Origin of the sequence: Microbacterium oryzae (assembly GCF_030406385.1) — a bacterium.
Taxonomy (GTDB): Bacteria; Actinomycetota; Actinomycetes; order Actinomycetales; family Microbacteriaceae; genus Microbacterium; species Microbacterium oryzae_A.
On sequence record NZ_JAUEPM010000008.1, the window covers coordinates 54,782 to 110,882 of the forward strand.

General features: G+C 70.0%; 57 protein-coding genes and 1 tRNA gene (2 of these 58 cut by a window edge). 26 read left to right on the forward strand and 32 right to left on the reverse strand.

Going from position 1 to position 56,101, the window contains the following annotated elements:
- The 4 genes from QWJ90_RS12250 to arsB all read right to left on the reverse strand — a co-directional run.
- Positions 1-1,081, reverse strand: the 5' portion of a protein-coding gene (locus QWJ90_RS12250) for a glucose-6-phosphate dehydrogenase (protein WP_290108129.1). It extends 281 nt beyond the left edge of the window; only the first 1,081 of its 1,362 coding nucleotides appear in the window; its start codon is at positions 1,079-1,081; its stop codon lies off the left edge, out of view.
- A 112-nt stretch (positions 1,082-1,193) separates the two neighbouring features.
- On the reverse strand, positions 1,194-1,589 hold the full coding sequence (locus QWJ90_RS12255) for an arsenate reductase ArsC (protein ID WP_290108130.1): 396 nt from the start codon (positions 1,587-1,589) through the stop codon (positions 1,194-1,196).
- A complete protein-coding gene (locus QWJ90_RS12260; RefSeq protein WP_290108131.1) occupies positions 1,586-2,587 on the reverse strand; it encodes a metalloregulator ArsR/SmtB family transcription factor in 1,002 nt (333 codons plus the stop codon). Before QWJ90_RS12260 ends, QWJ90_RS12255 begins: the two co-directional genes overlap by 4 nt.
- Positions 2,584-3,663: an ACR3 family arsenite efflux transporter gene (gene arsB, locus QWJ90_RS12265; protein ID WP_290108132.1), complete on the reverse strand. Its 1,080-nt coding sequence runs from the start codon at positions 3,661-3,663 to the stop codon at positions 2,584-2,586. Before arsB ends, QWJ90_RS12260 begins: the two co-directional genes overlap by 4 nt.
- A gap of 86 nt (positions 3,664-3,749) precedes the next feature.
- On the opposite strand from arsB, the gene QWJ90_RS12270 reads away from it, so the two are divergent.
- Positions 3,750-4,478 carry a B3/B4 domain-containing protein gene (locus QWJ90_RS12270; RefSeq protein WP_290108133.1) on the forward strand — a complete coding sequence of 243 codons (729 nt, stop codon included), beginning with the start codon at positions 3,750-3,752 and terminating at the stop codon, positions 4,476-4,478.
- A 90-nt stretch (positions 4,479-4,568) separates the two neighbouring features.
- Here the strand turns inward: QWJ90_RS12270 and QWJ90_RS12275 are convergent, their stop codons facing one another.
- The 3 genes from QWJ90_RS12275 to QWJ90_RS12285 are packed head-to-tail and all read right to left on the reverse strand — an operon-like array spanning position 4,569 to position 7,828.
- Positions 4,569-5,906, reverse strand: a complete 1,338-nt coding sequence (locus QWJ90_RS12275; RefSeq protein WP_290108134.1) for an ABC transporter substrate-binding protein — start codon at positions 5,904-5,906, stop codon at positions 4,569-4,571.
- Between the two features lie 43 nt (positions 5,907-5,949).
- Positions 5,950-6,843, reverse strand: coding sequence for a carbohydrate ABC transporter permease (locus tag QWJ90_RS12280; protein ID WP_290108135.1), 894 nt, complete (start codon positions 6,841-6,843; stop codon positions 5,950-5,952).
- A gap of 10 nt (positions 6,844-6,853) precedes the next feature.
- Positions 6,854-7,828, reverse strand: a complete 975-nt coding sequence (locus QWJ90_RS12285; protein WP_290108136.1) for a carbohydrate ABC transporter permease — start codon at positions 7,826-7,828, stop codon at positions 6,854-6,856.
- A 139-nt stretch (positions 7,829-7,967) separates the two neighbouring features.
- Here QWJ90_RS12285 and QWJ90_RS12290 point away from each other — a divergent pair, with 139 nt between their 5' ends.
- The 6 genes from QWJ90_RS12290 (at position 7,968) to QWJ90_RS12315 (ending at position 13,454) form a co-directional block, all read left to right on the forward strand.
- A complete protein-coding gene (locus QWJ90_RS12290) occupies positions 7,968-9,185 on the forward strand; it encodes an ROK family transcriptional regulator (protein WP_290108137.1) in 1,218 nt (405 codons plus the stop codon).
- The gene (locus QWJ90_RS12295; protein ID WP_290108138.1) at positions 9,182-10,144 is read left to right on the forward strand and encodes an ROK family protein; all 963 of its coding nucleotides are present in this window, start codon (positions 9,182-9,184) and stop codon (positions 10,142-10,144) included. The genes QWJ90_RS12290 and QWJ90_RS12295 overlap by 4 nt, the downstream gene beginning before the upstream one ends.
- On the forward strand, positions 10,141-11,154 hold the full coding sequence (locus tag QWJ90_RS12300) for a Gfo/Idh/MocA family protein (protein ID WP_290108139.1): 1,014 nt from the start codon (positions 10,141-10,143) through the stop codon (positions 11,152-11,154). The genes QWJ90_RS12295 and QWJ90_RS12300 overlap by 4 nt, the downstream gene beginning before the upstream one ends.
- Positions 11,151-12,167, forward strand: a complete 1,017-nt coding sequence (locus QWJ90_RS12305; protein ID WP_290108140.1) for a Gfo/Idh/MocA family protein — start codon at positions 11,151-11,153, stop codon at positions 12,165-12,167. The genes QWJ90_RS12300 and QWJ90_RS12305 overlap by 4 nt, the downstream gene beginning before the upstream one ends.
- Before the next feature lie 155 nt (positions 12,168-12,322).
- Complete coding sequence (locus QWJ90_RS12310) at positions 12,323-12,919, forward strand: pyridoxamine 5'-phosphate oxidase family protein (protein ID WP_290108141.1); 597 nt, start codon at positions 12,323-12,325, stop codon at positions 12,917-12,919.
- Between the two features lie 73 nt (positions 12,920-12,992).
- Positions 12,993-13,454, forward strand: coding sequence for a DUF3817 domain-containing protein (locus QWJ90_RS12315; RefSeq protein WP_290108142.1), 462 nt, complete (start codon positions 12,993-12,995; stop codon positions 13,452-13,454).
- 287 nt (positions 13,455-13,741) lie between these two features.
- Here QWJ90_RS12315 and QWJ90_RS12320 read toward each other — a convergent pair.
- The 5 genes from QWJ90_RS12320 to dusB all read right to left on the reverse strand — a co-directional run bounded on the left by QWJ90_RS12320 (position 13,742) and on the right by dusB (position 19,143).
- Positions 13,742-13,814: transfer RNA gene (locus tag QWJ90_RS12320), tRNA-Asn, on the reverse strand.
- Between the two features lie 91 nt (positions 13,815-13,905).
- The gene (locus tag QWJ90_RS12325; protein ID WP_290108143.1) at positions 13,906-14,688 is read right to left on the reverse strand and encodes an ATP-binding cassette domain-containing protein; all 783 of its coding nucleotides are present in this window, start codon (positions 14,686-14,688) and stop codon (positions 13,906-13,908) included.
- 21 nt (positions 14,689-14,709) lie between these two features.
- Positions 14,710-16,569, reverse strand: coding sequence for a DNA primase (gene dnaG / locus QWJ90_RS12330; protein WP_290108144.1), 1,860 nt, complete (start codon positions 16,567-16,569; stop codon positions 14,710-14,712).
- On the reverse strand, positions 16,569-17,942 hold the full coding sequence (locus tag QWJ90_RS12335; protein ID WP_290108145.1) for a deoxyguanosinetriphosphate triphosphohydrolase: 1,374 nt from the start codon (positions 17,940-17,942) through the stop codon (positions 16,569-16,571). Before QWJ90_RS12335 ends, dnaG begins: the two co-directional genes overlap by 1 nt.
- Entirely contained in the window at positions 17,932-19,143 is a 1,212-nt protein-coding gene (dusB, locus tag QWJ90_RS12340) for a tRNA dihydrouridine synthase DusB (protein ID WP_290108146.1), read from the reverse strand. Before dusB ends, QWJ90_RS12335 begins: the two co-directional genes overlap by 11 nt.
- A gap of 66 nt (positions 19,144-19,209) precedes the next feature.
- Here dusB and QWJ90_RS12345 point away from each other — a divergent pair, with 66 nt between their 5' ends.
- Positions 19,210-19,710 (forward strand): glutathione peroxidase, encoded by a 501-nt coding sequence (locus tag QWJ90_RS12345; RefSeq protein ID WP_290108147.1) that lies wholly within the window; start codon positions 19,210-19,212, stop codon positions 19,708-19,710.
- Position 19,711: 1 nt separating this feature from the next.
- On the opposite strand, the gene QWJ90_RS12350 is transcribed toward QWJ90_RS12345, so the two are convergent.
- The 3 genes from QWJ90_RS12350 to recO are packed head-to-tail and all read right to left on the reverse strand — an operon-like array spanning position 19,712 to position 21,978.
- The gene (locus QWJ90_RS12350) at positions 19,712-20,392 is read right to left on the reverse strand and encodes a DsbA family oxidoreductase (protein ID WP_290108221.1); all 681 of its coding nucleotides are present in this window, start codon (positions 20,390-20,392) and stop codon (positions 19,712-19,714) included.
- Positions 20,393-20,429: 37 nt separating this feature from the next.
- Positions 20,430-21,230: an isoprenyl transferase gene (locus tag QWJ90_RS12355; protein WP_290108148.1), complete on the reverse strand. Its 801-nt coding sequence runs from the start codon at positions 21,228-21,230 to the stop codon at positions 20,430-20,432.
- 19 nt (positions 21,231-21,249) lie between these two features.
- Complete coding sequence (gene recO / locus QWJ90_RS12360) at positions 21,250-21,978, reverse strand: DNA repair protein RecO (protein WP_290108149.1); 729 nt, start codon at positions 21,976-21,978, stop codon at positions 21,250-21,252.
- Between the two features lie 36 nt (positions 21,979-22,014).
- Here recO and QWJ90_RS12365 point away from each other — a divergent pair, with 36 nt between their 5' ends.
- Positions 22,015-22,788: a trimeric intracellular cation channel family protein gene (locus QWJ90_RS12365; protein ID WP_290108150.1), complete on the forward strand. Its 774-nt coding sequence runs from the start codon at positions 22,015-22,017 to the stop codon at positions 22,786-22,788.
- A 393-nt stretch (positions 22,789-23,181) separates the two neighbouring features.
- Here QWJ90_RS12365 and leuA read toward each other — a convergent pair whose 3' ends face one another.
- The 12 genes from leuA to lepA form a co-directional block, all read right to left on the reverse strand.
- On the reverse strand, positions 23,182-24,936 hold the full coding sequence (gene leuA, locus QWJ90_RS12370) for a 2-isopropylmalate synthase (RefSeq protein WP_290108151.1): 1,755 nt from the start codon (positions 24,934-24,936) through the stop codon (positions 23,182-23,184).
- Between the two features lie 218 nt (positions 24,937-25,154).
- Positions 25,155-26,060 (reverse strand): GTPase Era, encoded by a 906-nt coding sequence (era, locus tag QWJ90_RS12375; protein ID WP_290108152.1) that lies wholly within the window; start codon positions 26,058-26,060, stop codon positions 25,155-25,157.
- Positions 26,053-27,483: a hemolysin family protein gene (locus tag QWJ90_RS12380; RefSeq protein ID WP_290108153.1), complete on the reverse strand. Its 1,431-nt coding sequence runs from the start codon at positions 27,481-27,483 to the stop codon at positions 26,053-26,055. The genes era and QWJ90_RS12380 overlap by 8 nt, the downstream gene beginning before the upstream one ends.
- On the reverse strand, positions 27,480-27,947 hold the full coding sequence (gene ybeY, locus QWJ90_RS12385) for an rRNA maturation RNase YbeY (RefSeq protein WP_290108154.1): 468 nt from the start codon (positions 27,945-27,947) through the stop codon (positions 27,480-27,482). The genes QWJ90_RS12380 and ybeY overlap by 4 nt, the downstream gene beginning before the upstream one ends.
- Positions 27,944-28,969 (reverse strand): PhoH family protein, encoded by a 1,026-nt coding sequence (locus tag QWJ90_RS12390; protein WP_290108223.1) that lies wholly within the window; start codon positions 28,967-28,969, stop codon positions 27,944-27,946. The genes ybeY and QWJ90_RS12390 overlap by 4 nt, the downstream gene beginning before the upstream one ends.
- A gap of 67 nt (positions 28,970-29,036) precedes the next feature.
- Positions 29,037-29,387 carry an HIT domain-containing protein gene (locus tag QWJ90_RS12395; RefSeq protein WP_290108155.1) on the reverse strand — a complete coding sequence of 117 codons (351 nt, stop codon included), beginning with the start codon at positions 29,385-29,387 and terminating at the stop codon, positions 29,037-29,039.
- 22 nt (positions 29,388-29,409) lie between these two features.
- On the reverse strand, positions 29,410-30,141 hold the full coding sequence (locus tag QWJ90_RS12400) for a 16S rRNA (uracil(1498)-N(3))-methyltransferase (protein ID WP_290108156.1): 732 nt from the start codon (positions 30,139-30,141) through the stop codon (positions 29,410-29,412).
- A gap of 4 nt (positions 30,142-30,145) precedes the next feature.
- A complete protein-coding gene (dnaJ, locus tag QWJ90_RS12405) occupies positions 30,146-31,264 on the reverse strand; it encodes a molecular chaperone DnaJ (protein ID WP_290108157.1) in 1,119 nt (372 codons plus the stop codon).
- A 54-nt stretch (positions 31,265-31,318) separates the two neighbouring features.
- Complete coding sequence (gene hrcA, locus QWJ90_RS12410) at positions 31,319-32,359, reverse strand: heat-inducible transcriptional repressor HrcA (RefSeq protein WP_290108158.1); 1,041 nt, start codon at positions 32,357-32,359, stop codon at positions 31,319-31,321.
- An 85-nt stretch (positions 32,360-32,444) separates the two neighbouring features.
- Entirely contained in the window at positions 32,445-33,662 is a 1,218-nt protein-coding gene (hemW, locus tag QWJ90_RS12415; RefSeq protein ID WP_290108160.1) for a radical SAM family heme chaperone HemW, read from the reverse strand.
- Entirely contained in the window at positions 33,662-34,312 is a 651-nt protein-coding gene (locus QWJ90_RS12420) for a DUF1990 family protein (RefSeq protein WP_290108161.1), read from the reverse strand. Before QWJ90_RS12420 ends, hemW begins: the two co-directional genes overlap by 1 nt.
- A 39-nt stretch (positions 34,313-34,351) precedes the next feature.
- Positions 34,352-36,202 carry a translation elongation factor 4 gene (gene lepA / locus QWJ90_RS12425; protein WP_290108162.1) on the reverse strand — a complete coding sequence of 617 codons (1,851 nt, stop codon included), beginning with the start codon at positions 36,200-36,202 and terminating at the stop codon, positions 34,352-34,354.
- A gap of 163 nt (positions 36,203-36,365) precedes the next feature.
- On the opposite strand from lepA, the gene QWJ90_RS12430 reads away from it, so the two are divergent.
- The 7 genes from QWJ90_RS12430 (at position 36,366) to rpsT (ending at position 46,301) form a co-directional block, all read left to right on the forward strand.
- A complete protein-coding gene (locus tag QWJ90_RS12430; protein WP_290108163.1) occupies positions 36,366-39,167 on the forward strand; it encodes an ExeM/NucH family extracellular endonuclease in 2,802 nt (933 codons plus the stop codon).
- A 175-nt stretch (positions 39,168-39,342) separates the two neighbouring features.
- Positions 39,343-40,326 carry an ABC transporter permease gene (locus tag QWJ90_RS12435; protein WP_290108164.1) on the forward strand — a complete coding sequence of 328 codons (984 nt, stop codon included), beginning with the start codon at positions 39,343-39,345 and terminating at the stop codon, positions 40,324-40,326.
- Position 40,327: 1 nt separating this feature from the next.
- Positions 40,328-41,269 carry an ABC transporter permease gene (locus QWJ90_RS12440; protein WP_290108165.1) on the forward strand — a complete coding sequence of 314 codons (942 nt, stop codon included), beginning with the start codon at positions 40,328-40,330 and terminating at the stop codon, positions 41,267-41,269.
- On the forward strand, positions 41,266-43,194 hold the full coding sequence (locus tag QWJ90_RS12445) for an ABC transporter ATP-binding protein (protein WP_290108166.1): 1,929 nt from the start codon (positions 41,266-41,268) through the stop codon (positions 43,192-43,194). Before QWJ90_RS12440 ends, QWJ90_RS12445 begins: the two co-directional genes overlap by 4 nt.
- Before the next feature lie 167 nt (positions 43,195-43,361).
- Positions 43,362-45,092: an ABC transporter family substrate-binding protein gene (locus QWJ90_RS12450; protein WP_290108167.1), complete on the forward strand. Its 1,731-nt coding sequence runs from the start codon at positions 43,362-43,364 to the stop codon at positions 45,090-45,092.
- Positions 45,093-45,162: 70 nt separating this feature from the next.
- On the forward strand, positions 45,163-45,894 hold the full coding sequence (locus QWJ90_RS12455) for an alpha/beta fold hydrolase (RefSeq protein WP_290108169.1): 732 nt from the start codon (positions 45,163-45,165) through the stop codon (positions 45,892-45,894).
- Between the two features lie 146 nt (positions 45,895-46,040).
- A complete protein-coding gene (gene rpsT / locus QWJ90_RS12460) occupies positions 46,041-46,301 on the forward strand; it encodes a 30S ribosomal protein S20 (RefSeq protein WP_156241198.1) in 261 nt (86 codons plus the stop codon).
- 290 nt (positions 46,302-46,591) lie between these two features.
- On the opposite strand, the gene holA is transcribed toward rpsT, so the two are convergent.
- Together holA and QWJ90_RS12470 are read right to left on the reverse strand one after the other, a co-directional pair.
- A complete protein-coding gene (gene holA, locus QWJ90_RS12465; RefSeq protein WP_290108170.1) occupies positions 46,592-47,641 on the reverse strand; it encodes a DNA polymerase III subunit delta in 1,050 nt (349 codons plus the stop codon).
- 40 nt (positions 47,642-47,681) lie between these two features.
- Complete coding sequence (locus tag QWJ90_RS12470; RefSeq protein WP_290108171.1) at positions 47,682-47,993, reverse strand: hypothetical protein; 312 nt, start codon at positions 47,991-47,993, stop codon at positions 47,682-47,684.
- 609 nt (positions 47,994-48,602) lie between these two features.
- On the opposite strand from QWJ90_RS12470, the gene QWJ90_RS12475 reads away from it, so the two are divergent.
- From QWJ90_RS12475 to QWJ90_RS12485, 3 genes are all read left to right on the forward strand, one after another.
- Complete coding sequence (locus QWJ90_RS12475) at positions 48,603-49,322, forward strand: hypothetical protein (RefSeq protein WP_290108172.1); 720 nt, start codon at positions 48,603-48,605, stop codon at positions 49,320-49,322.
- Between the two features lie 59 nt (positions 49,323-49,381).
- On the forward strand, positions 49,382-49,705 hold the full coding sequence (locus QWJ90_RS12480) for a hypothetical protein (protein WP_290108173.1): 324 nt from the start codon (positions 49,382-49,384) through the stop codon (positions 49,703-49,705).
- 255 nt (positions 49,706-49,960) lie between these two features.
- Positions 49,961-50,245: a putative quinol monooxygenase gene (locus QWJ90_RS12485; RefSeq protein ID WP_290108174.1), complete on the forward strand. Its 285-nt coding sequence runs from the start codon at positions 49,961-49,963 to the stop codon at positions 50,243-50,245.
- Here QWJ90_RS12485 and QWJ90_RS14885 read toward each other — a convergent pair.
- Complete coding sequence (locus QWJ90_RS14885) at positions 50,242-50,457, reverse strand: DUF6226 family protein (protein ID WP_354670432.1); 216 nt, start codon at positions 50,455-50,457, stop codon at positions 50,242-50,244. The two genes, QWJ90_RS12485 and QWJ90_RS14885, sit on opposite strands and share 4 nt — an antisense overlap.
- Positions 50,458-50,515: 58 nt before the next feature.
- Between QWJ90_RS14885 and QWJ90_RS12490 the strand changes: the two genes are divergently transcribed.
- The 6 genes from QWJ90_RS12490 to QWJ90_RS12515 all read left to right on the forward strand — a co-directional run bounded on the left by QWJ90_RS12490 (position 50,516) and on the right by QWJ90_RS12515 (position 54,430).
- Positions 50,516-51,139, forward strand: coding sequence for a class I SAM-dependent methyltransferase (locus QWJ90_RS12490; protein ID WP_290108175.1), 624 nt, complete (start codon positions 50,516-50,518; stop codon positions 51,137-51,139).
- 515 nt (positions 51,140-51,654) lie between these two features.
- Positions 51,655-51,804, forward strand: a complete 150-nt coding sequence (locus QWJ90_RS12495; RefSeq protein ID WP_290108177.1) for a hypothetical protein — start codon at positions 51,655-51,657, stop codon at positions 51,802-51,804.
- Between the two features lie 55 nt (positions 51,805-51,859).
- Entirely contained in the window at positions 51,860-52,201 is a 342-nt protein-coding gene (locus tag QWJ90_RS12500; RefSeq protein ID WP_290108178.1) for a DUF6176 family protein, read from the forward strand.
- A gap of 141 nt (positions 52,202-52,342) precedes the next feature.
- Positions 52,343-53,209, forward strand: coding sequence for an AraC family transcriptional regulator (locus tag QWJ90_RS12505; protein ID WP_290108179.1), 867 nt, complete (start codon positions 52,343-52,345; stop codon positions 53,207-53,209).
- A 142-nt stretch (positions 53,210-53,351) separates the two neighbouring features.
- Positions 53,352-53,849, forward strand: a complete 498-nt coding sequence (locus tag QWJ90_RS12510; RefSeq protein WP_290108180.1) for a GNAT family N-acetyltransferase — start codon at positions 53,352-53,354, stop codon at positions 53,847-53,849.
- A 65-nt stretch (positions 53,850-53,914) separates the two neighbouring features.
- The gene (locus QWJ90_RS12515; protein ID WP_290108181.1) at positions 53,915-54,430 is read left to right on the forward strand and encodes a 2'-5' RNA ligase family protein; all 516 of its coding nucleotides are present in this window, start codon (positions 53,915-53,917) and stop codon (positions 54,428-54,430) included.
- Here QWJ90_RS12515 and QWJ90_RS12520 read toward each other — a convergent pair.
- Positions 54,401-54,931 (reverse strand): tetratricopeptide repeat protein, encoded by a 531-nt coding sequence (locus QWJ90_RS12520; protein ID WP_290108182.1) that lies wholly within the window; start codon positions 54,929-54,931, stop codon positions 54,401-54,403. The two genes, QWJ90_RS12515 and QWJ90_RS12520, sit on opposite strands and share 30 nt — an antisense overlap.
- Positions 54,932-55,010: 79 nt before the next feature.
- Here QWJ90_RS12520 and QWJ90_RS12525 point away from each other — a divergent pair, with 79 nt between their 5' ends.
- On the forward strand, positions 55,011-55,427 hold the full coding sequence (locus QWJ90_RS12525) for a VOC family protein (protein ID WP_290108183.1): 417 nt from the start codon (positions 55,011-55,013) through the stop codon (positions 55,425-55,427).
- Between the two features lie 27 nt (positions 55,428-55,454).
- Here the strand turns inward: QWJ90_RS12525 and QWJ90_RS12530 are convergent, their stop codons facing one another.
- Positions 55,455-56,101 carry the 3' portion of a ComEC/Rec2 family competence protein gene (locus QWJ90_RS12530; protein ID WP_290108224.1) on the reverse strand. 100 nt of this gene lie beyond the right edge of the window, so only the last 647 of its 747 coding nucleotides appear in the window; the start codon falls outside the window, past its right edge — the gene reads right to left on this strand; it ends in the stop codon at positions 55,455-55,457.

The window sequence follows — 56,101 nt, forward strand, 5'->3', positions numbered from 1 at the left end:
CCTCGCCGGACTTGAGGTTCATGGTGATGCTGTCGCTGCGGGGCTCACCCGAGAAGCCGGGGATGTGCGGTGCCGGTCGGAGGTGGAGCGTGACCGTCGTGATCTTCTTCGCCAGCGCCTTGCCCGATCGCAGCGTGAACGGCACCCCGCGCCAGCGCGGCGTCTGCACCTCGCAGGTGAGCTGCGCGAGCGTCTCCGTCTCACGGGACGGATCGACGCCCTTCTCGTCCACGTAGGAGGGGAGCGGCCGCTCCCCCACGGTTCCGGCCGTGTACCGGCCCCGCTGCGAGGACGCGACGGGGTCGCCATCCCACACGCGAGTATTGCGCAGCACCTGCGCGATCGCCGAACGCAGCTCGACGTGGTCGAGCTTCGGCATCGGCTCCATCGCGACGAGCGCCAGCACCTCGAGGAGGTGGCTCTGCAGCATGTCGACGAGCGCGCCGGCGTTGTCGTAGTAGCCGCCGCGCCCCTCGAGGCCCAGCGTCTCGTCGTAGACGATCTCCACGCGCTCCACGTCGCCCGCGCGCCACGCGGCATCCATCACGCGGTTCGCAAAGCGCAGGCCGAGGAGGTTCAGCACCATCGACATCCCGAGGAAGTGGTCGATGCGGAAGATCTGCTCCTCGGGCACGAGCAGGGTGAGCTGGCGGTTGAGGCGACGCGCGGTCTCGAGGTCGACGCCGAACGGCTTCTCCAGCGCGAGGCGAGTGCCCTCGGGCAGGTCGACCTCTCGCAGCGCCTCGCAGACGCGCGCGGTGACCTGGGGCGGCAGCGCGAAGTAGATGACCGGCGTGTGCGCGCACGCCTCGAGCAGGCGCCGCATCTCGTCGGGCTTCGTGACGTCGGCCGGGATGTACGACGTCTCCCCCAGCTTGGCCGGGTCGCCATCGACCGTCGCGAAGCTCGACGCGACGATCTCCTGCCATTCCTCGCCGGATCGGTCGTCGAGCCCCGCGCCGATGACCTGCACGTCGTAGTCGCGTCGGTTCAGGAGGCTCGCGAGGCCCGGAAGCAGCAGGCGCTTCGTGAGGTCGCCGCCCGCGCCGAGGATGAGGATGCTCGTGCTCGTCTTCGCCATGCGTCGACGGTAGCGATCGGGTAGTTGCTCGGTCGAGGGCTTGCGTCGTCGCGCGGGCGGGACCATGATCCCGCTCCGGTGGCGGGACCATGATCCCGCTCCGGTGACGGGATCAGACGAGCTCGTCGACCAGCTGCGCGATCCGTGAGCGGATGTCGTCGCGGATCGGGCGCACAGCCTCGAGACCTTGACCCGCCGGGTCGTCGAGCTTCCAGTCCTCATAGCGCTTGCCGGGGTAGAACGGGCAGGCGTCGCCGCACCCCATGGTGATGACGACGTCGGACGCCTGCACCGCCTCGGTCGTGAGGACCTTCGGCGTCTCCGCCGTGATGTCGATGCCGAGCTCCGCCATCGCCTCGACCGCGACGGGATTGATCTGGTCGGCGGGCATCGACCCGGCCGAGCGCACCTCGATGCGGTCGCCGGCGAGGTGGCGGAGGAATCCGGCGGCCATCTGCGAGCGGCCGGCGTTGTGGACGCACACGAAGAGGACGGAGGGCTTGGTCATGCGGTCGCTCCAGGGTCAGAGGCGGGAAGAAGGGTGTCGAGCAGGTGGGAGACGCGGCGGGCGATATCGTCTCGGATGGCGATGGCGCCGGCTTCCGAGGCGAGCGCCGGGTCGCCGACGGCCCAGTCCTCGTACCGGACGCCGGGAATGACCGGGCAGACGTCGCCGCACCCCATCGTCACGACGACGTCGGCCGCGCGCACCGCGTCGTCGGTGAGGGGCTTGGGGAAGCGATCGGTATCCGCGCCCGCGATCTCCGCGAGGAGCGGCCGCACCGTCGCGTGGATGTCGGCCGCCGGGTTCGATCCGGCGGAGCGCGCGATGACCCGCCCGTCCGCCTCGCGATCGAGCATCGCGGCGGCGAGCTGCGAGCGGCCGGCGTTCGCCACGCAGACGAACAGCACCTGCGGAACGCCGGCGCCGCGGTCGCGGGCGATGTCGCTCAGGCGCTGGCGGGCGAAGCGCTCCGTGAGCGCCAGCAGGTCGCTCGTCACGTGCGCCGAGCGGGCGAGCGACGTGTACGACTCGCGGACGATCACGGTGACGAGGTCGGCGCTGAGCGACGGATGGGCCTTCGCCAGCTCTCCCGCGAGCCGCGCGAGCGCGTCGTCGACGTCCTCGAGCCCGCGGTACTCGACCGGAGCGGGTGCGACCGCGACGGGGGCGAACGACTCCAGCAGCGCCGTCACGGCGGGGCGCAATCGCGTCGCGACGCGATACCAGACCCAGGTGCCGCGGCGCTCAGCGGTCACCATGCCCACGTCGCGCAGCACCTTCAGGTGATGCGAGACGGTCGGCTGGGAGACATCGGCGAGCGCCGCGAGGTCGCATACGCAGGACTCGCCGCGCGGGTCGGACGCGATGGCGGAGAGCATCCGCAGCCGGAGCGGGTCGGCCAGGGCCTTCAGCGTCGGCGCAAGCGCCGCCGCGGCGTGCTCGCCGATGGCGTGGGTGGGCACCGGCGAACAGGTGTTCATCGGGATGGCCGCGGTGCTCATGTGCGCGTCCTCTCGATCTCCGGTTCGACGGGCCGGCGAGGGTCGACACCGAACCACGCGCGCGCCGCCCACAGGGAGACGTACACGAGCCCGACGAGGACGGGGACCTCGATGAGCGGCCCCACGACGCCCGCGAGCGCCTGACCCGAGGTGGCGCCGAAGGTGCCGATGGCGACGGCGATCGCGAGCTCGAAGTTGTTGCCGGCCGCGGTGAAGGCGAGCGTCGACGAGCGGGCGTAGCCGAGCCCGAGGGCGCGACCGGTGAGCAGGCCGCCCAGCCACATGATGGCGAAGTAGGCCAGCAGCGGCAGCGCGATCCGCACCACGTCCCACGGGCGGTCGATCACCCGCTCCCCCTGCAGTGCGAACAGCAGCACGATCGTGAAGAGGAGGCCGTACAGCGCCCACGGTCCGATCTTCGGAAGGAAGCGCTCCTCGTACCACTGCCGTCCGCGGCGGCGCTCCCCCAGCCACCGCGACGCGAAGCCCGCTGCGAGGGGCACGCCGAGGAAGACGAGGACGTTGAGGGCGATCTCGCCCACGGAGACGTCGAGGCCCTCTCCGCCCAGCCCCAGCCATCCGGGGAGCACCTCGAGATAGAACCAGCCGAGGAGCGAGAAGGCGGCCACCTGGAATACCGAGTTGATCGCGACGAGGACGGCCACCGCCTCACGGTCACCGCACGCGAGGTCGTTCCAGATGACGACCATGGCGATGCAGCGCGCAAGTCCGACGATGATCAGTCCGCTGCGGTACTCGGGGACGTCGGCGAGGAAGATCCACGCCAGCGCGAACATGAGAGCGGGCCCGACGACCCAGTTGAGCAGGAGCGAGGAGACGAGCAGCTTCCGATCCCCGGTGATCGCGGCCACCCGGTCATAGCGGACCTTCGCCAGCACGGGGTACATCATCACCAGCAGGCCCAGCGCGATGGGCAGCGAGAGCCCGCCGACCTCCAGGTGCTCGAGCGCCCCGCCGACGCGGGGCAGGAAGTGTCCGATCAGGAGTCCAGCGGCCATCGCGAGGCCGATCCAGGTCGGAAGGCCGCGGTCGAGCGCGGAGAGGCGGGGACGCACCGCCCTTTCGCCGTGTAGAGGCACGCGTCTACATTGACGGGCGTCTATGCAGAATGCAACTCCGCGGCATCGATACTGTGCTCCATATGGACGAGAGGCGAACAGTCATCGGGAACGACCACCTGCTGCGGCAGGCGCACGTGGACGCCGATGTCTTCGCACTGCGCGCGGACTACCGGGCGCTGCTGATCGTGGCCGAGGGCATCGAACCCGGCCCGAGCGACACGGAGAGCGAGCAGCTGCTGACCGAGGCCGAGGCGCTCGCGCGGGAGGCCCTGAAGCGGGGCCCCGTGGAGGAGCTGCCCCATGTCGCCGCGTGGCGCGACGCGTACCGCGCGTTCGGGGCGAAGCCGCAGCGCACGCGGAACAGTCTCGAGGCGCTCACACGCCGGGCGGAGACCGGCCTGCCGCGCGTGAATCGTCTGACCGACATCTACAACGCGATCTCGGTGCTGCATCAGATCCCGCTCGGCGGCGAGGATGCGGACCGCTACGTCGGCGCACCGCAGCTGCTGCGTGCGTCGGGTGACGAGCGGTTCGACACCGTCGCCGGCGGTGAGCTGACCGAGGAGCATCCCGACGCCGGCGAGGTGGTGTGGGCCGACGACGCCGGTGTCACCTGCCGCCGGTGGAACTGGCGACAGGGGCGCCGCACGCAGCTCACCCGGGAGACGACGTCAGCGCTCTTCATCCTCGACGTCCTCGCACCGGTCGACGACGACGCCCTCGCTCGCGCTTCGGAGCAGCTCCTGGCGCACCTGACGCGGCTCGGGCCATCCGTTCGCACCGCGCAGCGGCTGATCGCGGCGGACTGACCCCGGGACACGCGCTGCGAGACTGCGAATCGTAGAAGCGGCTCCCGAGGTGCGCCCCACGGCGCGACTCGGGAGCCACTTCGTCAGGAATCACTCAGCCGCGTCCAGGATGCTCTGGGCCTTCTCAGCCGCAGCATCCAGAGCCTCCTTCGGGGACGCAGACCCCATCATGGCGCGCGTGAGCTGCTCGCTCAACGCGTTGCTGATCTCCGCGTAGGTCGTGATCGACGGGCGCGCCTGCGCATACGGGAGCTGCGACACGAAGACGTCGATGCGCGGGTTTTCCTCCAGGTACGCCTGCCACGTCTCGTCTTCCGACGTCGCCGTGTTGGTCGGGAAGTATCCGCTCGCGATGTCCCACTCCGCCTGCACGCTCGGGGACATCCAGTACTGCAGGAACTCCCAGGCGCCCGCCTGCTCCTCCTCGCTGCCTTCGAGGATGTAGGAGTTGTCCGTGCCGAGGTTCATCGCGGGCTCGTCGATGCCGGGCACCGCGAACACGCCGACGTTCTCCTCGCCCAGCGCCTCATCGATCGTGGCGAGGTTGTAGGCGCCGTCATACGCGATGGCCACCTTTCCCGCCGTCAGGGCGGCCGTTCCGCCGTTGTTGGTGTTGGAGAACAGCGTCTGCGGGTATGCGCTGCCGGACTCGATCAGGTCTGTCCAGGCAGTGAGCGCCGCGACGCCCTCGTCGCTGTTGAACAGCACCTCCGTGTTGTCCTCGTTCAGGAACTCTCCGCCCGCGCTCCAGAGGGTGGACTGCCAGGTGAAGACCGGCCATTCGCCCGAGCTGATCGGCAGGTAGATGCCGTATCGGCTGGTGCCGTCGGTGAGCTTGGCGGCGACGTCGGCGAGCTCCGCCCAGGTCTCCGGCGTCTCGGTGATGCCGGCCTCTTCGAACATCGCCTTGTTGTAGACCATCGCGTAGTTGCCGGCGTCCGTCGGGATGGAGTACTGCTCGCCGTCGAAGATCCCGGTGGAGAGCATGCCCTCCGTGATGTTCTCTCGGCTCAGCGAGGAAGAGGGGTCATCGAGGAGGTCATCCAGCGGCACGACCGCCCCGGTGTCGATCAGCTGACCGAGGTTCTGCGGTGTGCCATCGCCGAGCACCAGGTTCGGTGCCGTGTCGGTCTTCACCGCGTTGATGAGCTTCGAGGTGAACTGGTCCGACGGAGCGCCGAACTGCCCGGTGACGACGTACTCGTCCTGCGACTCGTTGAACCGATCCACCAGCTCCTGCGCCTTGGTGGCCGACGTGTCCGTGTACGTCCACCAGACACTGATCTCGGTGGCGCCGCCTTCTCCGCCGGACTCGTTGCCGTTGACGGAACCGCCTCCGCACGCGCTGAGCGCGAGCACGAGCGTGCCGGCTCCGGCCAGTCCGACGACCGCACGGGGGCCGCGGGAGACCCGATGTTTCGACTGCATAGTTCGTCCTTTCGATTGCTGTGTGGCTTGCCTGCCGGGGGGATCAGCGCAACCCGCCCGCGAGTGCGGACACGATGCGCTTCTGGAAGATCAGGAACACGACGAACACCGGCAGGATGGCCAGCGTGGACCCGGCCATCAGCACGTTGAAGCTCGTGGCGGCGTTCGTGGACTGCAGCTGTGTGAGTCCGACGGGAACGGTGAAGAAGTCCGGCGTGGTGACCGCGAGGAACTGGAAGAAGAAGTTGTTCCAGTTGTAGACGAACGAGAGGACCGCGAAGGAGCCGATCATGGGACCGGCCATCGGCGCCATAACGGACCAGAACCGGCGCCAGATTCCGGCCCCGTCGACGCGGCTCGCATCCTCGATCTCCCCGGGGAAGTTCGAGAAGAACTGGCGGAAGAGGAACGCCCCCAGGATCGACGGGATGTTCGGCACGATGAGGCCCTGGAAGGAGTTCATCCATCCCAGCGAGGAGATCAGCGTGATCAGTGGCGTGAACACGACCTCGAAGGGCACGAGCATCGCCGCGAGGAGGATGACGAAGATCACGTTCCTGCCGCGGAAATGCAGACGCGCGAACGCGAAGCCCGCAGCCAGACTGGTCAGCACCTGCCCCGCGGTGGTCGCCACCGCGACGACGACGGAGTTCAGGTAGTAGCGGCCGAAGGGCGCGACTTCGAAGACCTGGAGGTAGTTCTCGAAGTGCCACTCGCGCGGCAGGAAGGTCGGCGGGAATGCGAGCGCTTCCGCGGAGGACTTGAAGCTCGTCAGGAGCATCCAGACGAAGGGGCCGAAGAACAGCACGGAGGCGACGATGAGAACGGCGTGCCTGGCGAGGGCGGAGCCGTGGCGATGCCACCGACCGGGCCCGCGCCCGTATGGGCGCCGGGGACGGATGACGGCGGCGGTCGCCGGAGATACGTGCACGGTCATGGCCGGCCTTTCAGATGAGTTCGACGGGCTCGCGGCGGCTGAGGACTCGCAGTTGGATCACCGACACGATGATCCCGACCGCGAGCAGGACCACGGCCGCCGCACTGGCGGATCCGCCGTTGAAAAAGACGAAGCCCTGCTGATAGATGAAGTAGAGGACGGTCTCGGTCGAGCGCAGCGGCCCTCCCTGCGTGAGCACGTAGACCTGCGTGAACACCTGAAGGGCGCCGATCACGCCGGTGACCGCGAGGAAGCCGGTGGTGGGCCCGACCAGCGGCAGCGACACCGAGAAGAACCGACGGATCGGCCCGGCACCGTCGAGCTTCGCCGCCTCGTAGTAGCTGGGCGGGATGGCGCTCAGGGCGGCCGAGTAGATGATCATCGAGTAGCCGACGCCCTGCCAGACCGAGAAGACCATCACACTGATCAGCGCCCAGGGCTCGGTCGTCAGGAAGCCGATGGGGGGTACGCCCAGTGCCGAGAGCACTCCGTTCACCACGCCGCCCAGCGGTGAGAGGAGGTAGCTGAAGATGAGGGCGCTGCCGGCGACGGGAGCGATGTAGGGCACGAACAGAAGCGCGCGGTAGATCGAGCGCCCGCGGAAGGGCTGCGCGAGCAGAGACGCCAAGACGAGCCCGATCGCGAGAGTCAGAGGGACGACCACGGCGACGTACATCCCGGTGTTGCCGAGCGCTCGCAGGAAGTCGCCGGCGCTGACGAGATCGGCGTAGTTCTGGAACCCGACGAACGCCCCGGCATCGCCGGAGGCCGGGTTCCAGCTCGTGAAGCTGTACCCGACCGTCTGCAGCAGGGGCCACAGGTAGAAGATCGTCAGCAGCACCGTGGTGGGCGCGATGAAGAGATACCCCGATCGACCTTCCCGTCGCTGCAGAAGGCTCGAGGTGTTCGCGCTGTTCCCTCGCGCGGGGTCTCGAGGCTTCTCGGCTGCCGTCCGGCGCGGAGGTGCGTCTGTCGCGTTCGCCATGTCACTCCAGTCAGTCGTCCTCGGCTGAGGTCGACGGCGATGTCGAGCGGGATGCGGCGCGCATCCTCGGCCTGAGCTTAGAAAGCGCTACTTCGAAAGTCAACATACTTAATTCGAGGATCGAACGTATAGTGGTGACATGCGCGAAGACGAGCTCGACTACAGCCCCGGCTCGGTGGGTGGGATCCTTCAGGCCATCCGCGGCGGAGGAGTGGTGTCTCGCTCTTCGCTCGCGCGGGCCACAGGGCTCGCCCCTTCCACCGTCTCCCTCCGAGTGGACGCCCTGATCGACCTCGGCCTCGTCCGAGAAGGCGGCGAAGCCGCTTCCCGAGGGGGACGACGCCCCAGAGAGGTCTCGCTGGATCCGCGAGCGGGCTTCGTCGCCGCCGCCGAGTTCGGTGCCAGGCACGTGCGCCTCGCGCTCAGTGACGCGACGGGCGGCGTCCTCATCGAAGCCGATTCCTCCGACGGCGGACTGCCGCCGCTGCCGATCACCGAGGGACCGGAACCGACGGCGCGTGCTCTCTGGGACGGGATGATGGACCTCGCCGCCCGAGCGGACCTCGCCCCGGAGCGCTTTCTCGGTGCCGCGATCGGCATCCCCGCCCCGGTCGAATACCGCACCGGGCGGGTGACCACACCCTCGTTCATGCCGAGCTGGCACGGGATCGAGCTGCCACGGGCGTTCGCGGAGCTGACGGATCGCCCGATCGTCGCTGAGAACGACGCGAATCTCATCGCCTTGAGCGAGACGGTCGGCGCCGCGCCCGGACACGGCCGCCATCTGTTCGCCGTGAAGCTCGGCAGCCGGATCGGAAGCGGTCTCATCTGGAACGGACGTCTCTACCGCGGATTCGGGGGCGCCGCGGGCGAGATGGCGCACACCGGTGTCTTCGGTGAGGCCGCGCTGCCCTGCACCTGCCCGGTGCCCAACTGTCTCGAAGCGGTCGCCGGCGGAGGTGCGCTCGTCTCGCGCCTCAGGAACCTCGGCTTCGAGGTCGAGAGCACCGCGGATGTCGTGGAGCTCGGCGCGGCGGGAGTTGCGGAGGCCGTCGCGGCTCTGCGCGGCGCAGGCGCGCGCATCGGTGAGGTCATCGGATCGATGGTGAACCTGCTCAACCCTCGCGAAGTCGTGCTCGCCGGCACGATGTCCCAGTCGACGCCCCTTGTAGCCGCGATCAAAGCCGAGGTCTTCCAACGCGCGATTCCGACGGTCACCGAGCATCTGCAGATCCAGACGACGCGCCACCCACGAGACGCAGGCATCATCGGCGCCACGGAGCTCATCCTCGGGGAGGTCCTCGCCCCATCCCGGATCAATGCTCTCGCCGCCAGCTACTCCCGAGCCGCTTCGTGATCACCCTTCTCGAGTCGGTCGACGTACGGCCTTCGACTGTCATCGCGGTCGACGTCGGGGGGACCATGGTCAAGGGGGCGCTGGTGCGCGGCGGTGCGATCGTCGCGCGCGCCGAACGGAGCACGTTCCACCACGCCGCGGGCGCGATGAGCACCATCGAGCTGGTCGTCGATGAGCTGCTGTTCACGAGCGATATGGCAGGCAGCCGCGCGACGAGCATCGGCGTCGCATGCCCGGGCAGCGTCCATGCCGGGAGCGGCCGCGTGCGGAACGCCGTCAATCTGGGATGGGAGGACGAACCGGTCGCGGAACGGCTTCGCGCAACCTTCTCGCTTCCCGTCGCGATCGATCACGACGCTCGTGCAGCGGCGCTGGCGGCCGGGGCATCCGCCGGGCTGGATCGGCCCGACACCGGTCCTGCTGTGTTCATCCCGATCGGCACGGGCATCTCGGCGTCGCTGCTTCTCGACGGCGTGCCCCTCACCGGTGCCTCCGGCCGCGCCGGCGAGTTCGGCCACATGCGCGTCGTCCCACAGGGCGAGCTGTGCGCCTGCGGGCAGCACGGCTGCCTGGAGGCGTACGCCTCCGCCGGCGGCATCGGCCGCAGATACCGCGCGGCGGGCGGGAGCGCTCTCCTGACCACCGAGCAGATCGTCTCCGCTCGCGCGCACGACGCGGTGGCGCAGCGGGTGTGGGACGAGGCGATCGACGCACTCGCCACCGGGATCACCGCTGTCACCGCCCTCTTCGACCCGCTGTGCATCCTCCTGGGCGGCGGCCTGTCACGCGCGGGCGACGCGCTCCTGCTCCCCGTTCGCGAGGCCGTAGGCCGCAGCTTGGCCTGGCGCCCTCTCCCCTCCATCCAGATCTCGGCGCTCGGTCCGGACGCGGGCCTTCTGGGCGCCGCGCTCTTGACGCGCGCGTTGCGCACCACCTCACAGAACCAGGAGATGACATGAACGATGACAGACCGGTGATCGGCATGATCGGTGCCGGCATGATCAGCCGCGCGCACATGCCGGGCTTGCAAAGACTGGCGAGGGAGGTGCTCATCTACAGCGTCGAGGGCGCGGAAGACGTCGCGGAGACGTACGGCGGGACAGTGGTTGCCACGTTCGAGGAGCTGCTGGAGCGCTCCGACATCGTCGACATCGTGACTCCCACCTTCACCCACTACGACCTCGTGCGCCGGTGCCTCCTCGCGGGCAAGGACGTCATCGTGGAGAAGCCGATCGCGCTCACGCAGGAACAGGCGACCGAGGTCGTCCGCCTGGCTCACGATCTGGGCCGCCGGCTCTTCCCCGCGCATGTCGTGCGCTACTCCGCTCCGTACGCGCTTGCGAAGGAGGCCGTGGACGCGGGCGAGATCGGGGAGGTCGCAGTCATGCGATTCTCGCGATCGGGCTCATTCCCGACGAGGACACCCTGGTTCGCGGATGCTGAGAAGTCGGGCGGGGTCTTGATGGATCTCACCATCCACGACGTCGACGTCGCGCGATGGATCGCCGGCGACATCGTCCAGGTTTACGCGACGCTGCGCCGTGCCGGAACACCTGAGCAGCCGATGGAATCCGCTCATGTTCTCCTCACGCATGTCAGCGGCGCGATCACGCACTGCGCGGGTCTCTGGGGCCCCGCGCATCTCCCCTTCGAGACCGAATTCAGCATCTCGGGAACCGGCGGGACCCTGGCGCATTCCTCCCGCGCGGAGTCGGCGGTCGTCAGCACTGTCGCGGCTGACGACCTGGACGCCGGCCTCATGCCTGTGGTCGACCCGCAGGAGGATCCGTACGGTCTCGAGCTGGCGGACTTCGTGGCGGGGATCCGCGGTCGGCGCGAGACGCGAGTGACGGCCGAAGACGGATTGGACGCGGTGCGGGTGGTGAGTGCTGCCTGGGAGTCTGTTCGCAGCGGCCAGCCGGTGACGCTGGCGCCCACGATGAGCACGACAGCGAGGAGCGCGACGTGAAGATCGGGATCATGTCCTTCGCCCACACGCACGCGTCGACGTACGCGTCGCTTCTGCGAGGCAGAGACGATGTCGAGCTGCTCGCGGCGGATCCAGGAGGTCATCGAGCCAACGAGCTGCGCGGACGAGCGCTCGCGGAATCGATGGGTGTGCCCTACGTCGACAGCTACGAGGAGCTGTTGGAATGGGGACCTGAAGCGGTCATCATCACGAGTGAGAACGCGAAGCATCGCGAGCTCGTGGAGATCGCGGCCGCCGCCGGCGCGCACATCCTCTGCGAGAAGCCGCTCGCTACGACCTGGGCCGACGGGCAGGCGATTCAAGCCGCTGTCGAGCGCAACGGGGTGCTGCTCATGGTCGCCTATCCCGTGCGATTCGCATCGGACTTCGCTCGGCTCCGCACCGAGCATGACGCGGGCTTGCTCGGCGAGATCGTCTCCATCCGAGGCAGCAACAATGGCAAGCTCCCGCTCGAACGCTCGTGGTTCACGGAACCAGAGCTCTCCGGCGGCGGCGCCCTCGTCGATCATGTCGTCCATATCGCGGACCTCATCGAGGCGCTGACCGGCGCAGAACCCGAACGAGTCACAGCCGTCTCGAACGCGATTCTGCACAGTGAACGAGCGCGCGCGGAGACAGCCGGGCTCGTCACGATCGAGTACGCCGACGGCATCGTCGCCACCGTCGACTGCTCCTGGAGTGTGCCGGAGAGCGCGCCGACGTGGGGTGGCGTCAGGATCTCGGTCGCCGCCACCCGCGGCACGACAGAGCTCGACTTCTTCGGTCCTGCGGTGCGCGGCATCGACGCGCTCACCGGCCGTCCTCTGGTGCGGCCATACGGCCCGTCCCTTGACGAGACGATGCTCGGAGCCTTCCTGACCGCCGTTCGCGCGGGACGTCAGCCCGAGGTGTCGCTGCAGTCGGGACTGCGCACGCTCTCGATCGTGCTCGCCGCTCAAGAGTCCGCCCGGACCGGCACGTCGGTGGCCGTCTGCGCGATGACCAGCGGATGACGCCTCGCTCGCTCTGCCCGCGAGGCTGAGGCAGATGGCGCACGCGGGGGTCGAGCATCGCCTCGGCTCCCGCGCGCATCGTCTACCCGGGATCTTGCCCTCGCACCGCGCGGGCGGTTGACTGGGCGCGACGACCGAGAAGCGGAGGCAGCACGATGAGTGACGACGCGGTCTCGCCGCAGCGCGACGGAGCGCAGCGACCATCCGATCGAACCGCGTCGCAGTCGCAGCGGATGGCCGACAACAGCGGATCGAAGCTCACGACGGCGGAGTGCTGGCACCTCGTCGAGAGCCGGAACCTCGCCCGACTGGCGGTCATCCGTGCGGACGGGACCCCCGACCTGTTCCCCATCAACTACACCGTGCACGCAGGCAATGTGTATATGCGCACCGGATCAGGTGGGAAGCTCCGCAACCTCACCGCCCATCCGGCCGTCGCGTTCGAGGTCGACGGGGTCGACGACACGCATCACTGGAGCGTGGTGATCCGCGGCACCGCCACGGAGATTCAGATCGACTCCGAGGTCGCGGCCTCGGGCGTGCGGGCTGTCTCGACCGCCGACCCTGCGCACAAGCCCCACTTCGTGCGCCTGAACGCGACGAGCATCACCGGCCGCCGATTCCCGAAGGATGCGCGTCGGGCTGCCGCGCCCCCAGGCGCTCGGCACGACGCTCCCCTGCCGCCCGTCCCGCCGGCCGGGCCCGGCAAGCCGCAGCCGATCCCGCACTTCCCGCCGCCGCCCAGCTCCTGACCGTCATCGGCGGGCATCGACCGGATCCTCAGTCACCGCTCTCTAGCCTGAGGGGAGCCGACCGAGGAGAGCCGTGTTCCAACGCCCTGCAGCCCTGTTCCGCACCCTGGCGATCGCCGAGGCGATCTCCTGGACGCTTCTGATCGCGGGGATCGTGCTGCGAGCGATCACCGGAGAGGCAAGAGGCGTGTCGATCGGCGGAGCCGTGCACGGCTTCGTGTTCCTCTCCTACGGCGCGGTCGTGATCCTGGTAGCCATGAATCAACGCTGGAGCGTCGGGCGGTTCGCAGTCGCGCTCCTCAGCGCCGTGATCCCCTACGCGAGCGTTCCCGTGGAGGTCTGGCTGCAGCGCTCGCGAGCGCTCGACGGCGGCTGGCGCACGTCAGCCGGCACGGACCCGCGGGATGCGACCTGGCACGACCGGGCGCTGCGGGCGGTGCTGCGCCATCCGGTTCTGTCCGGCGTCGGCGCCGTGCTCGTCGTCGCGGTCGTGTTCGCCGCTCTCCTGCTGGTCGGCCCGCCCGGCGGCCGATGACATCCGCGAGCAATCGCCGAATGCTGGCCCATAAGGCGAGAAGCGCACCACCGAGCCCACCGACCCGAACTTCGGTGGTGCCCGACTCGTCGAAAGACGGCCCATAAGGCGAGAAGCGCACCACCGAGCCCACCGACCCGAACTTCGGTGGTGCCGAACTCGTCGAATGACAGCTCATAAGGCGAGAACCGCACCACCGAGCCCGAGGGCGCGCGAGCCCGAGGGCGCGAGGCCATCATCTCCCGGCAAAGGGAAAGGGCCCGTCCGGTGGACGGGCCCTTCGAAAGCTCCCCGGCTTGGACTCGAACCAAGAACCTGCCGGTTAACAGCCGGCTGCTCTGCCAATTGAGCTACCGAGGATCACTCCTCACCCCGTGGCCGGGGCAACTCCCCTAGCGTAGCAAACCGGCGCGGCCAGACGCCAAACCGAGCCGCGCACGCGGGCGTGTCGTCACGCGACGAGCAGCGTCTCGGTGCTCTTCGTCCCGGGCGTCCACTCCAGGCGCTGAGAGTCCCCGACGGCGACGACGTGCCCCGAGCGCAGGATCAGTCGATCCGCGGACAGCTCGCGAGCGAGATCCGGATCGTTCGTGACGAGCAGGGCGGCCATCCCCCACTCCTGCTGCCGACGGCGGATGGCATCGAAGATGACGTGGCGCACTTCCAGCCCGATGTTCGCCATCGGCTCGTCGGCGATGAGCACGCGGGGGTCGAGGACGAGGGCCCGCGCGAACGCGACGCGCTGCCGCATGCCGGCGCTCAGCTCGTACGGGAACTTCGAAGCGGCGCCCAGCGGCAGGTGCATCTCGTCGAGCAGCGCGGCGACGCGGACGGCCAGCGCCCGCTGGTTCACGCGACGGTCCCGCGAGGTGATCGGCTCGGTGATGACCTCCGACACGGTCAGGCGCGAGGGCAGACCCGAGCCGCCGCCCTGCGGCACGTATCCCGACCGGTAGGTGAGCACGCGATGCGCGCGCCCCGGGTGACGTACCGAGATCCCCGTGACGAAGGCGTCGCCGCCGCTGACGGCGATGGACCGGTCCCGCGTGCCGGCGAGCACCGAGGCGAGACTCGACTTGCCCGACCCCGTGGGCCCCGCGATGCACAGCGTGCCGCCGACCGGCAGCGTCGCGGTCACGCCGTCGACCGCGCGGATGGCGTGGCCCTTCCCCGAACGCGCGACGCTCAGATCATCGCAGCGGATGGCGTTCTCGGTGTCGTCGGGTACGCGCATCTTCCCATCCTGCCTTGCCGGTCAGGCTTCGTCGAGCAGCTGGCGCCGGTCGATGTCGAGGTCGCGCAACCGCATCCGCACCGCGCGCCCCTCCTCAGAAGCCGGCGCCACGCGCTGCACGGCGCCGAGCAGCTCGTTCTTCTCCGCGTCGATCGCCCGCAGCACGATGCGCCGGCAGAGGTCGTTCACCGAGACGACGGCGCGCTCCTCGCTGACCGCCGGGAAGTCGCGCGTGATGAGCTCGGCTGCCAGCGACCGGTACGGCTCCCGCACCATCTCGACCGCGGCCACCGACCATCCGATCTTCGACCGGTCGACGGCCTCGACCGCGACGCGCACCGCCTCGAGCGCGGGCGTGCGGAACGGCAGCGACAGCGCCCGGTGCAGCAGATCCGGCTCCACGCGGTGCCCGTACTGCAGGATGCCGGTGAGCGCGTCGCGCTCGATGGCGGTGTCCGTGCCGCGCGGCAGGGTCGCGAGAGACACGCGGATGGCCGGGGCCGACTGCCCGTCGGATGCGTCAGCGCGCGCCTCTGGGCGACGCTGCTCCGCGGCGCCTTGGCGTGCGACGCGCTCGACCTCGCCGTGCACCTCGGTCGGGTCCATGCCGAGTCGACGCGCGAGCACGCGCTCGTAACCGGGGCGCAGCAGCCGGTCGCGGATCTCCGCGACGATCGGGGCCGCGGAGCGCAGCGCGCCGACGCGCCCCTCGACCGTGCCGAGGTCGAAGCGGGAGACGGCGCGGTCGATGACGAACTCGAACATCGGCACCTTGTGGTCGACGAGCGTCCGCACGGCGCCGTCGCCGCGCTGCAGCCGCAGGTCGCACGGGTCGAGCCCGTCGGGCGCCACCGCGACGAAGGTCTGGGCGTTGAAGCTCTTCGCGTCGGTGAACGCGCGGATGGCCGCCTTCTGCCCGGCGGCATCGCCGTCGAACGTGAAGACGACCTCGCCCGACGCCGACGAGTCGCCCATCACTCGGCGCAGCACCGTCACGTGCTCGCTGCCGAAGGCCGTGCCGCAGGTGGCGATCGCGGTGGTGACCCCGGCGAGGTGGCACGCCATGACGTCGGTGTACCCTTCCACGACGACCACCCGGCGCGGGTCGCCGCGAGAGATGTCGCGCTTGGCGAGGTCGAGCCCGTACAGCACCTGTGACTTCTTGTAGATCGGCGTCTCGGGGGTGTTGAGGTACTTCGGCCCCTGATCGTCGTCGTAGAGCTTGCGCGCGCCGAAGCCCACCGTCTGCCCGGTCACATCCCGGATGGGCCACATCACCCGGCCGCGGAACCGGTCGTAGACGCCGCCGCGCTGGTTCGTCGACACCAGGCCCGCGGTCGTGAGCTCTTCGCGGGTGAAGCCCTTCGCCCTCAGCGCGTTCAGCAGGTGGTCCCACCCCTTCGGCGCATACCCCACGCCGAAGTGCGCGGCCGCTCCCGCGTCGAACCCGCGCTCGCCCAGGAACCGGCGCGCGGCCTCCGCCTCGGGCGAGACGAGCTGCGAGCGGAAGTACTCTCCCGCGGCGGCGTTCGCCGCGAAGAGGCGGGCGCGACCGCTCGTCTCGGGCGCAGGGCCGCCGTCCTCGTAGTGCAGGGTGTAGCCGATGCGCCCGGCGAGCTTCTCCACCGCCTCGGTGAACGAGACGTGGTCCATCTCGCGCAGGAACGTGTAGACGTCGCCCGACTCGCCGCACCCGAAGCAGTGGTAGAAGCCCACCTGGGGGCGCACGTGGAAGCTCGGGCTCTTCTCGTCATGGAAAGGACAGAGCCCCTTCATCGACCCGACGCCCGCCGACTTCAGCGCCACGCGCTCGCCGACGATGTCGGCGATATTGGTCCGCGCCTTGACCTCGTCGACGTCAGCCTGTCGGATGCGCGGCATCAGGCCACCTGCGACGTGCGCGCGGCCTTCGACGCTCCGTCACGGCGTCCCGAGCGCGGCGCCCAGATGCCCACCTGGGCCGGGTCGACCTCGCCGACGAGGCGGCTGTGCCAGGCGACCGCGGTCTGGTCGGTGAGCGAGGCGACCTGATCGACGACCACCCGGGTGCGAGCGGCGTCGGTGTCGGCGGCGAGGAAGTCCGCCGCGAACGCCGGCTCCAGCGCGTCCGCGCCCGTCGACCAGAGGGCATCCGTCGACACCAGCGCGTCGGCGATGCGCTTAAGCACCCGCCGCTGCTCGGCGTAGATGTTGCGGCGCTCGTCGATCGTCACGATCGTCGCGCCCATCAGGCCCTTGAGCACCGCGATCTCCACCTCGACCTCCCGCGGCACGACCACATGCCCGTTGTATCGGGTCAGCGACGCGGCCGGATACGCGGAGCGCGTGGCGTCGACCGCCGCGCTGGCGAACCGGCCGATGAGGTCGCTCGTGAGGTTCTTCAGGCGCGCGAGGTCGCCGCGCGAGCGGTCGAACGTGCGCATCCACATCGGAAGCCGCGTGAGGCGGTAGAGCCCCTCGGCGAGCTCGTCGCGCGGGTAGTCGTAGCCCACCCACTCCTGCACGCGGCCGATGAGCGGGTGATGCGCGAGCGGATCGCTGACGTGCTCGAGATCGAGGTAGCCGTTGACCACCGCGTCCTCGAAGTCGTGGACGGAATACGCGATGTCGTCCGAGAGGTCCATCACCTCCGCCTCGATGCAGCGCTCCTTGTCGGGCGCGCCCTGGCGCAGCCACCGGAACACGTCCTCGTCCTCGGGGTACACGCCGAACTTCAGCCGCCCGCCCGGGTCGAGCACGGGGTCCGCGACCGTCCAGGGGTACTTGCAGGCGGCGTCGAGGGTCGCTCGGGTCAGGTTCAGCCCGTGCGAGCGCAGGTCGTCGAGCACCTTCGCCTCGAGGCGCGTGAGGATCCGCAGGCTCTGCGCGTTGCCCTCGAACCCGCCGATCCCCGCTGCCCACTCGTTGAGCGCCTTCTCGCCGTTGTGTCCGAAGGGCGGATGGCCCAGGTCGTGACTGAGGCATGCCGCGTCGACGACGTCCTCGGCGAGGCCGAGGGCGGTGCCGAGCTCGCGCCCGACCTGCGCGACCTCGAGGGAGTGCGTGAGGCGGTTGCGGGCGAAGTCCGCGGGGCTCGCGGGGCTCAGCACCTGCGTCTTCGCGGCGAGCTGACGCAGCGCCGCCGAGTGGAGGACGCGCGCTCGGTCGCGGGCGAAGTCATCACGGTGCGAACGGTGGTTCTCCTGGTGGAAGCGCTCGGCGTCGGCGTCGGTGTACCCGGCGGGACGCGGGGCGGTGATGCGCTCAGCCCCCACTGGTGTCCAGCTCCGCGTCGCGCAGCTCGCAGCTGTCGACCTCCCGCAGGTCGCGCGAGTCCAGCCATCCCTCAGGCAGGACGGGGCGCTTCGGTGTGCCGGCGCGTCCGCGCTGGCCCTCCGCGGCGGCGCCCGGATACGGGGCGTCGTGGTCGAGCTCGCCGAGGAGGTCGTCGATCTCGGCCAGGCTCGACGCGGTCGCGAGGCGCGCGCGCAGGTCGCCGCCCACGGGGTAGCCCTTGAAGTACCAGGCGACGTGCTTGCGGATGTCGCGGCAGCCGCGATCCTCGTCGTCGAAGAACTCGACGAGCAGCTCGGCGTGTCGGCGGAACGCCTGCGCGACGAAGCCGAGGGTGGCGTCCACCGTGCGTTTCGTCTCGCTTCGCTCGCTCAACGACCGGGGGCTGCTCGCTTCGCTCGCCGGGCTCGTCCCTGCACCGAAGGCCGCGGCGAGGTCGCCGAACAGCCACGGCCGTCCGAGGCACCCGCGTCCGACGACGACGCCGTCGCAGCCGGTCTCGTCCATCATCCGCAGCGCGTCGTCGGCCGACCAGATGTCGCCGTTGCCGAGCACGGGGATGCTCGTCACGGTCTCCTTGAGCTTGCCGATCGCCGACCAGTCCGCCTGCCCCGAGTAGAACTCCGATGCCGTCCGCGCGTGCAGCGCGACGGCGGCTGCTCCCGCGTCCTCCGCGATCCGACCCGCGTCGAGGTACGTGAGGTGGTCGGCGTCGATGCCCTTCCGCATCTTCACCGTCAGCGGGATGTGGCCGGCCGCTTCGACGGCCTGCTCGACGATGTCCCGGAACAGCCCGAGCTTCCACGGCAGCGCGGAGCCGCCGCCCTTGCGGGTCACCTTCGGCACGGGGCAGCCGAAGTTCAGGTCGATGTGGTCGGCCCGGTCCTCCTCGGCGATGATGCGGGCGGCGGCCGCGATGGTCTCGGGGTCGACGCCGTACAGCTGGATCGATCGCGGCGACTCGGACTCGTGGTGGCGGATGAGGCGCATCGTGGCGGCGTTGCGCTCGACGAGCGCGCGCGACGTGATCATCTCGCTCACGTAGAGGCCGCCGCCGTACTCGCGGCAGAGACGCCGGAAGGCCGTGTTGGTGATGCCGGCCATCGGCGCGAGCACGACGGGCACGCCGATGTCGAGGGCGCCGATGCGCAGGGTGCGCGCAGGGTTCAGGACGGTGGTCACCTATCGATTCTCCCAGACGGCGGCGGGGACGGTGCCGAGTGTGGATGGCCGCCGTAGGCTGAGCGCATGAGCGACCTCCCCGACGTCCGCCGCATCCCCTTCCACGACGCCGAGGGCGTGGAGCGGACCCTCGCCGACTACGGTGACGACCACGTGTTCCTCGTCGTCAACGTCGCCTCGAAGTGCGGCCTCACGCCCCAGTACGAGCAGCTCGAGGAGCTGCAGCGAACGTATGGCGAGCGGGGCCTGACGGTCGTCGGCTTCCCCTGCAACCAGTTCCTCGGGCAGGAGCCGGGATCGATGGCGGAGATCCTCGACTACTGCGCCACGACGTGGGGCGTGAGCTTCCCGATCGCCGACAAGGTCGAGGTCAACGGCTCCCGCACCGTCCCGCTCTACAAGGCGCTCAAGAAGACCAAGGACGGCGTCGGGCTCTCCGGCCCGATCGCCTGGAACTTCGAGAAGTTCCTCGTCCTGCCCTCCGGGGAGGTGCGCCGGTTCCGCCCGCCGGTGAAGCCGGACTCCGCCGACATCGTCGAGGCGATCGAGACCGCGCTCCCCCGCTGACTCAGGCCGCGTCGCCCGCGGCGGACTGATGCTCGGCCCACACCTGGCGCGTCACCTGCGCGAAGGCCTCGGGCGGCTGCGCGCCGCTCACGCCGTAGCGGCCGTCGATGACGAAGAACGGCACCCCGTTGATGCCGTACGCGCGCGCCTGCTCCTGGTCGCGACGCACGTCGGCGACGTGCCGGTCGCTCTCGAGAGCCTCGCGGGCACCATCCGCATCGAGACCCACCTCGACGGCGAGGTCGACGAGGTCGTCGACGCGACCCACGTGGCGGCCTTCGGTGAAGTAGGCCTGCAGCAGCCGCTCGGTCATCTCGAGCTGACGACCCTGCGCCTTCGCGTGGTGGATGAGCTCGTGCGCCTTGACGGTGTTGGTGTGCTTGAGGATGTCGAATCGGTAGTCGAGCCCCGCCCCCGCGGCGACCTCGGTCACGCGCGCGAGCATCTGCTCGACCTGCTCAGCGGCCATCCCCTTGTGCCCGGCGAGGAAGTCCAGCTCGCTGCCATCGAAGTCGACGGGTGTGTCGGGTGCAAGCTCGAACGAGTGGTAGGTCACCTCGACGCGCGGCGCGTCGTCGTCCCCCGCCACCTCGGCCAGTCCCGATTCGAGATTCCGCTTGCCGATGTAGCACCAGGGGCAGGCGATATCGCTCCACACGTCGATCTTGATCGCATCCGTCACACCGTCTGCAACGGCGGCCGCGGCCATCCCATTCCCGTCAGACGGCCGGAGTGTCGACCGCTCCGCCGTAGCGCCGGTCGCGGCTGTGGAAGATGCGGATGGCCTCCCACAGGTCCTCGCGCGTGAAGTCGGGCCAGAGGCGGTCGAGGAACACCATCTCGGCGTACGCGGCCTCCCACAGCAGGAAGTTCGACGTGCGCTGCTCGCCGCTGGAGCGGATGAAGAGGTCGACATCCGGCATGTCGGGCACGTACAGCCGCTTCGCGATGGCCTTCTCGGTGATGGCTGAGGGCTTCAGCCGCCCGACCTTCACCTCCTCGGCGAGCTCGCGCATCGCGTCGACGATCTCGTAGCGCCCGCCGTAGTTCACGCACATCGTGAAGGTCATCGTGCGGTTGCCGGCCGTGAGCTTCTCCGCCTCCTGCAGGTCCTTGATGACCGAGCCCCACAGCCGCGGCTTGCGTCCCGCCCAGCGGATGCGGACATCCCACTCGTTGAGCTGGTCGCGGTAGCGGTGCAGCACGATGCGGCTGAAGTCCATGAGGAAGCGCACCTCCTCGGGCGAGCGCCTCCAGTTCTCCGTGGAGAACGCGTAGACGGATAGGTGCTTCACGCCCGCCTGCACGGCGCCCGCCACGACGTCGAGCAGCTGCTCGATCCCCTGGCGGTGCCCCTCGACGCGCGGCAGCCCCTGCCGGTTCGCCCAGCGCCCGTTCCCGTCCATCACGATCGCGACGTGCTCGGGCACCGGGCCCGCGAACCGCGGCGGCGTGAGCCCCGACCAGTCGAGGGGCTTGTACGGCACCGCGTCGCGGTGGGTGTAGGGCTTCGGGGTCATCGGCTCTCTCGCAGGATCGTCAACGGTGCTTCTCGACGTGGCTGAACGAGCGGATGGCCCGCTCGAGATGGAACTGCGCGTATGCGGCGACGAGGCCGGACGCGGCGGACAGGTCACGACTCGGCGTGGCATCCACGCGCTCCCAGTCGCCCTGCAGCAGGGCCGCGAGAAGCGACAGGCCCGAACGCCCGATCCGCGGGCTGCCCGCGGGCGCGCACGCCTCGCAGACGACGCCGCCGAGCTGCCCCACGAAGCGGTCGTGCGGCCCGGGCGCCCCGCAGCGCGCGCAGTCCTCGAAGGAGAGCGCCCAGCCTGACAGGGCCATGGCGCGCAGGAGGTAGGAGTCCATGATCGCCTGCGGCGCGTGCTCGCCTCGCGACAGCGAGCGCAGAGCCCCGACGAGCAGGAAGAACTGCTGCGACGTGGACTCCGCCTCGTTCACGCGGTCGGCGGCCTCGACCATCGCGCTGGCGGCCGTGTACCGCTCGTAGTCCGCGACGATGTCAGCGCCGTACGAGCCGAGCGAGTCGGCCTGCTGCACGATGTCGAGGTTGCGTCCGATGTAGAACTGGGCGTCGACGACCATGAACGGCTCGAGGCGGGCGCCGAACTTCGACGAGGTGCGCCGCACGCCCTTCGCGACCGCGCGCACGCGCCCGTGCTGCTTCGTCAGCAGGGTGACGATGCGGTCGGCTTCGCCCAGCTTGTGGGTCCGCAGCACGACGGCTTCGTCTCGATAGGTGGGCACCGTTCGATTATCGAGCCTGTGCGGGAGGATGGACGCGTGACCGAGCCGCTCTTCGTCATCCCCCTGTGGGCCGATCTCCTCGCCGTCGGGCTCGGCGGCATCCAGGGAGCGCTGTTCGCCTCGGGCTTCCGCGGGCGAGCGCGGCTGGACTTCCTCGGCGTGGCGATCATCGGCACCATGATCGGGATGGGCGGCGGCATCATCCGCGACATCCTCCTCGGCACGACGCCGGCGACTCTGCAGAACAACTGGTACCTCGTCACCGCCGTCGGCGCGTCGCTGGTCGGCATGCTGCTCGCGGGCATCTTCGACCGGCTGAACCGCGCGATCATCATGCTCGACGCCGTCGTCATCGGGATGTTCGGCGCCTTCGGCACCGCCAAGGCTCTCGCGAACGGCATCCCGGTCATCCCGGCGATCTTCATCGGAGCGTGCGCGGCGGTGGGCGGCAGCGTCGTCCGCGACATCGCGATGGGACTCCCGGTCGCGATCATGCACGTCGGCTCGCTCTACGCCGTGGCGGCCGTCGTCGGCAACACCGCGCTCGCGCTGTCGTTCACGTTCGGCATGCCGATCGCCGCGGCCGCCGCGGTCGGCATCGCGCTCACGACCGTGATCCGCGTGCTCGCCGTGGTGTTCGACCTGTCACTTCCCGAGCAGCGGCGCCTCAACCGACGCCGCGTCGCGCTCGAGACGCGGGAGATCCCGATCGTCTCCGCGTCGGACCTGCCGTCGGCGTCGGACCTCGGGCAGACCGGGGCGATCATCCTCCCCGACGACATCACCAAGCCGCGCGACGAGGACGTCTGAGCCCGCGCCATGCGCTCGAGCCTGGACTCACCCGAGGCCACGCGGACGACCGAGCCCCGGCCATCCGCTCGGGATGGCGAGCTGGGATGGCCGGGGCGGATGGCGCGTGTCGGATCTCGGAGGCGTGGGTCAGGTGTCCGCGCGGGCGCCACAGCAGACGACGGGCGCACCGCCGGTCCGAGATCCGGCACGGCCGACGGCCACACGGACGTATCGGATCGCGGACCGGTGGTGCGGGTGTCGGCGTGTCGGTCACAGCGGGCAGCACCCGCACCACGCATCCGAGATCCGACACGCGGGCGGCTCCGACGCCGGCCCCGGCGGGCCAACGCGGACGACCGAGCCCCGGCCATCCGCTCGGGATGGCCGGGGCTCGGTCGAGCCGGACGAGCGTCAGACGCCGACGAGCTCCGACTGACGGGCGCGGATCGAGCGGTTGACGGCCGAGACGATCGCCTTCAGCGACGCGGTGGAGATGTCGCTGTCGATGCCGACGCCCCACAGGCGCTCGCCGTCGACCTGCAGCTCGATGTACGCGGCGGCCTGCGCCTCGGCGGACGCGCTCATCGCGTGCTCGACGTAGTCGTACAGAGTGATGTCGATGCCCTGAGCGCGCACGATCTCGAGGAACGCCGCGATCGGGCCGTTGCCCGAGGCCGACGCCTCGACCGTCTCGTCGCCGTCGCGCAGTGTGACCGACAGGGTTCCCTCGCCACCGGCGTCACGGTTCGAGCGGGTGCCGATCAGCTCGAAGCGCCCCCAGCGCTGCTCGTCGATGCGAGCGGGCAGGTACTCGTCCTGGAAGATCTCCCAGATCTGCTCGCTGGTGACCTCGCCGCCCTCCGCGTCGGTCTTCGCCTGCACGACGCCGGAGAACTCGATCTGCAGCTTGCGGGGCAGATCGATGGCGTGGTCGGCCTTCAGCAGGTACGCGACACCGCCCTTGCCCGACTGCGAGTTCACGCGGATGACGGCCTCGTACGAGCGACCCAGGTCCTTCGGGTCGACGGGCAGGTACGGCACCGCCCACTCGACCTCGTCGACGGTGACGCCCTGCGCCTTCGCGCGGGCCTCCATCGCCTCGAAGCCCTTCTTGATGGCGTCCTGGTGCGACCCGCTGAACGCCGTGAACACGAGGTCGCCGGCCCACGGGCTGCGCTCGGGCACCGGCAGCTGGTTGCAGTACTCGACCGTGCGCTTGACCTGGTCGATGTCGCCGAAGTCGATCTGCGGGTCGATGCCCTGCGTGAACATGTTGATGCCCAGCGCGACGAGGTCGACGTTGCCGGTGCGCTCGCCGTTGCCGAAGAGGCACCCCTCGATGCGGTCAGCCCCGGCCAGGTAGCCCAGCTCGGCTGCGGCGACGGCGGTGCCGCGGTCGTTGTGCGGGTGCAGCGACAGGATGACGTTCTCGCGGTTGTCGAGGTGACGGCTCATCCATTCGATCGAGTCGGCGTAGACGTTGGGCGTCGCCATCTCGACGGTGGCGGGCAGGTTCAGGATGATCTTGCGCTCGGGCGTCGGCACGAGCACGGTCATCACCTGGTTGCAGATCTCGACGGCGAACTCGAGCTCCGTGCCCGTGTACGACTCGGGCGAGTACTCGTAGTAGACCGTCGTCTCGGGAACGGTCTCCTCGTACTGCTTGCACCAGCGGGCGCCCTCGAGGGCGATGTCGATGATGCCCTGCTTGTCGGTGCGGAAGACGACCTCCCGCTGCAGCACGCTCGTGGAGTTGTACAGGTGCACGATCGCCTGCTTGGCGCCCTTGATCGCCTCGTACGTGCGGGCGATGAGGTGCTCGCGCGCCTGCGTCAGCACCTGGATGGTGACGTCGTCGGGGATCAGGCCCTCTTCGATGAGCTGACGCACGAAATCGAAGTCGGTCTGGCTCGCCGACGGGAAGCCGACCTCGATCTCCTTGTAGCCCATCTTCACGAGCAGGTCGAACATGACCCGCTTGCGCTCGGGGCTCATCGGGTCGATGAGAGCCTGGTTGCCGTCGCGCAGGTCGACCGCGCACCAGCGCGGCGCCTGCTCGATGCGGCGGGATGGCCAGGTGCGGTCGGGCAGGTCGACGACGATCTGCTCGTGGAACGGACGGTACCGGTGGACCGGCAGAGCGCTGGGCTTCTGATTGTTCTTCATGGGGTGCTTCTTCCGGGGTCTGCAGACGAGAACGGGCCGTCGAAGAGCTCCGCGACGAGTGGCCCTAGATCGAGGTCTCGTCGCGGCAGCTAAGAAGAAGCAGACCGCCACAGCGCATGCCTCTACGGTAGCACGCAGAATGCGCGGTCTCGGCCCCGCTCATCCGGGCTGAATCGAGCAGAATACTCACGATCGAGCCATCCGAGGGTGCAGGATGATCAGAAGCCGAGGCGGCGCAGCTGCTTTGGATCGCGCTGCCACTCCTTCGCCACGCGCACGTGCAGCGACAGGTAGACGCGGGTGCCGACCAGCGGCTCCAGCTGCGCACGGGCGCGCGAGCCGACGTCGCGCAGCCGAGACCCCTTGTGGCCGATGATGATCGCCTTCTGGCTGTCGCGCTCGACGACGAGATCGGCCCAGATGTCCGTGAGCTCGGGGTTGTCCTCGCGCGGCGCCATGTCGGAGATCGTCACGGCGATGGAGTGCGGCAGCTCGTCACGGACGCCCTCGAGCGCTGCCTCGCGGATGATCTCCGCGACGCGGTCCTCGAGGGACTCGTCGGTGACGACGTCCTCGGGGTAGAGCGCCGGACCCTCCGGCATGAGCGCGAGCAGCTCGTCGGTGAGCACGTCGAGGCGCTCGCCGGTGATCGACGAGAGCGGGATGACCGCGGCCCAGTCCTCGCGCAGGGCGTCGACCTCGAGCAGGCGCTCCATGATCTCATCGTGCGAGGACGCGTCGGTCTTCGTCACGATGGCGACCTTCTTCGCTCGCCCGTAGCCGTCCAGCGACTCCGCGATGCGACGGTCGCCCGGCCCGACCTTCTCGCCTGCCGGCACGCAGAAGGCGATCACGTCGACGTCGCCGAGCACCGACTCGACGAGGTCGTTGAGACGCTGGCCGAGAAGCGTGCGCGGGCGGTGGATGCCCGGGGTGTCGACGACGATCAGCTGGCCGCCTGGCCGGTTGAGGATGCCGCGGATGGCGCGCCGCGTCGTCTGCGGCTTCTCGCTGGTGATCGCGACCTTCTCGCCGACGAGCGCGTTCATGAGCGTGGACTTGCCCACGTTCGGCCGTCCCACGAAGGTCACGAAGCCGCTGCGGGTCTCCGGGGATTCAGTCATCGTGGTCGTCCTTCCTCGCGGCGTCGTCGCCGAGGCGCGCGCCGTTTCTCTTCGCGGTCGGCTTCCTGCCGCCGCTCCTCCGGTTGTCGACGGCGACCTCGCCGGTCGTCGGCAGCAGGATGTCTCCGGTGCGCGGCTGGCGCCCCCGCACCTCGTCCACGGTGCGCAGCGCGGGGCCGCGGTCGACGAACACCGTCGCGATCCCCCGACCGCGACCGCGGGACGTGCCGCCGGTGAGCAGGAGCCCCTCGACCGCGACGGTGTCGCCGGGCTGCGGGACGCGGCCCAGCTGCTTGCCGAGCAGACCGCCGATCGAGTCGACGTCCTCGTCTTCGAGGGTGATGCCGAAGAGCTCGGCCACCTCGTCGAGTCCGAGGCTCGCGCTCACGCGGAAGGTGCCATCCGCCAGCTCGACGATCTCCTTCGAGGGCGTGTCGTACTCGTCGGAGATGTCGCCGACGAGCTCCTCGATGAGGTCCTCGAGCGTGACGAGTCCGGCGACTCCCCCGTACTCGTCGACGACGATGCACACGTGCACGGCGTCGCGCTTCATCTGCTGCAGCAGCGTCTCCGCGCGCATCTGCTCGGGCACGAACACCGCAGGACGCGCGAGTGCGCGCGCGGTGGCTCCGTCGCTCCAGCTGGCCCCCTCGCGGAACGCGTGCAGCACGAGATCCTTGAGGTACAGCACGCCGACGACGTCGTCGATCTCGTCGTCGATGACCGGCAGCCGCGACATGCCGCGCTGCAGGAAGATCGTCATCGCCTCGCGGGCGGTCGCGTCGGCCTCCACGGTCACCATCTCGGTGCGCGGCACCATCACCACGCGCACGACCTGGTCGGTGAAGTCGAACACGGAGTGGATGAGGTCGCGGTCGTCGGCCTCGATGAGGTCGTTCGACGCGGCCTCGTCGACCATGCTCAGCAGCTGGTCCTCCGACTCGAAGCTGCGGCGCCCTGCACCCGGGGTGATGGCGTTGCCGACGACGACGAGGGCTCGCACGAGCGGGCCGAGCACGATGCGGATGCCGCGGACGAGCGGCGCGAACCAGCGCAGCAGGGCGGGCGCGTGCCGACGCCCCGCGGAGCGCGGGCTCGAGGCCACCGCCACGAACGACAGCCCCGTCATCACGACGACGGTCGCGAGCACCGCCCACCACACGCTCTCGAACAGCACCGTGAACGCGACGGTCGCGAGCACGGCGGCGCCGGTCTCGGCCAGCACGCGGAGGAAGCCGATCGCGTTGGCGTGGCTGTCGGGATCGTCGGCGAGGTGGGCGAGCGAGCGCGCACTGCGCCCCTCGGTGGCGAGGTCGACGAGGTCGGCGCGCGAGCTGACCGACAGCGCGGCATCGAGTGCCGACATGAGCCCCCCGATCGCGACGAAGACGACGGCGCCGATCAGCAGCAGCGTGGGGATCATGTGCGCGGTCGTCGGCGTTCCTCGGCGGCGAAGCTCGCCATCAGGCGGTCCTGCAGGCCGAACATCACCCGGTGCTCCTCCGGCTCGGCGTGGTCGTAGCCGAGGAGGTGCAGCAGCCCGTGGGTCGTGAGCAGGATCAGCTCGTCCATGAGGGGGTGGCCGGCCTTCTCGGCCTGGCTCTCGGCCACCTGGGGGCACAGCACGATGTCGCCGAGGAGGCCGGCGGGCGTGGGCATGTCATCGGTGCCGGGGCGCAGCTCGTCCATCGGGAAGCTCAGCACATCGGTCGGGCCTGGCTCGTCCATCCACTGCACGTGGAGGGCCTCCATGGCGCCCTCGTCGACCAGCACGATCGCCACCTCGGCGTCGGGGCTCACGTGGAGCTGCGCGAGATTGTGCTGCGTCAGGCGCAGCAGCACGCTCTCGTCGATCTCGATGGCGGACTCGTTGTTGACGTCGATCATCGGATCCCTCGCTTGGGCTTGTGGTCGCGCGGGCCGCCGGTGCGCGCGGCGCCGCGGCGCTCGGCGCGGTTGACGAACTCGCGGGCCTCGTCGAGCTCCGCGCGGTGGGCCGCGCGCTTCTCGTCGTACTCGCTGTACGCGTCGACGATGCGGCCGACGAGCGTGTGCCGCACGACGTCGTCGCTCGTCAGGCGCGCGAAGTGGATGTCGTCGACGTGGTCGAGGATGCGCGTGACGAGCCGCAGGCCCGACGTGCCGCCCGGCAGGTCGACCTGCGTGATGTCGCCGGTCACGACCATCCGCGTGCCGAAGCCCAGCCGCGTGAGGAACATCTTCATCTGCTCGGGGGTGGTGTTCTGCGCCTCGTCGAGCACGACGAAGGAGTCGTTCAGCGTGCGCCCGCGCATGTACGCCAGCGGGGCGACCTCGATCGTGCCGCTCGCCATGAGCTTGGGGACCAGCTCGGGGTCCATCATCTCGTTGAGCGCGTCGTAGAGCGGCCGCAGGTACGGGTCGATCTTGTCGGTGAGCGTGCCGGGGAGGAACCCGAGCCGCTCCCCGGCCTCGACGGCCGGACGCGTGAGGATGATGCGGTTCACCTCGCGGCGCTGCAGCGCCTGCACGGCCTTCGCCATGGCGAGGTAGGTCTTGCCCGTGCCGGCGGGGCCGATGCCGAACACGATGGTGTTCTCGTCGATCGCGTCGACGTACTGCTTCTGGCCGAGCGTCTTCGGGCGGATGACCTTGCCGCGCGTCGAGAGGATGGCCTCCCCGAGGACCTCGCTGGGTCGCGGGCCGCCCTGCTCGAGGATGCGGTTGGACGTGGCGACGTCGGCGGGGCCCAGGTCGTGCCCGCCGCGCGTCAGCTGCAGCAGCTCGTCGACGAGGGCGCGGGCCGCGCGCACGTCGTCGGGTGCGCCGCGCAGGGTGATCTCGTTTCCGCGGACATGCACGTCGACCGCCGGGTGCTCGCTCTCGACCATGCGCAGGAGTCGATCCTGCGGGCCGAGCAGCTGCACCATCGCGACGCCGTCGGCGTGGATGGTCTCGGTGACGACGTCGTCGGCGGAGGGGCCGGAGCCCGTGGGGTCAGTGGCCAATGAGGCTCTTCTCCTGAAGGTCGCCGGCGAGCACGTGCGCGTGCACGTGGAACACGGTCTGGCCCGCGTCTGCGCCGGTATTGAAGACAAGTCGGAACTGCCCGCCCGCGCGCTCGTCGGCGACCCGCTGGGCCGTCGCGATCATCTCGGCGAGGAGGGCGGGGTCGCCGGCGGCGAGCTCGGCGACGTCGCGGTACTCCTGCGTCTTGGGGATGACGAGGAGGTGCACGGGCGCCTGCGGACTGATGTCCTCGATCACGAACACCCGCTCGGTCTGGTCGACGATCCTGCCCGGGATGTCCCCCTGCAGGATGCGCGTGAAGATCGACGGCTCGCTCATGCCGTCGATTCTACCGACCTGCTCACCAGCGCCGGAGCTTCGCGTTGAGAATCGCGAGGGCGGCGGGGCCTGCCGTCGAGGTGCGGAGGATGGTCGTGCCGAGCCGGACGCGCTCCGCCCCCGCGGCCGCGAGGCGCTCGAGTTCGTCCGGCGCGATGCCGCCCTCGGGGCCGACGACGAGCACGAGATCCCGCGCGTCGTCGGTCTCGATCGCCGTCAGCGCGCCGGGCGCTGTCGGGTCGAGCACGAGCATCCGCGACGCCTGCGCACGGGAGGCGAGCGCGGCGAGATCGGCGACCGGCGACACCTCGGCGATCCACGCGCGGTGCGCCTGCTTGGCGGCCTCGCGCACGATCGTCGCCCAGCGCGCGCGGCCCTTCTCGGCCTTCGGGCCCTGCCATCGGGAGACGCTGCGCGACGCCTGCCACGGCACGACCTCGTCGATGCCGAGCTCGGTGGCCGCCTGCACGGCCAGCTCGTCGCGGTCGCCCTTCGCGAGCGCCTGCACGAGCACGAGACGAGGCGCCGCGGCGGGCACGTCCTCCCGCGTGGCGACGCGCACGACGACCCGCTGCGGGGAGACCTCCTCGCAGGATCCGACGATCCACGCGCCACGACCATCCGTCACCGTGACGTCCTCGCCGACGCGCACCCGGCGAACCGAGGCGGCATGGTGCGCCTCGGCGCCGGTGAGCACGATCTCGTCGCCGGGAACGACCTCTCCCGCTCGCTCGTCGTAGAAGTGCAGCGCCATCGGGTCAGCCGCGGAAGCGGTCGCGGAGCTTCGAGAACAGGCCCTGGTGGAACTCCGCCAGACGCGGCTCGGGAGCCTTGGTGCGGCGAGCGAGCTCCTCGAGCAGCTGACGCGTCTTGTGGTCGACCTTCGTGGGCGTCACGACCTGCACGCCCACGCGGAGGTCGCCGCGACGCGAGGTGCGGAGCCCGGTGATGCCGCGCTCCTTGACCGTGAGGATCTCGCCCGACTGAATGCCCGCGCGGACCTCCACCTCGACCTCGCCGTCCAGCGCGTCGATCGACGTCGTGGTGCCGAGGATGGCGTCGGTCATCGAGACCTCGAGGGTCGCGAGGAGATCGTCGCCGTCGCGGCTGAAGACGGGGTGCGGCGCCACGGTGACCTCGACGTACAGGTCGCCGTTGGGGCCGCCGGCCGGGCCGACCTCTCCGGAGCCGGGAAGCTGCAGGCGCAGGCCGGTCTCGACGCCCGCGGGGATGTCCAGCGACACGGTGCGCCGGGAGCGCACGCGCCCCTGGCCGCTGCAGGTCGGGCACGGGTGCGGGATGACGGTGCCGTAGCCCTGGCACGCGCCGCAGGGCTGCATGGTGACCATGTTGCCGAGGAGGCTGCGGACCTGGCGCTGCACGTGGCCGGTGCCGCCGCAGATGTCGCACGTCTGCGGGCTCGTGCCGGGCTGGCAGCACGACCCGTGGCAGGTCTCGCAGAGCACCGCGGTGTCGACCTCGATGTCGCGGTGCGTGCCGAAGACGACGTCGCCGAGCTCGAGCGTGACGCGCACCAGCGCGTCCTGTCCGCGCTCGCGCCGCGAGCGCGGACGTCCGCCGCGGCCGGCACCGCCGCCGGCGCCACCGCCGAAGAAGGTCTCGAAGATGTCGCCGAAGCCGCCGAAGCCCGCGCCGCCGCCGAACGGCGAGTCGTCGCCGCCCATGTCGTAGCGGCGTCGCTGCTCGGGGTCGCTCAGCACGTCGTAGGCGTGCGTGACGGCCTTGAAGTCCTCGGCCGCCTGCGGCTCCGGGTTCACATCGGGATGCAGACGACGCGCCAGCTTGCGGTACGCCTTCTTGATGTCCTCCTGCGAGGCGTCGCGCGCCACGCCGAGGGTCTCGTAATGATCAGCCACTTCAGCCTTCCTGCGGGCGTCGTGCGCCCGTGCTCCGGTCGTCAGGGCGGCGCGTCAGCGCCGTCCCTCGTCTTCGTCCAGCAGCCTCGTGAGGTAGCGGGCGACCGCCCGTGCCGCCGCGAGGTTGCGGGGGTAGTCCATGCGCGTCGGGCCCATGATGCCGATGCGGGCGGCGCCGACGGCCGAGTCGTACCGACTCGCGACGATCGACGCCTCCGAGAGGCCGAACGCGGCGTTCTCGCGCCCGATGCTCGTCGCGAGTCCGTGCTCGTCGGCGACCATCTCGCTCATCAGCCGCAGCAGCGTCACCTGCTCCTCGATGGCCTCGAGAATTGGATGGATGCTGCCGCGGAAGTCCTGCTCGCGACGGGCGAGCGTCGCCGATCCCGCCATGACGAGGCGGTTCTGCCGGAACTCGTCGAGCTCCTCGCCCGCCGCCTTCGCGATGTCCTGCAGCGCCACGTCCACGGGAGTCGCCGGTGCGGGGGCGAGCTCGACCGCGCGCGCGAGCTGATCGGCGGCGTCGCCCACCGAGCGGCCGGCGAGCAGCGGCACGAGACGTGCGGCGACGCCATCCAGCGCCTCCTGATCGAGCTCGACGGTCAGCTGCGTGATGCGCTGCGAGACGCGGCCGGTGTCGGTCACCATGATCACGAGCACGCGCCGCGGGTCGAGCTGCACGAGCTGGACGTGCGTGATGCTCGCGCGGGCGAACGAGGGGTACTGCACGAGCGCGACCTGGCCGGTGAGCTGCGTGAGGAGCCGCACGGTGCGTGCGAGGAGGTCGTCCAGGTCCGAGGGCTCGCCGAGGAACGACGTGATCGCCGAGCGCTGCGCGGATGACAGCGGCCGCAGCTCGGCGAGATGGTCGACGAAGACGCGATAGCCCTTGTCCGTCGGGACGCGACCAGACGAGGTGTGAGGCTGGGCGATGAGCTCCTCGTCCTCGAGGAGGGCCATGTCGTTGCGGATGGTCGCAGCTGAGACTCCGAAGGAGTGCCGCTCGACGATGGAGCGGCTCCCGACGGGCTCGTGCGTGTCGACGTAGTCCTGCACGATCGCGCGGAGGACCTGCAGCCCGCGGTCGCTGACCATGTGCGCACCCCTCTCTCTGGCACTCGATGCGTCCGAGTGCCAGTCTACCGACCTCTCCCGGCGAACGGGGTGAGCGCGCCGGGCGTCAGTCGGTGAGCGCGCGCACGACGGCGTCGGCGAGGAGCCGCCCGCGCAGCGTGAGCACGACGCGCCCGCGGATGGCGGCAGCCGGCTCCACGAGGCCGTCCGCGATCAGCCCCGCGACGGCGCCTCGGGCGGATGCCGGCAGCGCGTCGACGGCGAGGCCCTCGCGGATGCGGCTCTGCAGCAGCACCCGCTCGAGCTGCGTCGCCTCCGCGTCCGGTCGCTCCCGTCCGGCGGCCGGCGACTCGCCCATCGCGAGCCGCTGGGCGTATGCGGCCGGGTGCTTGACGTTCCACCAGCGCAGTCCCGCGACGTGGCTGTGCGCGCCGGGGCCGAAGCCCCACCAGTCGGTGCCGCGCCAGTATGCGAGGTTGTGACGCGAGCGGTGCGCCTCCCCCTGCGACCAGTTCGACACCTCGTACCAGTCGTACCCCGCCTCGCCGAGCAGCGAGTCCGCCAGCTCGTACATATCGGCCTGCAGGTCGTCGTCGGGAGCCGGCACCTCACCGCGCCGGATCTGACGGGCGAGCTTCGTGCCGTCTTCGATGATGAGCGCGTAGGCGGAGATGTGATCGGGCGCGAGCGCGAGGGCGGCGTCGAGCGAGGCGCGCCAGTCGTCCAGGGTCTCCCCCGGCGCACCGTAGATGAGGTCGACACTCACGTCGAGGCCGGCCGCCCGGCCCGCGGCGACCGCGGTCGCGACGTTGGCGGGCGAGTGCGTGCGGTCGAGCGCGGCGAGAACGCGCGGCACCGCCGACTGCATCCCCACGGACATCCGCGTCACGCCCGCTCCCGCGAGCTCCTCCGCGACCCCCGGCGACACCGTGTCGGGGTTGGCTTCGACGGTGATCTCGGCCTCGGCCGCGATGCCGAACGCGTCGCGGACGCCGTCGAGCATGCGCGCGAGGTCGCCCGCGGGCAGCAGCGTCGGCGTCCCGCCGCCGAAGAAGACGGTCTGCGCGGGGCGCAGCGCGCCGGCGTCGGCGAGCACGCCGCGGGCGAGCGCGATCTCCTGCAGGAGGACGTCGGCGTACTCGTCCTGTCGTGCGCCGCGCAGCTCGCTGGAGGTGTACGTGTTGAAGTCGCAGTACCCGCAGCGCACCCGGCAGAACGGCACATGCAGGTAGATGCCGAGGTCGGCCGACGGGTCGACCGCGAGGTCACGCGGAAGCGCGCCGTCGGCGGGTGCGGGATCGCCGAGGGGAAGTGCTCCGGCCATCAGGCGCCGGTGCGGAACAGCGGCGAGATGGCGCGCAGATAGGCGGCGAACAGAGCCTTGCGTCGGCGGCGCACGAGCGCCTTGAACAGGCGGTTCCAGAACGTGACTGGCCGGTCGAACGCGCGCACGTCGAACCACACCTCGTCGTTCTCGCGCCACTCGATCATGAACGACTCCTCGCCGCTCACCACCGAGCCGCCGACGGTGCCCAGTGCGAAGCCCACGCGGCGCGCCTCCTCGATCACGAAGATCACGCGCAGCTCGGCGTCGGCGCGGAAGCGCGCGACCTTTCCGCGCACGGTCACGGTGGTGCCTGCGCCGACGTAGGGCGTGCCCTCCGCGTCGAAGCGCTGGTCGGCATCCGATCGGCTGGGTGCGACCGCGTTGCCGGAGTCGTCGAAGCTGACCCCCGTGTACGTGGGGCCCGGGGCGGGCCGCACGTCGGCGAGCTCGAGGCCGGCGCCCTTCAGCGGCGCCCAGGCGAGCAGCGCATCGACGGCCGTGCGGAATCGCTCCTCGCCGCTGCCGATCCGCCACTGCGCGGCCGCCGGGATGCTGCGCTCCGGCGGGTACTGCAGCAGGTCGGGCGCCTGCGTCGCCCCGACCGCCGCATAGTCGACCGTCTCGTCTCGGAAGGTCTCCCGGCGCATGTCGTCCACCCTAACCGCAGCCCCTGGCAAAGCCCCCGGCTACTTCCCGGACTTCGTCTCGACGTCACCCGACAGCGCGGCGATGAACGCCTCCTGGGGCACCTCGACGCGGCCGACCATCTTCATGCGCTTCTTGCCCTCCTTCTGCTTCTCGAGCAGCTTGCGCTTGCGGGAGATGTCGCCGCCGTAGCACTTCGCGAGCACGTCCTTGCGCATCGCGCGGATGTTCTCGCGGGCGATGATGCGGGCGCCGATCGCGGCCTGGATGGGCACCTCGAACTGCTGACGCGGAATGAGCTTGCGCAGGCGCTCGGTCATGGTCGTGCCGTACGCATAGGCCTTCTCGCGGTGCACGATCGCGCTGAAGGCGTCGACGCGGTCGCCCTGGAGGAGGATGTCGACCTTCACGAGGTCGGCCTCCTGCTGCCCCGCCGGCTCGTAGTCGAAGCTCGCGTAGCCCTGCGTGCGGCTCTTCAGCTGGTCGAAGAAGTCGAAGACGATCTCGCCGAGGGGCATGGTGTACTTCAGCTCGACGCGCTCCTCGGACAGGTAGTCCATGCCGAGCAGAGTGCCGCGCCGGGTCTGGCAGAGCTCCATGACCGTGCCGACGTACTCCTTCGGCGCGAGGATCGACGCCTTGACCATCGGCTCGGCGACCGAGCCGATCTTGCCCTCGGGGTACTCGCTGGGGTTGGTGACGATGAGCTTCTCGCCCGTCTCCGTCGTCACCTCGTAGACGACGCTCGGCGCCGTGGTGATGAGATCGAGGCCGAACTCGCGCGCGAGGCGCTCGGTGATGATCTCGAGGTGCAGCAGTCCGAGGAAGCCGCAGCGGAAGCCGAAGCCGAGGGCGACGGACGTCTCCGGCTCGTAGGCGAGGGACGCGTCGGACAGCTTCAGCTTGTCGAGCGCCTCGCGCAGATCCGTGTAGTCGCTGGCGTCGATCGGGTACAGACCCGAGAAGACCATGGGCTTCGGGTCGGTGTAGCCGGGGAGCGCCTGCGTGGCGGGAGTGCGCTGGTTCGTGACCGTGTCGCCGACCTTCGACTGGCGGACGTCCTTCACGCCGGTGATGAGGTAGCCGACCTCGCCGACCGACAGGCCCTTCGACGGCGTGGGCTCCGGGCTCGAGACGCCGATCTCCAGCAGCTCGTGCGTGGCGCGGGTCGACATCATCTGGATGCGCTCGCGCGGCGAGAGACGGCCGTCGACCATCCGGACGTATGTCACCACGCCGCGGTACGCGTCGTAGACGGAGTCGAAGATCATGGCGCGGGCCGGAGCGTCGGGATCGCCCTTCGGCGCGGGGATCTCGGCCACGAGGCGGTCGAGCAGCTCCTCGACGCCCTGGCCCGTCTTGCCCGACACCCGCAGCACGTCGGCGGGGTCGCCGCCGATGAGGTCCGCGAGCTCCTTGGCGAAGCGGTCGGGGTCGGCGGCGGGCAGGTCGATCTTATTGAGCACCGGGATGATCGTCAGATCGTTCTCGAGCGCGAGGTACAGGTTCGCGAGCGTCTGCGCCTCGATGCCCTGCGCGGCGTCCACGAGCAGCACCGCGCCCTCGCAGGCGGCCAGAGAGCGGGAGACCTCGTATGTGAAGTCGACGTGACCCGGCGTGTCGATCATGTTCAGCGCGAAGGTGTCGCCCTCGTGCTGCCACGGCAGCCGCACCGCCTGGCTCTTCACGGTGATGCCGCGTTCGCGCTCGATGTCCATGCGGTCGAGGTACTGCGCGCGCATGTCGCGGTCGGACACCGCGCCGGTGAGCTGCAGCATGCGATCGGCGAGCGTCGACTTGCCGTGGTCGATGTGAGCGATGATGCAGAAGTTGCGGATGCGCTCAGGCGGTGTCGCGGCAGGCGGGAGCGGAGTCGTGGCACGAGGGGACATATCCGTCTGATTCTACGGGCCGCGCCGCTCGCGCCGCGCCCCGTCTTCCGAGCGCCGCACCGCCGTCCTCCCGCAAGGTGCTGGCCACTGTCCGTTCACCCGACGACGATTGCCTGGAAGACGCGGGCCGACCCGCGCCTCCCGCACTCCGAAGGAGACGAACATGCACCATCCCCCTCCCCCGCGCGGCGTGCGCCGCGCGATCTGTCTGGCATCGACGGCCTGCATCGCGGCGGCCCTCGTCGCGCCGACGGCCGCGCAGGCGGCGGTCGCCCCCGGCGACGGCGTGCTCATCAACGAGATCTACGGCGGCGGCGGCAACAGCGGCGCGGCCTTCAGCCGCGACTTCGTCGAGATCGTCAACACGACGTCGCAGCCGCAGAGCCTCGACGGCTGGAGCGTGCAGTACGCGTCGGCCACCGGGTCGAGCTGGCAGGTGACGCCGCTCGGCGGCATCACGCTCGCCCCCGACGCGACTCTCGTCGTCGGCCAGGCGTACGGCTCCAACACCGCGCTGCCCGACATCGCAGCGGACGTAGAGGGCTCCACGGCGCTCAGCGGCTCGCAGGGCAAGGTGGCCCTCGTGTCCGACGACACCGCACTCTCCGGATCATCCGGTCTCGCGGCCGCGGACAGCGTCGTCGACTACGTCGGCTGGGGCGCCGCGACCGACTTCGCGGGCTCCCCGGCGCCCGCGACGACCAACGCCACCGCGATCACGCGCACCGACGGGGCCAACACGGCCGACAACGGCGCCGACTTCGTCACCGCTGCTCCCATTCCGGATGGCGCAGGCGGCGAGCCGACACCGGAACCCACGCCGGAGCCCACGCCCGAGCCGGGCGACCCGGTGGCCATCGCGGAGATCCAGGGCACCGGCGACCGGTCGCCGATGGTCGGCGCGACGGTCACCACGACCGGCATCGTGACTGCACGCTACCCCTCGGGCGGGCTGGACGGATACGTCGTGCAGACACCGGGCACCGGCGGCGATCTCGATCCCGCCGCGCACACCGCCTCCGACGCCCTGTTCGTGTACTCGACGGCGACCGTCGACGACGTGGCGATCGGCGACACGGTGGAGGTCACCGGCGAGGTCACCGAGTACTACGGCCTCACCGAGCTGTCGGTGCGCGCTGGCGGCGCCCGCGTCGTCGCCGACGCCGAGCCGGTCGCTCCGGCGGCGGTCGGATGGCCGGAGACGGACGAGGAGCGGGAGCGACTGGAGTCCATGCTCATCGCGCCGACGGGAGCCTTCACCGTCGCCGACACCTACGCCACGAACTCCTACGGCGAGGTCGTGCTGGCGGCGGGCGACGCGCCCCTGCGCCAGCCCACCGACGTCGCACGTCCCGGCAGCGCGGAGGCGCAGGCCGTGGCGGAGGACAACGCGGCCCGCCGGGTGACCCTGGACGACGGCTCCTCGGCGAGCTTCAGCGCGAACCGGGACCTCACCCCCGCCTACATCTCGCTGGTCGAGCCCATCCGGGTCGGCGCGTCGGCGACGTTCACGGAGCCGCACATCGTCGACTTCCGCAACAGCGCCTGGAAGCTCAACCCCACCGAGCCGCTCGTCGCCGACGGGTCGGGGGCCGACGGCGTGGTGTTCGAGAACACGCGCACCGCCGCCCCCGAGGACGTCGGCGGCGACGTGAGCGTCGCGTCGTTCAACGTGCTCAACTACTTCACCACCCTCGGCGTCGATGACGCGAGCTGCGTGCCGTACCGCGACCGCGAGGGCGACGGCGTGAGCGTCGACGAGGGCTGCGATCAGCGCGGCGCCTGGGATGCCGAGGACTTCGAACGCCAGGAGGCGCGCATCGTCGCGGCGATCGACGCCCTCGACGCGAACGTGGTCGGGCTCATGGAGATCGAGAACTCGGCGCGTCTCGGAGAGGAGCCGGACGAGGCCCTCGCGACCCTGGTCGCCGCGCTCAACGAGGCAGCGGGCGCCGAGAAGTGGGCGTACGTGGCGTCGCCGGCGAACCTGCCCGATGCTAGCGAGCAGGACGTCATCACCTCCGCGCTCATCTACCAGCCGGCGGTGGTCTCGCCCGTGGGCGCGGCAGCCGCCCTCGACACCGGCGACGCGGAGGTGGACGCGTTCCAGAACGCCCGCGAGCCGATCGCGCAGACGTTCGCCGCCTCCGGCGGGGAGCCGTTCACCGTGGTGGTGAATCACTTCAAGTCGAAGGGCTCGGTCGGACCCTGGCCGGGGGATTCCGACGCCGGCGACGGCCAGGGCAACTCCAATCAGTCGCGGGTGCTGCAGGCGCAGGCGCTCGCCGAGTGGATGGCGACCGACCCCACGGGAACCGGCGCCGAGGCGCAGCTGCTCGTGGGCGACTTCAACTCCTACACGCAGGAGGACCCGATGCAGCTGCTCTACGAGGCCGGCTATGTCGACGCGGAGACGGTGTTCGGGTCGTCGGAGAGCAGCTACGTGTTCCAGGCGCTGTCGGGTTCTCTCGACCACGTGCTTCTGAACGACGCGGCCGCGGAGCTCGCGACCGGCGCCGACATCTGGTCGATCAACAGCGGCGAGGCCGTGGCGCTGGAGTACAGCCGCTACAACAGCCACGGCACGCTCTTCTACGAGCCGACTCCCTACCGCTCCAGCGACCACGACCCCGTGATCGTCGGGCTCGACACGGTCGATGAGGCCGCCGCGGTGGAGACGAGCACCTCGTTGCGGACGACGCCTCCGGGGCAGGCCAAGAAGGGCGAGCCGAACCTCCTCACCGCGACGGTGACCACGGCCGACGACGCGGAGCCCGTCGGCACCGTCGAGTTCCACTGGGAGGGCCAGGTGCTCGGCGAGGTGCAGCTCGAGGACGGCACGGCAGTGCTCGCGGTGCCGGCGGATCTTCCGCCCGGGAATCACCGGGTCAGCGCCGTATTCGTCCCCGCCGGCGGCGGCTTCCTGCCGTCGGCGAGCAAGGAGCGCATGCTGGTCCTGCGCTGACCTTCGCCCGGTCCGGGTCCCGCCGCGCGGCAGCGCGAGCCGGACCCGGACCGCTCGCCACGCGCGGGCGCGAACATCGTCGATGGGAGCGAGCAGGGGTAGAGTCGACGCTCAACGTGTGCGATGAATGCGCTACCAGCGTGCTCAGCGCAGTCCGACGAAGGAAACCCCCGACTTGATCCGTTACTTGCTCCGCCGCATCCTGGGGTGGCTGCTCATCATCGCCGTCGCGACGAACCTGACGTACTTCCTGGCGTGGCTCTACCTCGACCCGCGCAGCAACTACGTGGGGCGGCGCCCGCCGCTCTCGGAGCAGCAGATCGTCGCCCTCCTGGAGCCGCGCAACCTCAGCGACACCGTGCCGCTCTTCCAGCGCTGGTGGACCTGGCTCTCCGGCATTCTGACCCGGTGGGACTGGGGACTCAGCCCCACCGGCGGGTCGGTGAACGACGAGGTCGCCTACCGCATGTGGATCTCCGCGGAGCTCGTGCTGGGCGCGACCATCCTCACCGCGATCGTCGGCATCGCGATCGGCGTCTACACCGCCTCCCGCCAGTACAAGCTCGCCGACCGGATCGGCCAGGCGACCTCGATCGTCACCATGAACATCCCCGTGGTGGTCGCGGCCCTCGGCATCGTCCTCATCGCGATCTCGATCAACCAGGCCGTGGGCACCCGGGTGTTCTACGTCACCGGATCGTCCAGCGTGGGAGTCGAGGGCTTCTTCCCCGTCGTCGTCGACGTCGTCCAGCACCTGACCCTGCCCACCCTGGGTCTCGTGCTGACGGGATACGCCGCGTACCACTTCCTCCAGCGCTCGCTGCTCCTGGACAACATCAGCGCCGACTACGTCCGCACCGCGCGGGCGAAGGGTCTGACCAAGGCGCAGGCCATCCGTCGGCACGCGCTGCGCACGTCGCTCATCCCCGTGACCACGCAGGTGGCGTTCAACATCCCCGCCGCCTTCACCGGGGCCATCCTCACCGAGTCGATCTTCGGATGGAGCGGCATGGGCCAGTACTTCGCCCAGACCATCTCGACGAACGACATCCACGGCACGGTCGCCACCGCGGCCTTCGGCGCCTTCATGACATTCATCGGTGCGATGCTCGCGGACGTCGCGGTCGTCGCCCTCGACCCCCGAGTGCGGGTGAGCTGACATGACGATCACAGATATGCGCGATCCCCTCGAGCACGGAGACAACCCGCCCCCCGCGGTCTCGGCGGTGAGCGGCGGACGCAGCAAGCCGCTGCGGAAGTCCTCGCTGTACGTCCGGCGCTTCATGCGCAACCGGCCCGCCGTCGCCGGCATCGTGATCTTCCTCCTGCTGGTGCTGTTCGCGGTCGTCGGTCCGCTGTTCCAGAAGTACGACCACATCGAGCTCGACTTCCTCGCGCTCAGCGACGCGCCGAACGCCGACCACTGGTTCGGCACGAACAACTCCGGCAACGACCTCTACGCCATGGTCGTCGTGGGTCTGCAGCGGTCCATGATGATCGCGGTGGGCGTCTCCGTGGGGACGACCGTGATCTCGGCGCTCGTCGGCGCCGCGGCGGCCTACTTCGGCGGCTGGTTCGAGAAGACCGCGCTCGCGGTCATCCACTTCCTCATGGCGGTGCCGACCTTCCTCATCATCGCGATGATCTCCAACGACTCGGGCGGTGACTGGCGCGTGATCACCCTCGTGCTGATCCTGACGAACTGGTTCATCGCGGCTCGCACGATCTGGACGCTGTCGCTGTCGATCCGGGAGCGGGAGTACATCCAGGCGGCGCGCTACATGGGCGTCAGCGGCTTCCGGATCGTGCTGCGCCACATGATCCCGAACATCGGGTCGCTCCTGGTCATCAACTTCACCCTCGGCGTCGTCAGCGCGGTCATGCTCGAGACGGGCCTGTCGTTCCTCGGCTTCGGCGTGAAGCTCCCCGACGTCTCGCTCGGGTCGCTCATCGGCACCGGGTCCGGCATCATCACCAGCGCGCCGTGGATGTTCTTCTTCCCCGCCGGCGCCCTCACCCTGCTCACGGTCTCGATGGCGCTCGTCGCCGACGGCCTGCGCGACGCCCTCGACCCGACTTCGGCGGCTGGAGGCCGCGCATGAACGCACCTGTTCTCTCCGTCCGCGACCTGCGGGTCAGCTTCGCCTCCGAGGCCGGAAGGGTCGACGCCGTCCGCGGCGTCTCCTTCGACCTCCTCCCCGGCCGCTCGCTCGGCATCGTCGGCGAGTCGGGGTCCGGCAAGTCGGTCACGTCGCTGGCGATCATGGGCCTCCTCGCCGAAACGGCCCACGTCACCGGCTCGATCACGTTCGACGGGGAGGAGCTGCTCGGCAAGACCGACAAGCAGATGTCGGCCATCCGCGGCAACGGCCTGGCGATGATCTTCCAGGACCCGCTGACGTCGCTCACCCCCGTGTACACGATCGGCGATCAGCTCGTGGAGGCGCTCGTCGTCCACGACTCCGGGATGAGCCGCAAGCAGGCCTGGGAGCGGGGCATCGAGCTGCTGACCCTCGTCGGGATCACCGAACCGGAGCGGCGCATGAAGTCGTTCCCGCACGAGTTCTCCGGCGGCATGCGGCAGCGCGTGGTGATCGCGATCGCGATGGCCAACAAGCCCAAGCTCATCATCGCCGACGAGCCGACGACCGCCCTCGACGTGACCATCCAGGCGCAGATCCTCGATCTCATCCGCACCGCCCAGCGCGAGACCGGTGCCGCGGTGATCATGATCACGCACGACATGGGCGTGGTGGCGAACATCGCCGACGACGTCCTCGTCATGTACGCGGGCAAGCCGATCGAGCAGGCGCCCGCCGTCGAGCTGTTCGACGACACCCGGATGCCCTACACGATCGGCCTGCTCGGGGCCATCCCTCGGGTCGACCGCAAGCAGAAGGAGCCGCTGGTCGCCATCCAGGGCAACCCGCCGCTGCTCATCGACCTGCCCGACGCGTGCCCCTTCGCGGATCGCTGCCCCATCGTGCTCGACGCGTGCCGCGCCGGCGAGCCCGCCCTCATCCCCGTCGGCGGCCGAGAGGACCATCTCGCCGCGTGCATCCGCGCCGACGAGATCCGCTCGGGCATCATCGGCGGGCGCCCCGTGTACCCGGTCCCGGAGATCCCGGAGGGCGACCTCGTGCGCGTGCCGCGCGAGGAGCGCGAGACGGTGCTCGAGGTGTCGCACCTGTCGAAGACCTTCCCGATCCTCAAGGGCGTCCTCAAGCGCAAGGTGGGCGAGGTGCAGGCGGTCAAGGACATCTCCTTCGACATCAAGCAGGGCGAGACCCTCGCGATCGTCGGCGAGTCGGGATCGGGCAAGACGACGACGCTCCTCGAGATCATGGAGTTCTCCGCTCCCGAGGGCGGGGACATCCTGCTCGGCGGCACGAGCGTTCGCGACCTGAAGGGCCACAAGCGCGAGCGGATCGCGCGGCGCGACATCCAGATCGTCTTCCAGGACCCGATGGGCGCGCTCGACCCGCGCATGACGGTGTTCGACATCATCGCCGAGCCGCTGCAGACGATCGGCGTCTCGAAGGAGCGCACCCACGAGCGGGTGGACGAGCTCATGGGACTGGTCGGCCTGAACCCCGCACACAGCGACCGGTTCCCGCAGGCGTTCTCCGGCGGTCAGCGGCAGCGCATCGGCATCGCCCGGGCGCTCGCCACCGAGCCGAAGCTCGTCGTGCTCGACGAGCCGGTCTCCGCGCTCGATGTGTCGATCCAGGCGGGTGTGCTCAACCTGCTCGACGAGCTGAAGACGCGCCTCGGGATCAGCTACCTCTTCGTCGCCCACGACCTTTCGGTCGTGCGGCATCTCGCGGATCGCGTCGCCGTGATGTACCGCGGCGACTTCGTGGAGTTCGGCGACGTCGACGACGTGTTCGACAGCCCGCAGCACCCCTACACGCAGGCGCTGCTGTCGGCCATCCCCATCCCCGACCCGAAGATCGAGCGCGGGCGCCAGCGCGTCGAGCTCGACCCCAGCGCGTTCAGCAGCGGCGGCCAGGCGCGCGCCAGCTGACGATGTAGCCCGAGCGCGGAACGCAGCAGTACCGCGCTCGGGTTCCTCGAGATCGGGGCACGCAGGTCACGGCTCGCTCACGTTCCGGCACGAGCGGCCTTCCCGCGATTAGCCTCGATCTCATCTCTCCCACATCCCCACGCCTGCGAAGGCGCGAAAGGAGCACCATGAAGAAGCAGCAGAAGTGGATCGGGGCCGCGGCCGCAGCCGGCACGCTGGCCCTCGTCCTCGCGGGCTGTGCCGGTGGCGGCGGCGGTGACAACGGCGGCGGCAGCGCTTCCGGCGGCGGAAACGAAGGCGCGACCGAGATCACCGGCGCGGACTACAACCCGCAGCCACGCGAGAACCTGCAGCAGGGCGGCGAAGCGACCTTCCCGATCACCGAGATCCCCGAGCAGCTCAACGCCAACCACTCGGACGGGTCTGTCGACACCGCGACGCTGTGGGAGTGGTACAACCCGCAGACGATCCTGATGACGCCCGAGGGCGAGGCGTACGCCAACCCCAACTACCTGACGGACTGGACGACGGAGGAAGTCGACGGCAAGACCGTCGTCACCTACACGATCAATCCCGATGCGGTCTGGAACGACGGCTCGCCCATCACCTGGGAGGCGTACAACCAGACGTGGATCGCGAACCGCTCGCTGGACGAGGGCTACGTCCCGAATTCCACCGACGGCTACTCCCTCATCGAGTCGGTCGAGCAGGGCGAGGACGACCGCCAGGCCGTCGTCACCTTCACGCAGGTCTACCCGTGGACCGACGGTCTGTTCTGGCACCTGGTGAACCCGGCGATCAACACGCCCGAGCTCTTCAACGAGGCGTATGTCAGCGAGCTGAACCCCGAGTGGGGCGCCGGCCCGTACAAGGTCGACGAGTTCGACGCCAACGGCGGCACCGTCACCTTCGTGCCGAACGAGAACTGGTGGGGCGACGAGCCGATGCTCGACAAGGTCACCTTCCGTGTGCTCGACGACACCGCCGAGATCAACGCGTTCCGCAACGGCGAGATCGACTGGGCGCTGACCAACACCGAGGATCGCCTCGCGCAGGTCGCGGACATGGATGGCGTCGTCACCTACCGCGCGCAGCGCACGGCGACGAACCTCCTCGAGATCAACGCCGAGCGCGAGCAGTTCGCCGACCTCGAGGTCCGTCAGGCACTCCTCATGGCGATCAACCGCGACCAGATCAAGGAGGTCGTCTGGAACGGACTCGACTACACCGAGCCCGACTCCAACTCGCTGCTGCTCTTCCCGTTCCAGGAGGGGTACACCGACGCTCTGACCGAGGCGGGCTGGGAGTACAACGTCGAGGAGGCCAACGCGATCCTCGACGAGGCCGGCTGGACGATGGGCGACGACGGCGTCCGCGAGAAGGACGGCGTCCGGCTCGAGGGCGTGCTGCCGCTGTTCGGTGACGACCCGGTCGTCGAGGCGCGCGGCCGCATCATCCAGACGCAGCTCGCCGAGGTCGGCGCCGCGATCACGCCCGAGGTGCGCCCGTCGTCCGACTTCTCGAACGACCTCACGACGAAGAACTGGGACCTCGTCATGCTGGGCTTCTCGTCGAGCGACCCGTACGGGGTGGCCTACATGTGCCAGATCTACTGCTCGGACAGCGGCCTGAACCTCTCGTCGACCGGTACGCCGGAGATCGACGAGCGGATCGCGAACGAGGTCTCCGCGCTGCCGACGGCCGAGGAGCAGACCGAAGCCGGCATGGAGCTCGAGGCGGAGATCATCGCTGAGACGTGGGGCATCCTCCCGCTCTACGCCGGTCCGCAGATCGTGACGGCCAAGGAGGGTCTGGCGAACCTGACCCCCGAGACCTACACGGGCCTGGACCTCTTCGGCCTGCAGCCGGTGGAGAACACGGGCTGGATGAAGGAGTAGTCACCGCTCTCCGGGAGGGGCCGACGGCAGCTGCCGTCGGCCCCTTCCGCGTCGTCGATAGCATGGCGGCATGAGCGTGCAGGTGGTCCTCGTGCACGGCATCCGCACGTCGGCGACGATGTGGCGGGCGCAGGTGGCGCACCTGCAGCGGCGCGGCGTCGTGGTGCACGCCATCGACCTGCCGGGGCACGGGTCGCGGATGGATGAGGAGTGGTCTCTCGAGGAGGCCTTCGCCACCATCGACAGGGCCGTCCGCTCGGCGGGCACCTCCGGACCCGTCCTTCTCGTCGGCCATTCGATGGGCGGGCTGCTGTCCCTCGCACTCCTCGCGCGGGATGACGCGCCGCCCGTGGCGGGCTTCATCGCCGTCGGGGCGACGGCGCTCCCCCGCGGCGCGGGTCTCCGCCTGTATCGCCTCCTCCTGCGTGGCATGCAGCGGATGCCCGGAAACGGCATGTGGCTCGTCAGGCGCGTGCTGCGGGCGACGCTTCCCGAAGACACGCGCCTCGACTTCGGGGCCGGAGGGTATGCCCTCCGCTCGGAGGACGCGGCCCTGTCCAGCCTCGCGGCCCTGGACATCCGCTCGGCCCTGCCACGGCTGCGCACGCGTGTATGGTTCGTCAACGGCGAGTGGGATCAGCTGCGCCTGCACGAGGGGCTCTTCACGCGCCTCGTGCCGCACGCCGAACTCGTCGTCGTGCCGCGGTCGACGCATCTCGTCACCGCGATGCGGCCCGAGGTCTTCGCCGCCGTGCTCGAACTCGCGATCGCGACCGTCGGGCGAGCGGATGGCCAGGGCTGACCTGGTAGCATTGGTCCTTGGCTTGCGTGTGGGGGCACCCACACAGCCGTACGACGCCCCTCTCTCGTCACGCGGCAACTGAAGAAGCACACTCGGGTCGGCCGTCACAGGATCGCCCGAATCACTCCGAACGAAAGTCATTCGACGTGGCAAACATCAAGTCGCAGATCAAGCGCATCAAGACCAACGAGAAGGCGCGCGAGCGCAACAAGGCCGTGAAGAGCGAGCTGAAGTCGCTCGTCCGCAAGACGCGCGAGGCCGTCGCTGCCGGCGACAAGGCCGCCGCCGAGGCGACCCTGGCGAAGGCGTCGAAGAAGCTCGACAAGGCCGTGAGCAAGGGCGTCATCCACAAGAACCAGGCCGCCAACCGCAAGTCGGGCATGGCGAAGCAGGTCTCTTCGCTCTGAGCCTCACCGCTCCGTAGAAGGCCCGTCCCGCATCGCGGGGCGGGCCTTCTGCTGTGCGGGGCTGCGGGGGCGGCGACGAGGGAGCTCGGCGCGGGTCGAGCCGCTGACGAAGGCGCGCCGGCACTCCGAGACAGCGCTGGCGCTCGCGCCTTGCGCCGTCGCTCCGAGACAGCGTGCACGACGGGCTGTCTCGGAGCGTTCGTGCTGGGGACGCTCGGGAAGCACCCAGTCTGGGAGCGTGCGCTCCGTTTGGGAGCGATGACGCGGTCTCGCCGCGCGTGCGGTCGGTCTCAGCGCGTGGGGGCGCCGAAGGGGGCGCGCGTCGCGATGACCGTCACCATCCGCTCGAGCGCGAACACCGGATCGCGCGAGGCACCCTTCACCTCGGCGTCGGCTCGGGCGATCGCCTGGATGGCCAGTGCGAGCGCGCGCTCGTTCCATCCGGCCTGCAGGTCGCGACGGGCTCGGTCGACCTGCCAGTCCTTCATCCCGAGCCGGGTCGCGAGCGCACGCGAGGGCTCCCGCGAGCCCGCCACGCGCGCCATCGTCCGCAGCTTCATCGCGAACGCCGCGACCAGCGGCACCGGGTCCGCGCCGGAGTCGAGGGCGTGCCGCAGCGCGACCAGCGCCTCGCCGTAGCGCCCGGCGATGGCGGTGTCGGCGACCGCGAACGCGTTCGTCTCGACGCGGCCGCCGTAGTAGCGTGCGACGACGTCGTCGGTGATGTCGCCCTCGACGTCGGCGATGAGCTGCTGGCACGCGGCGGCGAGCTCGGCGAGCTCGCCGGTGAACGCCTGGGTCAGCGCCTGCAGCGCCTTCGGCGCGATGCGCTTTCCGGCCGCGGAGAACTCCCCCGCGGCGAAGTCGAAGCGGTCGCCATCCCGCTTCACGGCCGGACACGGCACCTCGACGCCGCGGCCGACGCCCGAGCGGATGGCGTCGAGCAGCTTCTTCCCGCGAACCGTGGCGCCGTTGTGCCGCAGCACGAGCGTCGCGCCCTCCTGCGGTGCTTCGATGTACGCGAGCGCCTCGGTGAGGAACGCGTCGCTGCACTTCTCCACGGCCGACACCCGGACCATCCGCGGCTCGCCGAAGAGCGACGGCGACGTGACGGCGAGGAGCATGCCCGAGGTGTAGTCCGACGCGACGATGTCGGTGATCTCGAGCGATGGATCCTCGGCCTTCAGATAGTCGCGGACGCCCGCGATCGCGCGCTCGGCGCAGACCTCCTCCGGACCGGAGACGAGCACGATCGGCGCCGGCTCCGGGCGCCGCCACGCCAGCTGCGGGATGGCCGTCTTCGTCGCCTTCGCGGGAGTCTTGCGGGGTGCTGCGGCCATGGTCTCAGCCTACCGGCGGCCCCTGACACCCCTGCTGGCGCTACTTCCCCGCAGCTGCGCGCGCCTTCTCGAGCGCGTGGCGTGCGGACGCGGTCGAGCGCGACGCCGTCTCGGTCTCGCCGCTGAGGTCCGCGAGCTCCTGTCGCAGGCGCGCCTCCTCGCCCTCGGCCTTCGCCAGTTCGGCCTCCAGCAAGGCGACGCGCTCGGTCGCGCGGCGGCTGTCGTCCTCGACTTTCTCGCGCCGGGAGGCGACGTCGGCCTCGGCGCGTTCCGCGCGCTGGAGCTCCCGCTCCGCCTCGCGGACCGCCGCCTGCGCGCGTCGGCGTGCACCACCATCCGACTTCCGGTGCACGGAGCGGAGGCTCGGTTCGGCGCGGATCCGGAGACCGCGCCCTCGAGATCGGCGGGGAAGGCCCCGGTCGCCTCGAGGGGTCGCAGCAGTCGTCCGGATGCGACCGCCGTCGCCGCGTCGGCGTCGAACATGGCGGCGTTGAACGTCTCCTGCACCGCGTCGATCGTGCCCGGCGAGACGCGGACGCCGCGGTCCTTCGCGATGCCGGCGGCCTCCTGCGCGAGCTGGCGCACGAGCTGGCGGCGCTGACGTCCGAGTGCGGAGAGGGTCTGCGCGTCGAGCTCCGCCTGCGCCTCCCGCAGTGCAGCCGCCAGCTCGAGCGCCTGCGCGACCTCGCCCGGGCGGTCCTGCACGAACACGTTGACGACCCACGCGGCGAGGAGCGGCTTCCGAAGTCCGCGCACCGCGGCGGCGAGCTCCGGGTCGTCGATGTCCTTCGCCCGGGCCGTCCGCGCCGAGACGAACTCGTCCGGCGGCACCGCGGCGAGTTCGACGGCGATGTCGTCGAGGGTCACCTCCGCTGCCATCCGCTCATTCTGCCGGATGGCCGTGCTGGCGCGGGTAGCTTGCTCTCGTCGCGGCCCACCGCCCTCCGCTAGCGTGACCGGCATGAGCACCTCCGCCATCCCTCCCGCGCACGACGCGGCGGGAGCGAGGTCGCGCACCGCGACCCTCGCCACGGTCGGCGCGGCAGTGCTCCTGGCGGCGGCCGCTCCTCCGCAGCTGGCCGCCTCGTTTCGTCGATGGACGCAGTGCCCGCGCTTCGGCGACGACGGCGGCGCGAGCATGTGCGGCCTGCTGGAGGACCACGTTTTCGACTACCAGAGCCCTTCAGAGCCATGGACGGTGATCGAGGGCGCCGCTCAGCTCTTCGGGGCCGGCCTGGTGCTCGTCGCCGTCGCCGTGCTGGTCGTCACCCTCGGGGTGGCCCGCCCTCGCGGAGCGCTGCTGTGGACGTCCGCCACTGTCACCGCCGCGACCTTCGCCTTCGGCGGCATCCACGCTCTCGTGTCAGGCCAGCTGGGTACTCCCTCTGCGCTTTCCGCGTGGACGGCCCCCGTCGCCCTCCTCGGTCAGCTCGCGTGGATCGCGTGGTGGGGAACGACATACGTCCGGGCTCCCCTGCGCGCGCTCGCCCTGCTGCCCACCGGGCTGTTCACGGCGGGCGGCGACGTGGTGGTCTATGCGGTCGCGCCGCTCTTCGTCGGCTACTCCTCGTACGACACGACCCCGTGGAGCGAATCGATCCCCGCCTACGGGGCCGGCCTATCAGCTCTTGCGCTGTTGGTGACGCTCGTTCTTCGCAGCGGGACGACGAGCGCCGGGTGACGTCGCCGATCGGGCAGCGGAGCGGAGAAGCATGACCTCTCTGTCGATGGTATGCGGACGTGGACCAGGACCAAGCGCAGACGCACACCCTCGAAGAGCGACAGCGCACCGACGAGTCTCGCGGCTCGGCGGGTGCGCGCCGGTTCGTCTGCGCGCTTGTCTGGCTCATCCCGATCGTGTCCATCCTCTTCGGCCTCACCTTGAGCGCGAAGCGGACGGTGGATCTCGAGGGCGCGTCGGACGGCGACTCCTACGAGATCGTGAGCTACGCGGTGTGGCCGGCAGGGCTCGCGCTGCTCCAGACAGGGATGCTCGGTCTCACTGCCGCTGCAAACCTGACCGCCGTGATTCTGACTCAGAGGGCTGCGCCTGCGTCTGAGTAGCGGCGTCGGCGTGCCTATCACCAGGCACCGGAAGTGGGCCTCTTAGCGCCGAGGAACGTGTGCAGCGGTGCCGGACTGTCTACGGGCAGGGGCGCAACTGTTCAGCTGAAGCGTCGTGCGCGTACTAGCCGGACATGACAAGCGGCCGATTCATCAGGAGGTGGATCTCTGTCGGTTTCATCCCCAGCAGTTTCGCGAGGTATGAAGCCAACGGTGCACCGCTGCCCTGGCCGCACGTCCATCTACCATCAAGGGATGAGCGTGGTTCGTCTGACTGGTCAGTTGGTCTGCAAGAGCGAGGTCGAGTCGACCCTGGTCGCCAAGAACCTCCCTGAGCACGTCTCGCTGACGCGGCGCGAGCCCGGGTGCCTCGCATTCGATGTCACCCGGTCTTCCGATCCTCTGGTCTGGAATGTCGACGAGCAGTTCGCAGACGACCGCGCTTTCAGGACTCATCAGGAACGCGTCGCGAGCAGCGAATGGGGACGTGTGACTGCGGATGCCGAGCGACGCTATTCGATTGATGGATGGTCCCCTTAGAAGACCGTCTCCCGGGAGAGCGGCCAGGGCGCCCAGCCTTCGGGCAGGTCGCGGAGAACAGGTGTTGCGACCTTAAGACGTCCTGCCGGAAGGTCTCGGGAGCGAGATCGTCCTGAGCTCGCGCCGTCGGGATACGTGTACGCGTACTCAACCCACGGTCGGATCCCGCGTTCGACGCTCTCCCTGTAGTTGCCGCCGACGATCGCGAGCACTTATTGCTCGAGATCATCGGCTTCTGCCTGCCAGTTGATCGGCTCCTAAGCTTCCGCTATGCGCTCCATCCTCGCCTCCTACTCCCATCGGGCAGACGAGTACGCGGAGCGTCTCGGCTCTATGACATCGGTGCACCCGTCCGACCTGCAGCTGGTAACGGCATGGGCCGATGAGGTCCGCGGGCCGCTCCTCGATGCGGGGTGCGGTCCAGGCCATTGGAGCGGTTACCTCGCGAGGAGGGGCGTCCACGTTCGTGGGATCGATCTCGTGCCGGCGTTCGTCGAGCACGCGCGTACCGCGCACCCGCAGGTCATGTTCGATGTCGCCGACGTCGATGCGCTGCCTCTTCCCGCGAACAGCTTCGCAGGAGTCCTCGCCTGGTACTCCCTCATCCACCACCGGCCTGGTGACATTCGTCGCGCACTTGATCAGTTCGCTCGGGTGCTGCGCCCAGGGGGCGGGCTGCTGCTGGGATTCTTCACCGGGCCCGCACTAGAGGAATTCGATCACGCCGTCGCCACCGCTTACCGCTGGCCTCCTGAGGTCTTGAGCGACGAGCTGCGGGCGGCCGGTTTCGAGGTCATCGAGACACACACCCGCACCAGCGCTCGTCCTCAGCCTCGGCCCCACGGCGCCATCCTCGCGCAGCTCTCGCACTCGAGGGCGAACCTCATCTCCTGATCGCTGCTCAGCCGTCCTGCTGCTGGGCTCGATCGCGAATGTCGGCAGGATGGCGGCGGCAGCGGCAAGGAGGACGCGCGCGACGGACCCCCCGCGAGGCGAGCCTTCCTCTACGATTCCCGTGAGCAGCAGAGCCGAGCTGCAGTCCGGCGTCACTGCTAGCCGAACATGACCACCTTCCATGCGCTCTCCGCGCTGCTGTCATACGCCTCGAACCTCACCGCGACGATCCCCGCGCCCTGTGGGGACGGCAGCGCAAGGACCTGTGTGCCCTGGTCGCACGCGAGCGATTGCGATGCGCTCGTGGGTGCCCGGTCTCATCGATGTGGTTCCGATCCACTGGGACGCGCGCGGCCGCCCCGACGGCGTCATGGACACGGCCGCGGTGTACGTTTTCGCTCAGGTGCTCCCCGCCGTCGCCGATCGTCGGGATGGCCGCGGTCTTGCGCGCACGGACCTAACCCCGGGTGACGCGGGATGTCCTCGGCTGGAGGGATGTCTTCTCCGGATTCGCCATGGCGCTCTGGATCGTGCCCGCCGGGCTCGCCGACGCCGCAGGGTTCCCGGACGGCGGGCGACTGAGCGGACGGCACCTCGCATTGCTGATCGCATTCCTCCTCTACGGCGTCTCGATCCGCTTCCTCGCGCCGTTGAAGACGGAATGAGCCGCGCCACGGGGCGAGCGGGAGCGACCGCGTCAACGCCGATAGCCTTGCGCGCATGATCTCCCTCACCATCCGCCGGATCGAACCGGATCAGCGCGACCGACTGGAGAGGTGGCTCCGGGAGGTCGACGGCCCACGCAGGCAGGAGGCGCTGGCGACGCTGGCCGATGAGGGCGTCATGCACGAGAAGGCCGTCATCCTCGACACGTCCGACGGGCCGATCCTCATCTACGCCATGGAGAGCGCGGATCTCGAGTACGCACGCGCCGTTGCACAGCGCTCCGAGCACGCGATCGACGCCGAGCATCGTGAGGTCATGCAAGCCGCCGTCGCAGGCCGACCGGATATCGCGGTCGTCCTCGATCTCCGGTCGGGCGACGCGGCGTCGCAGAGCTGACGGCGCCATGATTGTGCCGACCGGGTGATCAGCGCCCGCGGGAGAGGCAGTCCTCTGCGCGGACGTGCCCGATCGCTTCGGTCCGCGAATATCGGGCGCGCTGGACGACGGATCACGAGAGTGGATGTCGAAGGAGGAACCGTGATCGCACTTCTCAATCGGCTGGTCGATCTCGTCGAGCGCGACACCGCCGACCCCGTCGACGTCGCCGCGTTGGCCATCAGCGCGGGGACGACCGAGTACCACCTGCGTCGGATGTTCTCGTCCCTTGCGGGCATGCCCCTCTCCGAGTACACGCGGCGCCGCCGCATGGCGGTCGCCGCAGCGGACGTGCTCGACGGAGACGACATGCTCACGATCGCGGTGCGATACGGCTACGGCTCGACCGAGGCCTTCGGGCGGGCGTTCCGCTCTGTGCACGGCGTCGGTCCCGGCGACGTGCGCCGGCACGGCGGCCCCCTTCGCTCACAGCCGCAGCTCCGATTTCGTCTGACCGTCGAAGGAAGAACCACCATGGACACCCGCATCGCCGACCGCCCGCCGTTCCGCCTCATCGGCCACGCCACGCGCGTGCCGCTGATCCACGAGGGCGTCAATCCGCACATCCGGGAGCACATCGCGTCGCTTCCTCCGGCGGAGCACATCCGCCTGAAGCAGCTGAGCGGCATCGAGCCCGCCGGGCTGCTGCAGGTGACGGCCGACGTGGACCCCGATGCCGCCGAAGGCAGCATGCTGACGTACCTTCACGGCGTGGCTGTCCCGATCGCGTCGCCCGTTCCCGAAGACCTCGACGAGATCGAGGTGTCCGCCGGCGCCTGGGCCGTCTTCCGGACGGATGGCCCCCACCCCGCGGCCCTGCAGGCAACGTGGGCGGCGACCGCGACCGAATGGTTCCCGTCGAACCCGTGGCGTCTGCGCCCCGGGCCGTCGATCGTCGCCGTGCTCGAGCGCGCCGACGACTTCAGTACCGCGGTCTGCGAGCTGTGGCTTCCGGTGGAGCGTGCCTGAGGCGGATTCAGGGGCGAGGGTGCGGTTCGGCATCCAGATTTCAGGTGCCTCAGGAACTCGAGGAGGCCGTACTGGTCGCCTCCCCACCTCGTGGGAGACTCGGTCTCCACGCGTCAGCGGACGATTCGGGTATCGTCCGCTTGTGCTTCCCGCAGACACGCCCCGCTTGCGCTTCCGCCCGATGACCGGTCACGATCTCGACGATATGGCGGAACTCCTCGGAGACCCGGACGTGATGGCGTTCTACCCGGCGCCGAAGAGCCGGGAGCAGGCCCGAGCCTGGATCACGTGGAACCAAGAGAACTACGAGCGACACGGGTACGGGCTGTGGGTCATCGAGACGCATGACGCTGAGTTCGTCGGCGACTGCGGCCTGAGCTGGCAGGACGTGAATGGCGAGCCGCGGTTGGAGGTCGGCTATCACGTTCGCGTCGCCCTGCAAGGTCAGGGCCTCGCCACCGAAGCCGCGGGCGCCTGTCGCGACTTCGCGCGTCGGAACACGACGGCCGATCAGCTCGTCGCGATCATCCATCCCGAGAATCGGGCATCGCGCCGCGTTGCCGAGAAGATCGGCATGCGCCACATTGAGGACGACCATGGCGGCGCGCTGGTGCGCACAGTCATGGGGATGGAACTGTAGCTACGTTGCTGCGCGTCCGACGCGGGAGGGCGTCGGACACTCGAGGGGCCTCTTACCATCGAGCCATGTCCCGAACAGCGTTGATCGTGAAGGCGCCGACATCGGACAAGCTCGTCGCACTTCGGCGGCAGTTCGCAGCGGACGCCCGCTTCGGTGTACCCCCGCACATCACCGTCCTCTTTCCATTCGTGCCGCTCCCGCACCTGGATGAAGCTGCGATGACGGCTCTACGCCGCGCGGTCTGTTCCGTCCGGAGGTTCAACTTCGCGCTCACGGACACGGACTGGTTTGGACGCGACGTCCTGTGGCTCGCTCCTGGCGACGCGTCGCCGTTCGTGCGACTCACCGCCGCCGTCCATCATGCCTTCCCCGTCTACCCTCCTTACGGCGGGCTATACGACGGGTCCGAACCACATGCGACGATCGGCGACACCGCCACTCACGCCGATCTGATCGACGCCGAGCGCGAGGTGCGCACACTCCTTCCGCTTCACGGACGGGCCACTGCCGTGACGCTCCTCGTCGAGGACGCGAACGGAGTTTGGGGCGAATCAGCCGAGATTCCCCTCGGCCACGAGTGACGAAGCCTGCGGCTGATCCTCCCGGTCCACAACGAGCTCGTCTGCGTAGGCGGCCACCGCGCGTCCGTACACCGGCAGCGTGGGAGCGAGGGCACGCAACGCGACGCGGAGTGCTTCGTCGATCCGGCCGGCGTCATGCAGCGCGAGCGCAAGGAACGCCTGCGAGGCAGCGCCCGTGACGGCATCCGATGCCCGCTCCTCGAGCAGGTCGATCGCCGCCGCCGGGTCACCGACGTTGCGGAGGGAGCTCGCAAGCTGAATGATCGCCTGCGGACGCCGGTCCCCCGACAGCCCCGCAGCGAGCGCCTCGCGATAGAGCGGAATCGCCTCCGCCTCCCGCCCGAGGAAGTCGTGCACCGACGCCCACTCGTACAGCGCGGCCGGGTCGCCGTCTTCGCGCTCGCGAATCAGCTCGGCCAGCGCGGCGAGCGTGTCCGCTGGGCGCCCGTCGTCCGCAGACTCCCAGAATTCGTCGATCCGCTCATCCCATGATTCGCTCACCCGCCCATCCTGGCAGGCGCGCATCGGGCATCCTTGGTGCATGCCGCGATCGCCGCGGCCCTGGGCGAAGGAGCGGCATGTGACAGCGCAGACACTGTACCTCTGGTTTCCCGGCACCGCCGCCGAGGCACTCCGCTTCTACCACGACGTCTTCGGCGGCGAACTCGCCCTGCACACGTACGCCGAGTTCGGCCGAACGGATGGCCCCGCCGACGCGGTCGCGCACGGCGCGCTGGTCGGTCCCGTGAGTCTGTACGGCACGGATGCTGTGTCGGGCGAGGAGACGCTGCGCATGAGCGGAGTGAGCATCGCACTCCTCGGCACCGCCGACGGAGCGACCCTCACCCGCTGGTTCCACGCGGTGTCCGACGGCGGCACCGTGATCGATCCGCTGCAGCGGCGCAGCTGGGGCGCGTACGACGGACGGGTCGTCGACCGGTACGGCGTGAGCTGGCTGATCGGATACGAGGAGGAGGGGACCGACGAGACCAGCTGAGCGGATGGCGGTGGCCGAGTCCCCCTCTCATCCCGCGACTTTCTGCGTCGCCGGTCGCTCCCGCCAGACCCAGGGCGCGCCATGCGCCGACCGGCCGATCAGCACGAGGCCGTCCTCGTCGGTGCGCGCGGTCGTCGTGCCGAGGGAGCGCAGCTCGGCGAGGATGCCTGCGGCCGGATGGCCGTAGTCGTTGTCCGCGCCCACGCCGATCAGAGCGAGGGCGGGGCGGGCCATCCGGTAGAGCTCCGGGTCCTGATCGGCGCTGCCGTGATGGGCGACTTTGACGACGTCGAAGCGCCCGGCCAGCGCACCCGATCCACGCAGGGCCGCCTGCGACGACGCGCCGAGATCGCCGAGCAGCAGCGTGCGCGGGATGGCGCCTCCCGCGATCGCGAGGACGACGCTCGCGTCGTTCCCCTCCGGGAAGGCACGACTGTCGCGCCTCGGCCACAGCACGCGCCAGCGCGCGGCGCCGAGACTCCCGGACATCCCGACGGAGGCGTCGGTGCGACGCGCCTTCCCCGCGCGTTCCAACCACTCCTCGCCGTCCTCCCCCAACGGCCCGTGCAGCACCGTGTCGGCGCGACCGGCGGCCGCGTCCACCCCGCCGACGTGATCCAGGTCGAAGTGCGTCAGCACGAGGACGTCGAGACGACCGATTCCGAGGCGCGTCA

Bases quoted from the DNA above. Each gene is read 5' to 3' on its own strand.
- QWJ90_RS12285 (WP_290108136.1), bottom strand. From the start codon at position 7,828: ATGGCGAACGCGACAGACGCACCTCCGCGCCGGACGGCAGCCGAGAAG.
- QWJ90_RS12440 (WP_290108165.1), top strand. From the start codon at position 40,328: ATGACGATCACAGATATGCGCGATCCCCTCGAGCACGGAGACAACCCG.
- QWJ90_RS12430 (WP_290108163.1), top strand. From the start codon at position 36,366: ATGCACCATCCCCCTCCCCCGCGCGGCGTGCGCCGCGCGATCTGTCTG.
- QWJ90_RS12325 (WP_290108143.1), bottom strand. From the start codon at position 14,688: ATGCGCGTACCCGACGACACCGAGAACGCCATCCGCTGCGATGATCTG.
- QWJ90_RS12485 (WP_290108174.1), top strand. From the start codon at position 49,961: ATGAGCGTGGTTCGTCTGACTGGTCAGTTGGTCTGCAAGAGCGAGGTC.
- QWJ90_RS12420 (WP_290108161.1), bottom strand. From the start codon at position 34,312: ATGCGCCGGGAGACCTTCCGAGACGAGACGGTCGACTATGCGGCGGTC.
- era (WP_290108152.1), bottom strand. From the start codon at position 26,060: ATGACTGAATCCCCGGAGACCCGCAGCGGCTTCGTGACCTTCGTGGGA.
- QWJ90_RS12450 (WP_290108167.1), top strand. From the start codon at position 43,362: ATGAAGAAGCAGCAGAAGTGGATCGGGGCCGCGGCCGCAGCCGGCACG.
- leuA (WP_290108151.1), bottom strand. From the start codon at position 24,936: ATGAAGAACAATCAGAAGCCCAGCGCTCTGCCGGTCCACCGGTACCGT.
- QWJ90_RS12380 (WP_290108153.1), bottom strand. From the start codon at position 27,483: ATGATCCCCACGCTGCTGCTGATCGGCGCCGTCGTCTTCGTCGCGATC.
- QWJ90_RS12300 (WP_290108139.1), top strand. From the start codon at position 10,141: ATGAACGATGACAGACCGGTGATCGGCATGATCGGTGCCGGCATGATC.
- QWJ90_RS12445 (WP_290108166.1), top strand. From the start codon at position 41,266: ATGAACGCACCTGTTCTCTCCGTCCGCGACCTGCGGGTCAGCTTCGCC.
- QWJ90_RS12400 (WP_290108156.1), bottom strand. From the start codon at position 30,141: ATGGCGCTGCACTTCTACGACGAGCGAGCGGGAGAGGTCGTTCCCGGC.
- QWJ90_RS12490 (WP_290108175.1), top strand. From the start codon at position 50,516: ATGCGCTCCATCCTCGCCTCCTACTCCCATCGGGCAGACGAGTACGCG.
- hemW (WP_290108160.1), bottom strand. From the start codon at position 33,662: ATGGCCGGAGCACTTCCCCTCGGCGATCCCGCACCCGCCGACGGCGCG.
- QWJ90_RS12475 (WP_290108172.1), top strand. From the start codon at position 48,603: ATGAGCACCTCCGCCATCCCTCCCGCGCACGACGCGGCGGGAGCGAGG.
- lepA (WP_290108162.1), bottom strand. From the start codon at position 36,202: ATGTCCCCTCGTGCCACGACTCCGCTCCCGCCTGCCGCGACACCGCCT.
- QWJ90_RS12275 (WP_290108134.1), bottom strand. From the start codon at position 5,906: ATGCAGTCGAAACATCGGGTCTCCCGCGGCCCCCGTGCGGTCGTCGGA.
- dnaG (WP_290108144.1), bottom strand. From the start codon at position 16,569: ATGCCGCGCATCCGACAGGCTGACGTCGACGAGGTCAAGGCGCGGACC.
- QWJ90_RS12515 (WP_290108181.1), top strand. From the start codon at position 53,915: ATGTCCCGAACAGCGTTGATCGTGAAGGCGCCGACATCGGACAAGCTC.
- QWJ90_RS12290 (WP_290108137.1), top strand. From the start codon at position 7,968: ATGCGCGAAGACGAGCTCGACTACAGCCCCGGCTCGGTGGGTGGGATC.
- QWJ90_RS12500 (WP_290108178.1), top strand. From the start codon at position 51,860: ATGATCTCCCTCACCATCCGCCGGATCGAACCGGATCAGCGCGACCGA.
- QWJ90_RS12495 (WP_290108177.1), top strand. From the start codon at position 51,655: ATGGCGCTCTGGATCGTGCCCGCCGGGCTCGCCGACGCCGCAGGGTTC.
- QWJ90_RS12355 (WP_290108148.1), bottom strand. From the start codon at position 21,230: ATGACCCCGAAGCCCTACACCCACCGCGACGCGGTGCCGTACAAGCCC.
- holA (WP_290108170.1), bottom strand. From the start codon at position 47,641: ATGGCCGCAGCACCCCGCAAGACTCCCGCGAAGGCGACGAAGACGGCC.
- QWJ90_RS12260 (WP_290108131.1), bottom strand. From the start codon at position 2,587: ATGAGCACCGCGGCCATCCCGATGAACACCTGTTCGCCGGTGCCCACC.
- QWJ90_RS12270 (WP_290108133.1), top strand. From the start codon at position 3,750: ATGGACGAGAGGCGAACAGTCATCGGGAACGACCACCTGCTGCGGCAG.
- QWJ90_RS12280 (WP_290108135.1), bottom strand. From the start codon at position 6,843: ATGACCGTGCACGTATCTCCGGCGACCGCCGCCGTCATCCGTCCCCGG.
- QWJ90_RS12390 (WP_290108223.1), bottom strand. From the start codon at position 28,969: ATGGTGCAGCTGCTCGGCCCGCAGGATCGACTCCTGCGCATGGTCGAG.
- QWJ90_RS12255 (WP_290108130.1), bottom strand. From the start codon at position 1,589: ATGACCAAGCCCTCCGTCCTCTTCGTGTGCGTCCACAACGCCGGCCGC.
- ybeY (WP_290108154.1), bottom strand. From the start codon at position 27,947: ATGATCGACGTCAACAACGAGTCCGCCATCGAGATCGACGAGAGCGTG.
- QWJ90_RS12455 (WP_290108169.1), top strand. From the start codon at position 45,163: ATGAGCGTGCAGGTGGTCCTCGTGCACGGCATCCGCACGTCGGCGACG.
- QWJ90_RS12345 (WP_290108147.1), top strand. From the start codon at position 19,210: ATGAGCGACCTCCCCGACGTCCGCCGCATCCCCTTCCACGACGCCGAG.
- hrcA (WP_290108158.1), bottom strand. From the start codon at position 32,359: ATGGTCAGCGACCGCGGGCTGCAGGTCCTCCGCGCGATCGTGCAGGAC.
- QWJ90_RS12310 (WP_290108141.1), top strand. From the start codon at position 12,323: ATGAGTGACGACGCGGTCTCGCCGCAGCGCGACGGAGCGCAGCGACCA.
- QWJ90_RS12395 (WP_290108155.1), bottom strand. From the start codon at position 29,387: ATGAGCGAGCCGTCGATCTTCACGCGCATCCTGCAGGGGGACATCCCG.